The sequence below is a fragment of the Variovorax sp. GW821-FHT09B01 genome, assembly GCF_059418345.1.
In genome coordinates this window covers 1-55690 of sequence record NZ_JBWKPQ010000019.1, presented here as the reverse complement: position 1 = coordinate 55690, position 55690 = coordinate 1, and the positions used below count along the sequence as shown (strand labels likewise).

Genomic DNA, 55690 nt, shown 5'->3' with positions numbered 1-55690 from the left:
GCGGGCACGCATGTCACGCACTACTTCGCGGGCCCGGTCGCGGCCAGCCTGCTGCTGGCCAACTCGGGCGGCTACGGCTTCATCGCCACGGTCGAGAACATGATGTCGCGCCAGCGCGGCGGCAAGGCCTTCATCGACGTGGGCGAGGGCGAGCAGCTGTGCCGGCCCTCGCTGGTGGGCGGTGCCGGCGGCGCCGAGCCGATGCCCATGGCCACGCACGTGGCCTGCGCCTCCACGGGCGGGCGCATCCTGACCTTCGAGATCGCCGAGCTCAAGAGCCTGCCCAAGGGCGGCCGCGGCCTCACGCTGATCGACCTCGAGCCTAAGGACACCCTCGCGGGTGCCGCGGCCTACACGCGCAGCGTGAAGATCGAGGGCATCGGCCGCGGCGGCAAGGAGCGCGACGAGACGCTCGAGATCCGCACCCTCAACAACGCGCGCGGCGCCCGCGCGCGCAAGGGCAAGGCGGCCGACCTGGGCTTCAAGCCGACCAGCATCGTGCGGGTGCTCTGATGGGCGGCCTCGACATCAGCACCATCGGCTTCGTCATCGCGATCGTGACCGGCATCGGGAGCTTTCTCGTGGGCCGGCACTTCCGCGGCAAGCGCGCCGAGAAGAAGCGCGCGAAGGAGCGCGTGGCGGCGCAGGCGCTCGAGACGCGCCAGCAGCGCCGCGCGCGCGAGCGGCGCGAGCGCGGCTAGCCGCTCGCTGCCCGTTACTTCAGGCCTTCCCACCAGCGCACGTTGGTGCGCGCCTGGCCCACCGTCAGCACCTCGCCGATCACCGGCGTGGCCAGCTCGATCTTGCGCTCCTGCGTGAGCTTCGCGATGCGGTCCAGCGGGTCGTGCCAGCTGTGGAAAGCGAGGTCGAAGGTGCTGTTGTGCACCGAGTACAGCACCTTGCCGCGCAGGTCCTCGAAGGCCTGCACGCTCTGCTCGGGCGTCATGTGGACCGCGGGCCAGTAGGCGTCGTAGGCGCCGTTCTCCATCAGCGCGAGGTCGAAGCCGCCGAAGCGCTCGCCGATCTGCTTGAAGCCCGGGAAGTAGCCCGAGTCGCCGCTGTAGAAGATGCGCTGCTCGCCGCTTTGCACCACCCACGAGGCCCACAGCGTGCGGCCGCGGTCGGTCAGCGAGCGGCCCGAGAAATGCTGCGCCGGCGTGGCCGTGAGCTTCACGCCGTCGTGCTCGCCGCCCTGCCACCAGTCGAGCTCGCTGATGCGCTCGGGCGGCACGCCCATCGCGACCAGCCGCGCCTTCACGCCCAGCGGCACGAAGTAGTGCTGCACCCGCTTCGCGAGGTACTCGATGGTGTAGACGTCGAGGTGGTCGTAGTGGTCGTGCGAGAGGATCAGGCCCTCGATCGGCGGCAGGTCCTGCAGCGCGATCGGCGGCTGGTGGAAGCGCTTGGGCCCCGCGAACGAGAACGGCGACACGCGCTCGCCGAACACCGGGTCGATCAGCCAGTACTTGCCGCGCAGCTTGAGCAGGTGCGAGGAATGGCCCAGGCGCACCACGTGGTTGGCCTGCGCATCGAGCGCGGCCAGCGCCGCCGGCGTCAGCGGCTTCACGGGGATCGCATCGGTGGGCACCGAATCGGTCTTGGTCTCGAAGAAGAAGCGGGTCCAGATCTTCCACGTGCTCTGGTTGGGCAGCACGTCGGGGTTGTCCATGTTCTCGAAGGTGCAGCCCTTGAACTGCGGCGAGGCGTCGTAGCGGACCTCGCAGCCGCTGTTGCTGCTGCAGCCGGCCAGCAGCGCGCAGGCGGCCGCGAAGGCGGCGGTGGCGCGCCTGCGCAGGCGCTGCGAAAGGGAAGGAGCGTTGGGGTCGGTCATGGCAGGTGTTGTGTGGTTCTGCGGGCGGCGCGAGCTTAGCGGCAGGTGCGCGGGCAATGGTTTCAACGTCAGAAACATTCGCCGGGCAGGGGCATTGGCGCGTCCTGTGCGATCCTTCGGCCCTGCCGTCCCGCGCACCAGAAAGGGTTCCCATGACACTCGCCGTCCTCGTCATCGACATGCAGCGCGGCCTCGTCGACGACGCCCCGCGTCCGCACGAAGCCGCCGCGGTGATCGAGCGCATCAACGCGCTCACCGCCCGCGCCCGCGCGGCGGGCGTGCCGGTGGCCTTCATCCAGCACGAGAACGAGGTCGACCTGGTGTTCGACTCCGAGCGCTGGCAGCTCGCCGGCGCGCTGAACACGGACACGCGCGACGCGCGGCTGCGCAAGACCACGCCCGATTCCTTCCTGCGCACGCCGCTCGACGCCTGGCTTTCGGAACGCGGCGTGAAGCGCGTGGTGGTCTGCGGCTATTCGTCGGAGTTCTGCGTCGACACCACGGTGCGCCGCGCGGCCGGGCTGGGCTACGAGGTGACGCTCGCGGCCGATGCCCACACCTCGCACGACAAGCCGCATGCCACGGGCGCACGGATCCGCGCCCACCACAACGCCACGCTCGCGGACATCACGAGCTTCGGCGTGCCGATCCGCGCGGTCGACAGCGCGCAGGTGTCGTTCGGCGGTTGAGGTCGGCGGGTCTTCAGTCGGCCCCGGGCTTCCACACCCGCACCAGCGCCCCGAGCTTCTCCCGGAAGCTCATGCGGTCGTTCGACAGCACGTCGATGAAGTCCGACAGCCGCTGCGACTTGACCATGGTGTAGACGGTGAGCCAGGTCGTGAACACGAGCACCACACCGAACCAGACCGCCTTGCGCCACAGCGGCGCCTCGGCCTCGGCCAGCAGGTTCATGCCGAGGAAGCCGGTGGTGATGGTGCCGATCAGGCCGAACAGGGTCACGACGGTGAGCCGCACCACGGTGTTGGCCTGGCGCCGCAGGCTGTCGGCGTCGAGGTAGGTGTTCATGTCGGCGATGCGTTCCTTGACCTCGTCGTAGAGCGGATCGAGCCCGAGGTGGGTGGCGCACAGGTGCGACAGCGCGCGCACCTGCGCCTGTTCCGAGATCTCGTGGAACCAGTAGCGGTGCGTGAAGCGCAGGAAGCGCTCGAAGCTGGCGCGGATGGCGCGCTTGAAGCGCTTCACGCTCGGCGTGCTGCGGATGTCCAGCCGCTTGAGCGCCTCCACCAGCTGGTCCGAGAACATCAGCAGCGAGGCCTTCTGGAAGTGCGCGATCAGGAACAGCAGGAAGTGCTGGTGGCGGAACTGCGCGAGCACGCCGCGGTCGCGGCAGCAGAAGAACTCGGAGCGCGCGTCGCCCACCACGATCAGCGCATGGCCGTTGCACAGGTAGCGCGTGTTGGGGGCGGCGCCGGCGTCGACCCAGAAGCGGTCGTAGCAGTAGCGGCTCTCGAAGTCGGCCAGGTGATGGTCGGCATAGGGCAGGTGGTCCTGGCGTCCCGCGAGCGCCGCCTCGGCCTCGCCCGCGCCCGTGACCAGGCCGAGGCGGACGAAGTCGTTGCGCGTGAGCCGCTTCGGATCGTCGAGCGACAGGTAGGCCATCACCGGCATGCGGTAGTACTCGATCTGCCGGTAGCGCAGCGCGCCCTTGTCCTCCGAATGGTCGCTCACCAGCGGCTGCATCAGGTAGGCCCAGTGGGCCGCGATGCGCGGCGCGCGGTGCTGCGCCACGTGCGAGATGAAGGCCTCGCTGTGCTGCGCGTCGGAGCTGGCGAGCACGCGGCCGTCGGCCGCCAGCCATTCGACGCTGGCCATGCAGTGCAGCGCGCCGCCCTCGGCATCCCAGCCCGCGGGATAGGCGCGGCCGAAGCGGTAGAGCAGCTCCTGCGCCTGCGCCAGGCTCAGGTCGTTCACGCCGACCTCGAGGTTCAGCAGCACCACGTCGACGTCGAAGAAGAAGTAGAGGTCGCAGTGCACCACCTCGAGCGTGATCGGTGCCTCGCCGGCGCGCGTGACCACGCGCACCGCGGCGATGTCGTGGCGGCGGAAGATGCGCATCGGCGAATCGCCGTCGCTGCCGGATTCGGGTCCGCCGGCCTGCGCGCGCGAGCGTCCCTCGCCGTAGAGGAAGCGCTGCACGTAGGGCAGGAAGCTCACGAACTCGTTGTAGTGGCGCTGGTGGAAGCGGCTGCTGTCGCCCGTGTATTCGTCGATCTCCTCGCGCCAGGGCGAGGCCTCGCCCATCTCGCGCAGCAGGTGCCAAGGCGCCTGGTGCGCGGACTTGGCATCGCGCACCGGCATCAGCCGCACGGGCCACAGCAGGGCCTGGCGCAGGTGCTTCACGGCGGGGGCATGGGCGGAGGTCTCGGCGAGCGTGGCGCCGGGGTCTTCGGCCATGTCGTCCAGCTGCGCGGTCGTGGGGTCGGCCAGGGGTGTGAGCATCGCGGAAGTGTAGGCAGCGGCCCCCCGCAAAGACCGACTAGGGTAATCCCTCGGTCATCGTGAAACCGGTTTCATATAAGCTGCAAGCATTGCTTTTCCACTGTGCGCGTACACCCGCGCCGCAGCCGGACCATGAACTACCAGTTTCAATTCGACGCCGTCTTCGCCGCCTGGCCGCTGCTGCTCAAGGGCACGTGGATCACCGTCCAGCTGTCGCTGGTCGCCACCGTGCTCGGGCTGGTGGTGGCCATCTTCTGCGCCTGGGGCAAGACCTCGGGGCCGGGCTGGCTGCGCTTCGTGATCAACGCCTACATCGAGGTGATCCGCAACACGCCGTTCCTGGTGCAGCTGTTCTTCTTCTTCTTCGCGCTGCCGGCCATCGGGCTGCGCTGGTCGCCGCAGACGGCCGCGCTGGTGGCGATGGTGGTGAACCTCGGCGCCTACGCCACCGAGATCATCCGCGCCGGCATCGAATCCATTCCCAAGGGCCAGATCGAGGCGGGCCGCGCGCTCAACCTCAAGTCCTGGGAGATCTTCCGCTTCATCATCATCAAGCCCGCGCTCAAGGCCATCTATCCCGCGCTCACCAGCCAGTTCATCCTGCTGATGCTGAGCTCGGCGGTGGTCTCGGTGATCTCGGCCGACGACCTGACCTCGGTGGCCGCCAACCTGCAGTCGCAGACCTTCCGCAGCTTCGAGATCTACATCGTGGTCGCGGCCATCTACCTCGCGCTGGCGCTCGCCTTCTCGGCGATGTTCAAGCTGATCTACAAGCGCACGCTCAACTACCCGGACCGCCGGTAAGCGTCGACCGACGGAGACCACCACACCATGCGCACCTTCGGCTTTCCCGAATTCCTGTTCATCCTCGAAGCGGCCCAATGGACGCTCGCGCTGTCGGCCATCGCCTTCGTGGGCGGCGCGATCCTGGGGCTCGCGATCGCGCTCATGCGCACGTCCGAATCGGCGTGGGCACGCGGCGTCTCGACCACCTTCATCCAGATCTTTCAGGGCACGCCGCTGCTGCTGCAGCTGTTCCTGGTGTTCTTCGGCGCGCCGGTGCTGGGGCTGGACATCAACCCCTGGGTCGCCGCGGGCGTGGCGCTGGTGCTCAACAGCGCGGCCTTCCTCGGCGAGATCTGGCGCGGCTGCATCGAGGCCATTCCGCGCGGCCAGTGGGAGGCGGCGCAGGCGCTGAGCCTGAGCTACAGCGCGCGCATGCGCGACGTGGTGCTGCCGCAGGCCTTCAGGATCGCGCTCGCGCCCACCGTGGGCTACCTGGTGCAGATCATCAAGGGCACCTCGCTCGCGGCCATCATCGGCTTCGTCGAGGTCACGCGCGCCGGCCAGATCGTCAACAACGCCACCTTCCAGCCGCTCATCGTGTTCTCGGTGGTGGCCGCCATCTACTTCGTCATCTGCTGGCCGCTGTCGCTGCTGGCCGCGCGCATGGAACGCAAGCGCGCACGCGCGCTGGCCCGCTGATTTCCCCGTTCGCCATCTTCCCCGTCGCTTTCGTTTTTTCCGTCGCTTCCTTTCTTTTTCAGGAGACACATCCCATGACCCGCATCACCACCCGCCGCGCAGCGATCGCAGCCCTCGGCCTCGGCGCCGCCCTCACCGTGTTCGCCCCCTTCGCCTCGGCGCAGAGCGTGGCCGACATCAAGAAGAAGGGCGAGATCACCATCGGCATGCTGGTCGACTTCCCGCCCTACGGCACCACCGACGCGAAGAACCAGCCCGACGGCTACGACGCCGACGTGGCCAAGCTCTTGGCCAAGGACTGGGGCGTGAAGGCCAACATCGTGCCGGTGACCGGCCCGAACCGCATTCCGTTCCTGCTGACCAACAAGGTCGACCTGCTGGTCGCCTCGCTGGCCATCACGCCCGAGCGCGCGAAGCAGGTGCAGTTCTCGCAGCCCTACGCGGCCGCCACCATCGTGCTGTACGGCGCGTCCAAGACTCCGATCAAGGCCGCCGCCGACCTCAAGGGCCTGCGCGTGGGCGTGGCCCGTGCGTCGACCCAGGACGTGGCCGTGACCAAGGCCGCGCCCGAAGGCACCGAGATCCGCCGCTTCGACGACGACGCCTCGGCCATGCAGGCGCTGATCTCGGGCCAGGTCGACGCCATCGGCTGCTCGGTGACCGTGGCCGCCCAGATCGCCAAGCGCGTGCCCGCCGGCACCTACGAAAACAAGTTCACGCTGGTCCAGCAGTCGATGGGCATCGCGATGCGCCCGGGCCAGGACGAGCTGACCAAGGCCGTCAACGACTTCGTGGCGAAGAACACCGCCAACGGCGAGCTCAACAAGCTCTACCAGAAGTGGCTGCAGGCCGACCTGCCGAAGATGCAGTAAGCCGGGAGCGGAACACCCCATGACCGACCCCATCATCCGCATGGAAGCCGTCAACAAGTGGTACGGCGACTTCCAGGTGCTGACCGGCATCGACCTCAGCGTGCGCGCGGGCGAGCGCATCGTGATCTGCGGGCCCTCGGGCTCGGGCAAGTCGACGCTGATCCGCTGCATCAACCGGCTCGAGACGGTGCAGAAGGGCCGCATCGAGGTCGACGGCATCGATCTCACGGCCGGCGGCAAGAACGTCGACGCGGTGCGGGCCGAGGTCGGCATGGTGTTCCAGCAGTTCAACCTGTTCCCGCACCTCACGATCCTGCAGAACTGCACGCTGGCGCCGATGCGCTCGCGCGGCATGACGCAGGCGCAGGCAGAGGAGGTGGCGATGAAGTACCTCACGCGCGTGCGCATTCCCGAGCAGGCCCACAAGTACCCGAGCCAGCTCTCGGGCGGCCAGCAGCAGCGCGTGGCGATCGCGCGCGCGCTGTGCATGACGCCCAAGATCATGCTGTTCGACGAGCCCACCTCCGCGCTCGACCCCGAGATGGTGAAGGAAGTGCTCGACACCATGATCGGCCTGGCCGAGGACGGCATGACCATGCTGTGCGTGACGCACGAGATGGGCTTCGCGCGCAGCGTGGCCGACCGCGTGATCTTCATGGCCGAGGGCAAGATCGTGGAGCAGGCACCGCCCGAGGAATTCTTCGGCAATCCCCAGAACGAGAAGACCCGGCAGTTCCTGGGCCAGATCCTCAGCTCGCACCAGGCCCACTGATGTCCTTCGAGGTCCTGATCTCCCTGTCCTCCTTCGGCGCGGCCGAGGTGGGACGCCATGGCCAGCTCTGGTGCTCGCAGCTGTCGAAGCGCGCGGGCGCCGATTCGGTGGAGGTGCGCGGTGAGATGCTGCGCGACGCCGAGGCCGAACTGCCGGCGCTCAACGGCCTGGCCTCGGTCTATTCCAGTCCCGAGGGCCTGTGGGCCCAGGGCGGCTGGCTCGACAGCGCCGCGCTCAAGCGCGGCATCGCGGCCGCCACGCGCGTGGGCGCGAAGCGGCTGAAGATGTCGATCGGCGACTTCCAGCCGTCCTCGCACGGCTCGCTCTGGGGCCTGAAGGTCGAGCTGGCCGAGACCCGCGTCGAGCTCGTGATCGAGAACGACCAGAGCGTGCGCGCCGGCACCGTGCCCGCGCTGCAGGCCTTCTTCGAAGCCGCCGACCGCGCGGGCGTGTCGCTGGGCATGACCTTCGACATGGGCAACTGGCACTGGGTCGGCGAATGCCCGCTGCAGGCCGCGCAGGCGCTCGGCCCGCGCGTGCGCTACGTGCACTGCAAGGGCGCGCAGCGCCTGCCGCACAAGTGGGTGGCGGTGCCGCTGGGCGACTCCGTGGCACCCTGGCGCGCCGTGCTGCGCGCGCTGCCGGCCGACGTGCCGCATGCCATCGAATACCCGCTCGTGGGCGACGAACTCGAGGCCGTCGTCCGCACGCAGATCGACTTCATCCGCGCCGCGCGCGCGTAGCGAAACCACTCACACCGATGACAGAACCCACCGCCTTCGACGTCGCCCTGTTCGGCGAGGCCATGCTGCTGCTCGTGGCCGACCGGCCGGGGCCGATCGAGGATGCGCAGTCCTTCCACAAGCGCACCGCCGGCGCCGAGACCAACGTGGCCATCGGCCTGTCGCGCCTGGGCCTGAAGGTGGGCTGGGCCAGCCGGCTCGGCACCGACTCGATGGGCCGCGCGCTGCTCAACGCGATGCGCGCCGAGGGCATCGACTGCTCGCACGTGATCGCCGACGCCACCCAGCGCACCGGCTTCCAGTTCAAGGGCCGCGTCACCGACGGCAGCGACCCGCCGATCGAATACCACCGCAAGGGCTCGGCCGCGAGCCACATGGGCCCGGCCGACATCGACGAGCCCTGGCTGCGTTCGGCGCGCCACCTGCACGCCACCGGCGTGTTCGCGGCCATCTCCGAAACCAGCCTGCAGGCCGCGCTGCGTTCGATGGACGTGATGCGCGCCGCGGGCCGCACCATCTCCTTCGACACCAACCTGCGCCCGACGCTGTGGTCCTCGAAGGAGACCATGCGCCACTGGATCAACGAGCTGGCCGTGCGCGCCGACTGGGTGCTGCCCGGCATCGAGGAGGGCCTGCTGCTCACCGGCCACGACAGGCCCGAGGACGTGGCGCGCTTCTACCGCGAGCGCGGCGCGAAGTTGGTGGTGGTCAAGCTCGGCGCCGAGGGCGCCTACTACGACAGCGACGTGGCCGGCACCGGCCGCGTCGCGGGCTTCCCGGTGAAGGAAGTGATCGACACCGTGGGCGCGGGCGACGGCTTCGCGGCCGGCGTGATCAGCGCGCTGCTCGAGGGCCGCAACGTGCCCGAGGCGGTGCGCCGCGGCGCCTGGATCGGCGCGCGCGCGGTGCAGGTGCTCGGCGACACCGAGGGCCTGCCGACGCGGGCCGAACTCGAAGCGGCGGGGCTGTGAACGCCATGGCTTCCTCTTCGTCTCCCTCTTCCTCCACCCGCAAGAACGTTGTCGTCTTCCGCGGCTTGCCCGAGGACCAGCTGGCACGCCTGCAGGCCGCGCACGAGGTCGTCGTGGCCGATGCGCGCCAGTCGCCCGAGGCCTTCGCGGCCGCGCTGCCGGCGGCGCAGGGCCTGATCGGCTCGAGCGTCAACTTCAATGCCTCGATGCTCGACGCGGCGCCTCGGCTCGAGGTGATCTCGAGCGTCTCGGTCGGTGTCGACAACTACCCGCTGACCGAGCTGCGCCGCCGCAACATCGTGCTGTGCCACACGCCCGACGTGCTGACCGAGACCGTGGCCGACACGATGTTCGCGATCCTCATGGCCACGCAGCGCCGCGTGGTCGAGCTCTCGACCCTGGTGCGCGAGGGCCGCTGGACGAAGAACATCGGCGAGGACCTGTTCGGCACCGACGTGCACGGCAAGACGCTCGGCATCCTCGGCTTCGGCCGCATCGGCCAGGCAGTGGCGCGCCGCGCCGCCCTGGGCTTCGGCATGCCGGTGCTCTACCACGCGCGCCGCGCGGTCGACCTGGCCGCGCAGGCGCCCGAGCTGCAGGGCCGCGCCACGCACACGCCGCTCGACGAGCTGCTCGCGCGCGCCGACATCGTGCTCGCGATGCTGCCGCTGACCGAGGCCACGCGCGGCATGGCCGACGCCGCCTTCTTCGCGCGCATGAAGCCCGGCGCCGCCTTCATCAACGGCGGCCGCGGCGCGACCGTGGATGAGCAGGCGCTGCTCGACGCGCTCGACAAGGGCACGCTGCGCGCGGCCGGCCTCGACGTGTTCGCCAAGGAACCGCTGCCCGCCGACTCGCCGCTGCGCACCCATCCGCGCGTGACGCCGCTGCCGCACATCGGCTCGGCCACGCACGAGACCCGGCATGCGATGGCCGAGCTCGCGACCACCAACCTGCTGCAGGTGCTGGCCGGAGAGACGCCGACCGCGCCCTACGACACGGCCAGCGCATGAAACCGACGGGCCGCGCCACCATCGCCGACGTGGCGCAGGCCGCGGGCGTCTCCAAGGCCACGGTCTCGCGCTTCCTCAACCACCGCGAGCGGCTGCTGAGCCCCGACATCGCGGCGCGCGTCGAGGCCGCGATCGCCCAGCTCGCCTATTCGCCGAGCCCGATGGCGCAGGCGCTGAGCCACGGCCGCTCGCGCCTCATCGGCCTGATCGTGGCCGACATCACCAACCCCTATTCGGTGGCGGTGCTGCGCGGCGCCGAGAAGGCCTGCCAGGACGCCGGCTACCTCGTGATGCTGTTCAACCTCGGCAACGAGAGCGAACGCGAGCGCGAGGCCATCGACGCGCTCGCGGGCTACCAGGTCGACGGCTTCATCCTCAACACCCTGGGCCGCGGCAGCGGCGTGTTCGACGCGGTCGCGCTGCACGGCAAGCCCGCGGTGCTGGTCGACCGGCGCCACGCGGGCATGCACACCGACTTCGTCTCGCTCGACAACGAGGCCGCGATGAAGGCCACCTGCGACCACCTGGTCGAGGGCGGCTTTCGCGAGTTGCTCTACGTGACCGAGCCGCTCGCGGGCGTGAGCTCGCGGCGCGAGCGGACCGCGGCCTTCGGCGCCTGCGTGACCGCGAACGGGCCGCGCATGGCGGGCGAGGTGTTCGAGAGCGTGGAGGGCGAACAGCAGGCGCTCGACGATGCCCTGGCGGCGCTGCGCAAGCGCGCCAAGCGCGGCCGGCGCGCCGCCGTGGTGGCGGGCAATGCGGTCGTCACGCTGCGCGTGGCGCAGGCGATGGCGCGGCTGGGCTGGCAGTTCGGCGCCGACCTCGGCTTCGTCGGCTTCGACGATCCCGAATGGGCCTCGCTGATCGGCCCGGGCTTGAGCACCGTGGCTCAGCCCACCGACGACATCGGCCGCGCCGCCGCTAGCTGCCTGATCGACCGGCTGCGGGGGCTCGAAAGCCCGCCGCGGCAGTTGCTGCTGCCGGGGCAGTTGCAGGTGCGGGGCTCGTCGAAGGCGCCTGTCCCCGCGTAGCCGGATCGGCCTCGGCCGCGAAGCGCGCAGGCCCGCGCATCCAGTCGGCCGCGCGCTCGGCGATCATCACCGTGGGCGCGTTGGTGTTGCCGCCGATCAAGGTCGGCATCACCGAGGCATCGACCACGCGCAGGCCCTCGATGCCGCGCACGCGCAGCCGTGGATCGACCACCGCCCCCGCGTCGTTGGGCGCGCCCATGCGGCAGGTGCCGACCGGGTGGTAGATGGTGTCGGCGCGCGCGCGGATCTGGCGCACCAGGTCCTCGTCGCTGCGCGCATCGGCCGTGTAGAGCTCGCGCTGGCGGTACTTCGCGAGCGGCGCCGCCTCCATGATCCCGCGCGTCTTCTTCACGCCCTGCAGCAGCAGCGCGAGGTCCTCGGGGTCGGACAGGAAGCGCGGATCGATGCGCGGGGCCGAGGCCGGGTTGGCATCGGCCAGCCGCACCTCGCCGCGGCTCTTCGGCCGCAGCACGCAGACATGGCACGAGAAGCCGTAGCCCGCATGCAGCTTGCGCGCATGGTCGTCGGTGATGGCGATCACGAAGTGCAGCTGCAGGTCGGGCCGGCGCAGCTCGGGCGAGGACTTGACGAAGGCGCCGCCCTCGGCGAAGGGCGTGGCGATCAGGCCGGTGCCGGTCCTGCGCCACAGCAGCGCCTGGCGCAGCAGGGTCCAGCTCGCGCCGAGGCCGATGCCGAACAGGTCGCGGTGCTTCGAGCGGTAGGCGAGGATGAAGTCGAGGTGGTCCTGCAGGTTGCGCCCCACGCCGGGCAGCGCCTGCTGCACCGCGATGCCGTGCTGCTGCAGCTGCGCGGGATCGCCGATGCCCGAGAGCATCAGCAGCTGCGGCGAATGGAAGGCGCCGCCGCACAGCGCCACCTCGCGCCGCGCATGGATGCGCTCGACGTTGCCGCCGCGGCGCACCTCCACGCCCACGGCGCGGCCATGCTCGATCACCACGCGCAGCGCCTGCGTGTGCGTGAGCACCGCGAGGTTGGGGCGCGTCATCGCCGGATGCAGGTAGGCGGCCGCGGCCGAGCAGCGCTCGCCGTTCCTCGCGCCGCCATGGAACTGCGTGACCTGGTAGAGGCCCGCGCCTTCCTGCTCGATGCCGTTGAAGTCGTCGTTGAAGGGCACGCCGGACTGCACCGCGGCGCGCACGAAGTCCTCGCTGATGGCGCGCGGCGTCTGCTGGTCGGCCACCTGCAGCGGGCCGTCGGCGCCGTGCAGCGGGCTCGCGCCGCGCTGGTTGCCCTCGGCGCGGCGGAACCAGGGCAGCACGTCGCCGAAGGACCAGCCGCTGCAGCCGGTGCGCTCCCAGTCGTCGTAGTCCTCGCGGTGGCCGCGCACGTAGAGCATGGCGTTGATCGCGCTCGAGCCGCCGAGGCAGCGCCCGCGCGGCTGGTAGCCGCGGCGGCCGTCCAGGCCCGGCTGCGGCTCGGTGCGCAGCGCGTAGTTGTTGATCGGCGGGCGGCCCGGCAGCATCGCCACCGTGGCGGCCGGCGCGCGCACCAGGATGCCGCGGCCGTCGCCGCCGGCCTCGATCAGGCACACGCGCACGCGCGCGTCCTCGCTGAGCCGCGCGGCGAGCGTGGCGCCCCCGGAGCCGCCACCGACGATCACGTAGTCGAACTCCATCGCCCCGCGTCCTTTCCTGCTTCTTCTTCGATTGCGCCGATGCCGGCCCGTGGACTGTAGGAACGAAACGGGGCGGGGCGCCTAGCGTTTTCCCGTCGGACCAAAGTGGCACTGTCGCGTGCGCGACGCGTGTAATAGGAACCTCCGACGGGGTTTCCCCTGGCGGGGCCGACAGGCGAATGACAGTTGCGCGGTCCACACTCGGCGAAGAACAACGACAGCTCCCGGAGACCGCCGCCATGCCGCCACTTCCTTCTTCCTCCTCCTCTTCTTCCTTCCCCGCGCTCTCGCGCCGAGGCGCGTTGCGCCTGTCGCTCGGCGGCATGGCGATGGCCTCGGTGCCCGGCCTCGGCTGGGCCGCCACCGGGCTGGCCGCGCCCGTGCCTGCCGACGGCCTGCCGCGCGGGCGGCCCGAGGCGCAGGGCGTGTCGTCGGCGGCGATCCTGGCCTTCCTCGACGAGGCCGAGCGCGGCGCCTTCGAGCTGCACGGCTTCATGCTGTGGCGCCGCGGCCAGGTGCTGGCCGAGGGCTGGTGGGAGCCCTACGGTCCGCAGCGCCGCCACATGACGCATTCGCTGACCAAGAGCGTGACCGTCTGCGCGGTCGGCATGGCGGTGGCCGAGGGGCGCTTCGGGCTCGACGACAAGGTGGTGTCCTTCTTCCCCGAGCACCTGCCGCCGGTGGTGAGCCCGAACCTCGCGGCGATGACGGTGCGCGACCTGCTGACCATGCGCACCGGCCATGCCGCCATGACCTCGGGCTCGGTCTGGCGCCAGATCCGCACCAGCTGGATCGCCGAGTTCTTCAAGATCCCGGTGGTGAATCCGCCCGGCACGCAGTTCGTCTACACCAGCGCCGCCACCTACATGCTGTCGGCCATCGTCACCAAGACCACGGGCCAGCCGGTGGCCGACTACCTCAAGCCGCGCTTCTTCGATCCGCTGGGCATCACGGGCTACGAATGGGAGGTCGGGCCCGAGGGCATCTCGCCGGGCGCCAACGGCCTGAGCTGGAAGACCGTCGATTCGCTCAAGCTCGGCATCCTGCATGCGCAGAACGGCGTGTGGAACGGCAGGCAGGTGCTCACGAAGGAATGGGTCGACGCGGTGCACCAGCCGCACACCAAGGACAAGTACGGCTACCAGTGGTGGCTGGGCCCGAACGGCGCCTACAACGCCGACGGGCTGTTCGGCCAGTACGCGGTGGTGTTCCCCGCGCACGACGCGGTGCTCGCGATCAACGCGGCGCTGCCGCCGAAGGCCGGCTTCAACGCGGGGCTGCTCTACAAGCATTTCCCGGCCGCGTTCGAGAACGCACCGGCCGATGGCGGCCAGGCCAGCGCCGCGCTGCGCCGGCGCATGGCGGGCCTTCGTCTGCTGCCGCCGGTGCGGCCGACCGCGTCGCCGGTGGCCGCGGCCGTGTCGGGCCAGCGCTACGAGTTTCCCGACAACCCCGACAGGATCAAGGCCGCGCGCCTGGATTTTGGCGCCGAGGCCTGCAGCTTCACGCTCGAGGACGAGCGCGGCACGCACACGGTGCAGGTGGGCCTCAGGAAGCCGATCGAGGGCGACACCACCATGACCGGCAACCGCCTGCACCACGAGTACCAGCCCGCGGTGATGCGGGTGGTGGCCAGCGGCGAATGGCTCGACGAGCGCACCTTCGTGATGAGCTGGACCTTCGTCGAGTCGGCCTTCCGCGACACCGTGACCTGCCGCTTCGCCTCGCGCTACCTGCGGCTCGACCGCAGCGTCAACGTGAACTCGAGCGCGACCGAGATGCCGACCCTGACCGGTGCGCGCGCGGTGAAGGCGGCCTGACAACTACGGAAGGTCGTAGGCCTTGCAGGCGCGGCACGGCGGCGGCGATGGCCTGTTGTCCTGCACGCGGCGGCGGCGTCCGCAACCTTTGGCGACACGCTGCGACGGATTAAAACCTCTGGTATCGAAAACCAAATGGAGGCCCGATCCGTGAATGAAGAACATCACTACCTCGACCAGTTCGAAAGCTTTCTGAAGCGCCGCGAGCAGGCGGCCGACATCTCGGTCAGCGTCACGGTCGAGATCGAGGAGCGGCAGCCGCGCGGCGTGCCCGAGAACTTCTGGACCGGCGCCGAGGCGCGCACGGCTGAACGCGGCGTGGCCGCGCATTAGATCCTCGATGCCGGGGCGCCCGCTCCGGCTCAGGCCGCGCGCAGCCAGACCTTGCCGTCGGCCGACTCTTCCACCGCCAGGGGCACCAGGCGCGCACCCTTGCAAGGACCGCCCACGCACAAACCGGTGTCGGGCTCGTAGATCGCGCCGTGCCGCGCGCACATCAGGAAGCGGCCCGAGCGCTCGAGCACCTGGCCCTCGAAATCGATCGGCCCGCCCACGTGCGCGCACTGGTTGAGGTAGCCATGGACCCGGCCCTGCCAGCGCACGACGAAGGCCGGGCCACGGCCCGGCGCCTCGAACTTCACCGCGTCGCGGGATTCGGGCAGCACGTCGCAGATCAGCAGTGCATCGGTCATGGTCTCGAAGACATTCAGGGCGGGGAGGGCTGCGACAGCACCCACTGCGCGAGTCGGCGCGATTCGTCGAGGCTCATGTGGGGCTGGCGCGGCATGATGACGCGGCCCCAGGCACCGACGCTGCCGTCGCGCAGCTTGTCGGCCAGCCGGGCCGGTGCCTCGGGGTCGTGGCGGTAGCGCGCCGCGATCTGCGCGAAACCCGGGCCCACCTGCTTGCGCACCATGCCGTGGCAGCTGAGGCAGGCATAGCGCGCGACCGGCTCGCGCAGCGGCGCCGGGATCTCGTCGGCCGCGGCCGCCAGCGGCGCGATGGCCGCGAGCGGCAGTGCCAGCCACAGGGACCGCGGCAGGCGAATCAGCCGATCTCCGCGATCAGTTCGATCTCGACGCAAGCGCCCATCGGGATCTGCGCCACGCCGAAGGCGCTGCGCGCATGCGCGCCCTTCTCGGGACCGAAGACCTCGGCGAACAGTTCGCTCGCGCCATTGGTCACGAGGTGCTGCTCGGTGAAGCTGCCGACCGAGTTGACGAGGCTCATCACCTTGACGATGCGCTTGACCTTGTCGAGGTCGCCCACGGCCGCGTGCAGCGTGCCCAGCAGGTCGATGGCGACCGCGCGCGCGGCCTGCTTGCCCTGCTCGGTGCTGACGTCGGCGCCGAGCTGGCCGGTCCAGACCTTGCCGTCCTTCTTGGCGATGTGGCCCGACAGGAACACGAGGTTGCCGGTCTGCACGAAAGGCACGTAGGCGGCGGCCGGAACCGAGACCGGCGGGAGGGTGATGCCGAGGCTGGAAAGCTTGTCGTAGACGCTCATGAAGAAGGCTCCTGGTGAGACGGTGGTGAAGGCGGCCGCGCGGAGGGCGGCTGCGGGGAATCGACCGGCGTTTGTACCGGCGAAGCCGCGATCGTAGGCGACGCCGCGGCCGAAGGCCCTGCGCCGCCGGGGGCTTGCGGCGACTCGAGCTCGTCGACCGGCTGCACCGTCACGCCCACGTGCAGCGTGTGGCGCGCGCCGCCATGCAGCACGCCGCGCATCGGCGAGACGTCGGAGTAGTCGCGGCCGATCGCCAGCGTCACGTAGTCCTCGCCGGGCTGGCGGCCGTTGGTGGGATCGAAGTCGGCCCAGTCGCCGGCGCTGTCGGGGCCGTCGCCTTCGCCGGGCAGGTAGACCGAGACCCAGGCGTGCGAGGCATCGGCGCCGATCAGCCGCGGCTGGCCCGGCGCCGGCTGCGTCAGCAGGTAGCCGCTGACGTAGCGCGCCGGCAGGCCCATCCCGCGGAAGCACGCGATCATGATGTGTGCGAAGTCCTGGCACACGCCCTTGCGCTGGGCCAGCGCCTCGGCCGCGGGCGTGTTGATCTCGGTGCTGTCGGCGTCGTAGTCGAAGTCGCGGTGGATGCGCTCGGTGAGGTCCATCGCCACGTCGAAGGCCGGGCGGCCCGGCGCGAAGCTCGCGCGCGCATAGGCGACGAAGTCGTCGTGGCGCGGCACGTAGGGCGAGGGGAAGACGAACTCCGAGGCCGGGTCGAACAGCGCGTCCTTGCGGAAGCGGAAGCGCTCGCGCACCGACTCCCACGGCAGCTCGCGCGCCACCGCGCTCGAGAGCACGGGCGCCGAGGTCTCGACCACGCTCTCGGCCGTGACCACCAGGCTGTCGTGCGTGGTGTCGAGCGCGAAGAAGGCGCGCACGTTGCCGTAGAGGTCGGCCTGCTCGACGCGCTGCGCGGGCGAGGGCTCGATCGCGAGCCGGTGGCTCAGCAGGCGCTGCGAGGGCGTGACCAGCGGCCGCAGGTGCGCGAGGTGCTGCGCGGTCTCGACCGGCGGCGAATACTCGTAGCGGGTTTCGTGGGTGACGTGGAGTCGCATGGCGCGGGTGCGAGATTACTTCGACGCGGCGCCGAAGTGCGCGGCGTAGATGCGGTCGTAGCTGCCGTCGGCCTTGATCTCGGCCAGGCCCTTGTCGAGCTTGGCGAGCAGCTCGGCGTTGCCCTTCTTCACGGCGAGGCCGTACTGCTCGGTCGCGAAGCCGGCATCGCTCACGGTCTTGAAGCCCGCGCCCGCGTTGTTCGCGAGGTAGTGCGCCACCACGCCGTTGTCGGCCACCACTGCCTGCACGCCGCCGGCCTCGAGCTCCTTGAGCGCGAGCGGCGTCGATTCGAAGCGCTTGATGTTGGCGCTCGATTTGCCCAGCAGCTTGCCGACCACTTCGTCGCCGGTGGTGCCGTTCTGCACGCCGACCTTGAGCGTCTTCAGGTCCTCGAAGCGGGTCACGCTCGCATCGCTCTTGATCGCGATCAGCTGGCGCGCATCGAAGTAGGGCTGCGAGAAGTCCATGGTCTGGCGGCGCTCGGGCGTGATGGTGATGGCCGACACCAGGAAGTCGCGGTCGCCCTGGTCCAGCGTATTGAAGATGCCTTCCCACGGCGTGTTGACGAACTTCACCTCGATGCCGGCCTTCTTCGCGACGGCATTCACGACGTCGATGTCGAAGCCCACGATCTCGCCCTTCTCGTTCTGCGATTCGAAGGGGGTGTAGGCGGCATCGGTGCCCACCACCAGCACGCGCGCGGCGGGTGGCGCTGCCGAAGCGGCGGCGGGCGCGGCGGCTTCCTGCTTGCCGCAGCCGGCGAGCGCGAGGACCGCGGCGAGGCCGGCGGCGGCCCGTGCGAAGCGTCGGTGGATGATGGTCATGGGGAGCCCTCCTGAGGTTGTCGTTGTTGGTGAATGGTCGGTCGCGCGGCGCGCGCAGCGCGGGCTCAGGCGCCCACGGAGCGCAGCGATTCGGAGGTCAGCGTGAAGTAGCGGATGCCGATGGCATCGGACACGTGGTAGGCCGCGGCCTCGCAGTGCGCGAGCAGCGCGGCCAGCGCCGCATAGGGGCCGTCCTCGCCGCCGGCGGGGCCGGGATCGCACAGGTGCTCGAGCGTCCAGGTGGCCGGGTCGGGCAGCTCGTACGACAGCGCCGTGAGCTTGCCGGGCGCGCTGCCCGCGAGCCGCGCGATGCGCCCGCGCAGGGTCTGCGTGACCCAGGCCAGCGAGCGCGGGTTCTCGGCGTCGAGCACCAGCAGGTCGACCAGCGTGGCGACATCGCGGCGCTGCTGGTAGCGCGCATGGAAGGTGATGGTGCTGTCGAACAGCGCGACCATGGCCTCGAAGCCGCTGACCTCGTGCACCGCGTGGTTCTGGAAACCCGCGAGCAGGGCGTTGGCGAGGAAGCTCAGGCGCTCGATGTGGCGGCCGATCGACAGCAGCCGCCAGGCATCGTCGCGCGTCATGCGGTCGGTCTGCGCGCCGGTCATGGCCGACAGCGCCGAACTGGCCGATTCGAGCGAGCGCAGCGCCGCGCCGGTGGCGAAGCTGCCTTCGCCGGCCTGCTCGGCGGCGCGGCGCAAGAAGTCGGCCTCGGCGCGCACGATCTGGTTCCAGTGGTCGGGCGAGAGCCGCTCGCGCACCGCGGCCGCGGCCTGGCGGATGCTGCGCAGGCTGTAGCCCACGCTGCCGCCCTGCGCCACGTCGCCGAGCTCGGCGATCAGCGCGCGCTCGAACACGCGGCGCGACTGCGGCGCGCTCGGCACGCCGGCCGGCACCAGCGCATTGCGCGCCGCCATGCGGTGCAGCCATTCGAGCAGCGGGCGCGAGGACTGGTCCTCGCCGCCGAGGATGTTGAGCGTGAGGCGCGCCAGGCGCACCGCGTTCTCGGCGCGCTCGGTGTAGCGGCCGAGCCAGAACATGTTCTCGGCCGCGCGGCTGGTGACCGGCGCGCGGTGCCGCGCCAGCGAGGCCGGCGTGGCCTGCGGCTGCAGCAGCGTGGTGCGGTCGACCTCGCCATGGGTCTGCACCCAGACGTCGGCGCTGCTGCCGCCGCGCTGCATCGAGGCGATCTGCGCATCGGGTCCCGCGAGCCGCGCCAGCCCGCCGGGCAGCACGCGCCACGACTGCGCGCCGTCGCTGACCGCGAACACGCGCAGCAGAACCGCGCGCGGCGCGATGTGGCCGGGCCCGAGGTCGCTGGCCCAGGTCGGCATCTGCGACAGCGGCAGGTAGCTCTGCACCGTGTGGGCCTCGCCCTCGCGCACGATGCGCCCGGCCCATTCGTCGAGCTCGCGGCGGCCGAACTGGCGGCCCAGCACCGCGTCGAAGCTCGCGCGGCCGTCGATGCCCGGGTAGGTGGGCTTGATGAAGCAGTCGCCGAGCTGCGGCAGCACGGCTTCGAGCGCCGCGCGCTCGCCGCACCACCAGGTGGGCAGCGCGGGCAGCAGCAGCTTCTCGTCGAGCAGGTGGCGCGCCAGGCCGGGCAGGAAGCCCAGCAGCGCCGGCGATTCGAGGAAGGCCGAGCCCGGCATGTTGGCCACCAGCACGTTGCCGGCGCGGATCGCCTGCAGCAGGCCCGGCACGCCGAGCGTGGAGTCGGGGCGCAGCTCGAGCGGGTCGAGGAACTGGTCGTCGAGCCGCTTGATGAGCCCGTGCACGGGGCGCAGGCCCTGCAGCGTCTTGAGGTACAGGCGCTGGTCGCGCACCGTGAGGTCGCTGCCCTCGACCAGCGTGACGCCGAGGTAGCGCGCGAGGTAGGCGTGCTCGAAGTAGGTCTCGTTGTAGGGGCCGGGCGTGAGCAGCGCGATGTGCGGCGGCACGCCGGCCGGGCACATGCGCTGCAGGCCGTCCATCATGGCGCTGTAGGTGGCGGCCAGCCGCTGCACGTGCAGCGCCTCGAAGGCCTGCGGGAACTGGCGCGTGATGGCGAGCCGGTTCTCGAGCAGGTAGCCCAGGCCCGAGGGCGCCTGGGTGCGCTGCGACACCACCCACCAGTTGCCGTCGGGGCCGCGCGCGAGGTCGAAGGCCGCGATGTGCAGCCAGGTGTCGCCCGGCGGCTTCACGCCGTGCAGCGCGCGCAGGTAGCCCGGATGGCCGCGCACCAGCGCGGGCGGCAGCAGGCCTTCGGCGAGCAGGCGCTGCGGGCCGTAGACGTCGGCCATCACGCGGTCGAGCACGCGCATGCGCTGCAGCACGCCGGTCTCGATCTGCGCCCAGCTCTCGGGCGAGACGATCAGCGGGAACAGGTCGAGCGACCAGGGCCGCTGCGGGCCGTGGGTGGCGTCGGCGTAGACGTTGTAGGTGACGCCGTTGTCGCGGATCTGGCGCTCCAGGCTGACCGCGCGCCGCGGCAGGTCGCCGAAGCCGTCGGGGCCGAGCTGTTCGAAGAAGGCATGCCAGGGCGGCAGCAGCGGGGGCTTGTCGCCGGGGGCGGCGGCCGACGAGGCGGGGTCGGCGGAGGGCGCGCGCGGGGGCGGGGATGCGGATTGCGATTGCGACTGGGTCGGGCCGGACCCGGCGCCCTGGGCCTGGGACTGGCTCTGCGTGCCCGCCGTCGCGTCGTGCAGGTGCGGCCCCGCGGGCGCTGCCGGCCCGGCGGCGGGCCGTGCCGCGGCCTCGGGCGTCGCCGTGCCGCGCAGCTCGTCGAAGTGGCCGGGCAGGGCGGCCGGGGCGAGCGCCGACGCCAGGGCGGCTGGAAAATCCAGCGCCTGGGCATCGAACAGGGATTCGTTGAGGGGTTCCACAGGGTTGGGATTGTCACATTGCCGTCACCGGCCCCGGTGGCGATGGCGTGCGAAATGCCCGCCGCAGCCATCGGTGTGGGCGCCACGACACAGCCGGCTGTCCGGCCCGCCACCCCGAAGGGCCGGCGGGCGCGCGGCGCCGCTCAGCGCCGCAGGTCGAGCGTGAACGGGAATTCGCGGCTGCCGGGCACCTCGATGGTGGCGGCCGGCGTGCGCATCAGCCCCGGCGTGTGGCCGGTGCGCGTGAAGCGCGACAGGCGCCGGCTCTCGGCCTCGTAGGCATTGACCGGGAAGGTCTCGTAGTTGCGTCCGCCCGGATGGGCCACGAAGTACTGGCAGCCGCCCAGCGAGCGCTTCATCCAGGTGTCGACCAGGTCGACGGTCAGCGGCGCATGGGCCTTGATGCTCGGATGCAGCGCCGAGGGCGGGTTCCAGGCCTTGTAGCGCACGCCGGCCACGAACTCGCCGGTCACGCCCGTGGGCTGCAGCGGCAGCACGCGGCCGTTGACGGTGACCACGTGGCGGCTCTCGTTGAGGCCGGTCACGCGCACCTCGATGCGCTCGAGCGAGGAGTCGACGTAGCGCACCGTGCCGCCGGCCGAGCCTTCCTCGCCCATCACGTGCCAGGGCTCGAGCGCGTTGCGCAGCGAGAGCTCGACGCCCATCGCCTGCACCTGGCCCACGAGCGGGAAGCGGAACTCGAAGTGCGGCGCGAACCAGTCGGGATCGAAGGCGAAGCCGGCCTGGCGCATCTCGCTGATGACGTCGTCGAAGTCCATCTTGACGAAGGTCGGCAGCAGGAAGCGGTCGTGCAGCTCGGTGCCCCAGCGCGTGACGGGTGCCTTGTAGGGTTCGTCCCAGAAGCGCGCCACCAGCGCGCGGATCAGCAGCTGCTGCGCGATGCTCATGCGCGCATGCGGCGGCATCTCGAAGGCGCGCAGCTCGAGCAGGCCGAGGCGGCCGGTGCTGGAGTCGGGCGAGTAGAGCTTGTCGATGCAGAACTCGCTGCGGTGCGTGTTGCCCGAGACGTCGATCAGGATGTTGCGCAGGGTGCGGTCGACCAGCCAGGCCGGCATGTGCTGGCCATAGAGCTCGCGGTTCTTCGCGATCTCCTTGAGCGCGATCTCGAGCTCGTAGACCTGGTCGTTGCGCGCTTCGTCGACGCGTGGCGCCTGGCTGGTCGGGCCGATGAACATGCCCGAGAACAGGTAGCTCAGCGAGGGATGGTTGTGCCAGTACAGCAGCAGGCTGGCCAGCAGCTCGGGCCGGCGCAGGAAGGGGCTGTCGGCCGGCGTGGCGCCGCCCATCACGAAGTGGTTGCCGCCGCCGGTGCCGGTGTGGCGGCCGTCGGTCATGAACTTCTCGGCCGACAGCCGGGTCTCGAACGCGGCCTGGTAGAGGAATTCGGTGTGGTCGACCAGTTCCTTCCAGTTGTGGGCCGGATGGATGTTGACCTCGATCACGCCGGGGTCGGGCGTGACCTGCAGCATCTTCAGGCGCGGATCGCGCGGCGGCGGATAGCCTTCCATCACGATGCGCACGCCGAGTTCGCGCGCGGTGGCTTCGACGGCGGCGACCAGGTCGAGGTAGTCCTCGAGGCGTGCCAGCGGCGGCATGAAGACGTAGAGCACGCCCGAGGCGCTGCCCTTCTTCTCGGCCGCCGGGCCGTTGGCGCGGCGCGGGTCGCGCACCTCGACGCACAGCGCGGTGCGCGTGACCCAGTGGGCCGATTCGCCGCGCAGCGGCTGGCGCGTGGCGGCGGTGTCGAGGGTGGCGTCGGCATCGGAATCGGCAGCACTGCCGTCGCCCGGGCCTTCACCGGTGCCGGTCCCCGGCCCCTGCATGCGCAGCGTGGCCGGCACGGCCGCGGGCGTGCCGAAGGCATAGGGCACGGCGCCCAGGTCGGCACCGGTGCCGCCGGTCGCGCCCACGGTGTAGCGCGCGCGGTAGTCGGCCGCGCTCGGCAGCGCGCCGCGCGCCGCGGTCGGGTCGCGCTCGATCAGGTAGGGGTAGTCGCCCTTGCTGGCCCAGGGTTGCGAGTCGAGCGGCAGGCGGTAGCCCATCGGCGAATCGCCGGGGATCAGGTAGAGGCGGTCGTCGCGCAGGAACCAGGGGCCGGTCTTCCAGGCCGGGCCCTCGAGCGCGGGCGCGTCGCGGTTCGCGTTGCCGGGCTCGATCGGCAGCATGTAGCCGATCACCGCGTCGAGCTTCTGCGTGAACACGCGGCGCAGGCGCACGCGTTCGAGTTCGTCGTCGAGCTTCGAGTCGAAGGGGTCGACGTTGACCGGCAGGCGGCGTTCGCGCCACAGGTAGTAGTAGATGTCCTCGAAGCCCGGCTGCACGTAGCGGTCGGTCAGGCCGAGCTTGCGCGCCAGCAGGCTGGTGAAGCGGCGCGCGTCCTCGCTGGTGTAGTGGGTCGGGAAGCGCTCGTCGGCGAACAGCTCGGGGTCGTGCCACAGCGTCTGGCCGTCGGCGCGCCAGAAGATCGACAGCGCCCAGCGCGGCAGCTGCTCGCCCGGGTACCACTTGCCCTGGCCGAAATGCAGGAAGCCGCCCTGGCCGTACTCGGCGCGCAGTTTGTGGACCAGCTCGGTGGCGTAGCCGCGCTTGGTGGGGCCGAGCGCGTCGGTGTTCCACTCGGGCGCGTCGCGGTCGCTGGTGGCCACGTAGGTGGGCTCGCCGCCCATCGTGAGGCGCACGTCGCCGGCCTGCAGCCGCGCGTCGACCGCGTCGCCCAGGGTCAGCACCTCGGCCCATTGCTCCTCGGTGTAGGGCTTGGTCACGCGCGGCGATTCGTAGATGCGCGTGACCTTCATGTCATGGCCGAACTCGACCTTCGATTCGTCGACGCCGCCCTCGATGGGCGCGGCGCTCGAGGGCGTGGGCGTGCAGGCTAGCGGGATGTGGCCTTCGCCGGCCAGCAGGCCCGAGGTGGCATCGAGGCCGATCCATCCGGCGCCCGGCAGGAACACCTCGCACCAGGCATGCAGGTCGGTGAAGTCGACCGTGGTGCCGCTCGGGCCGTCGAGCGCCTTCACGTCGGGCGTGAGCTGGATCAGGTAGCCCGAGACGAAGCGCGCGGCCAGGCCGCAGTGGCGCAGCAGCTGCACCAGCAGCCAGCCCGAGTCGCGGCAGGAACCGCTGCCGTTGGTGAGCGTTTCTTCCGGCGTCTGCACGCCGGGCTCCATGCGGATCAGGTAGTTGACGTCCTGCTGCACCTGCTGGTTGATGCCGACCAGGAAGTCGATGGTGCGCTGTTCCTTGCGGTCGATCTTGTCGAGGTAGGCCGCGAGCAGCGGCGTGGGCTCCTCGGTGACCAGATAGGGCGCGAGCTCCTCGGCCTGCGAGGGCGTGTAGGCGAAAGGAAAGTTCTCGGCCTGCGGCTCGAGGAAGAAGTCGAAGGGGTTGTAGACCGCCATCTCGACCACGAGGTCGACCGTGACCTTGAACTCGCGCGTCTTCTCGGGGAACACGAGCCGCGCCTGGTAGTTGGCGAACGGGTCCTGCATCCAGTTGACGAAGTGATCCGCGGGTTCGACGCGCAGCGAGTACGAGATGACGTTGCTGCGGCAATGCGGTGCCGGGCGCAGCCGGACGACCTGCGGGCCGAGTTGCACCAGGCGGTCGTATTTGTAGTGGGTGACGTGGTGGAGCGCGGCGTGGATGGACATGCGTTTTTGTGTGCAGTACTGGCAGATTGCATCGAAAAGATGTCTCTGGTGAGACGCATACTAGCCCAGAAGACAAAGCAATTAGCGCGCCACGGAGCGTCGTTGGGGGAGGGTTTGCATCATGGTCGCCAAGGGTGTGCGAGACGCATCCGATGCCGTCTCGCGCGCGCGCTGCGCGTTCGTCGCGCTCGCGGCGGCGCTCGCGGGCGTGGCGCTGCAACTGCGGCAGCCGCAGCTGTGGGACGGCATGGCTTACGCGGGCGGACTGCTCGCGGGCATCGCAGGTCTCATCGGGGTTTGGCGCATGCCGCGGCATGCGCGAGTCGCCTGGGTCTGCGCCGTACTGGCCGGCGCGGCGATCGGCGCGGGGCTCGCGGGAGCGCGGGCCACGGTCTATGCGGCGGGCGCGCTCGATCCCGTGCTCGAGGGGCGCGACCTGCAGCTCGTGGGCGTGGTGTCGCAGATGCCGCAGCGCGGCGAGGCTGGAACGCGCTTCCGTTTCGCCGTCGAGTCCGCGCGCTGGGCCGACCCTGCCATGGCCGGATCCCCCGCAGTGCCCGACCGCATCGCGCTCGGCTGGTATGCCGAAGGCGCCAGCCTCTGGAACGACCCGGCCGATGCGTCCGCACCGACGCTCCTGCCCGAGAGCCCGGTGCATGCCGGCGAGCGCTGGCGCCTGACCGTGCGCCTCAAGGCGCCGCACGGCCATCGCAACCCGCATGGCTTCGACAGCGAACTGTGGATGTGGGAGCAGGGCCTGCGTGCCAGCGGCCATGTGCGCCTCGGCGCGCGCGACGAGGCGCCCGCGCGGCTGGGCCTCACGGGGCGGCACCCGATCGAACGCGCGCGCGAGGCCGTGCGCGATGCCATTTTCGAACGCGTGCCCGAGCGCTTTGCCGCGGGAGTGATCGCCGCGCTGGTCACGGGCGACCAGGGCGCGATCGACCGCGAGGGCTGGGACGTCTTCCGCGCCACCGGCGTGGCCCATCTGATGTCGATCTCGGGCCTGCACGTGACCTTGTTCGCGTGGCTTGCCGCGCACATCGTCGGCGCGCTCTGGCGCCGCAGCCCGCGGTTGATGCTGCGCCTGCCGGCGCAGCGCGCGGCACTCGTGGGCGGCGTGCTGCTGGCCACGCTCTATGCGCTGTTCAGCGGCTGGGGCGTGCCTTCGCAGCGCACGGTCTGGATGCTCGCGACCGTCGCGCTGCTGCGCCTCACGGGGCGACGCTGGCCCTGGCCGCACGGCTGGCTGCTGACCGCGGCGGTGGTGGTCGCGCTCGATCCCTGGGCCCTGACGCAGGCCGGCTTCTGGCTCAGCTTCGTCGCGATGGGCGTGCTGTTCGCCACCGACGCGGGCTGGCCCGGCGACACGCGCCCGGGCCTGCGCGCGCGGCTGTGGCGGCTGCTGCGCGAGCAATGGACGATCACGCTGGCGCTCACGCCCTTGAGCCTGCTGCTGTTCCAGCAGGTGTCGCTGGTCGGGCTGGTGGCCAACCTGGTCGCGATTCCCTGGGTCACGCTGGTGATCACGCCGCTGGCGATGCTCGGCGTCGTCGCCGCGCCGCTGTGGGACCTCGCGGCACGCGCGGTGCAGGGGCTCGGGCTGCTGTTGTCATGGCTCGCGGCGCTGCCGTTCACCAGTGTCTCGATGGCCGCGCCGCCGGCGTGGCTGGCCGCCTGCGGCGTGGCGGGCGGCGTGCTGGTCGCGATGCGGCTGCCGTGGTCGCTGCGCGCGCTGGGCCTGCCGCTGCTGCTGCCGGTGCTGCTGTGGCAGCCGCCGCGTCCCGCCCTCGGCGAGTTCGAACTGCTCGCGGCCGACGTCGGCCAGGGCAATGCGGTGCTGGTGCGCACCGCGAACCACAGCCTGCTCTACGACAGCGGCCCGCGCTACAGCCTCGAGAGCGACGCCGGCCAGCGCGTGCTGGTGCCGCTGCTGCGCGCCCTGGGCGAACGGCTCGACCTGCTGGTGCTGAGCCATCGCGACAGCGACCACACCGGGGGCGCGAGCGCCGTGCTCGCGATGCATCCGCACGCCGAGCTGCTGAGCTCGATCGAGGCCGAACATCCGCTGCAGTCGCAACGCCCCGCGCGGCGCTGCGAGGCGGGCCGACGCTGGACCTGGGACGGCGTGGACTTCGAGCTGCTGCATCCGCAAGCCGGCGACTACCTGTTCTTCACGCGGCCCAACGCGGTTTCGTGCGTGCTGCGCATCGGCAACGGCCGCGCGACCGCGCTGCTGGCCGGCGACATCGAGCGGCTGCAGGAGGCCGCGCTGCTCGAGCGCATGCCCGAACGGCTGCGCGCCGACGTGCTGCTGGTGCCGCACCACGGCAGCAAGACCTCGTCGAGCGCGGCCTTCCTCGATGCGGTGCGCCCGCGCATCGGCCTGGTCCAGGCCGGCTACCGCAACCGCTTCGGCCACCCGGTGCCCGAGGTGGCGGCGCGCCATGCCAAGCGTGGCGTGCGCCTGGTCGAGAACGTGCGCTGCGGCGCCGCGCACTGGACCAGCGCCCGCCCGGCCGAGGTGGACTGCGAGCGCGAACGCTCGCCGCGCTACTGGCAGCACCGGCCGGCCGTTGAGGTTAAAACTGTGAACTAGTTGTTAAAAATTTTCCGGACGAACCCTTGCCAGGTCGGGCGCGGCGGCGTCCCATGCGTTGTAGCGAAAGACAACGACGCAGGGGACCCATGAAATCGCATCACCGCCAGGCTTTCTTCCCGCGCTCGCCCGCGGGCACCGCGCCATGACCGCCGCCGTCCCCGCCATCACCAGCAGCCACGTCGGCACCAGCTCCGCCGCGCGGCTCAAGACGCACCGCGACGGCCCGGTGCTGGTGCTGACGCTCAGCAACCCCGGCGCGCGCAACGCGCTCAGTCCCTCGGTCTACCGTGCCGCCGCCAAGGTCATGCGCGACGCCGCGGGCTTTCGCACCGTGCGCGCCATCGTGCTGTGCGGCGAGGGCGAACACTTCAGCGGCGGCGGCGACCTGCGGCGCCTGACCCGGCAGCGCCGGCTGCCGGCCGCCGAGCAGCACGAGCACCTGGCGGCGCTGCACGACTGGATCCTCGCGATCGAGGCGGCGCCGCAGCCGGTCATCGCCGCGGTCGAGGGCGCGGCGGCCGGAGGCGGCTTCTCGCTGGCCCTGGCCTGCGACCTGGTCGTGGCGGCCGAGGACGCGAAGTTCTTCACCTCCTTCGTCAGCATGGGCCTGACGCCCGACGGCGGCGCCACCGACTCGCTGGCCCGCGCGCTGCCGCCGCAGGCCACGCTCGAGCTGCTGCTCGACGACGAGCCCTGCACGGCGCGGCGGCTGCACGGCTGGGGCGTGGTCAACAAGGTGGTGCCGCCCGGCGAGGCCTGCGCGGCGGCGATCGCGTGGGCCCAGCGGCTCGCGCGCGGTCCGTTCGAGGCGCAGGCGCGCACCAAGCAGCTGGTGCACGCGGCGCGCGGGCGCAGCCGGCGCGAGCAGCTCGATGCCGAGCGCGAGTCCTCGGTCGCCAGCCTCTATGGCGAGGAGAGCGGGGAGCGCATCAAGGCCTTCCTGTCGCCGCGCAAGAAACGCGCGGCCGACGCGGAACCTGTTCCCGAAGTGCGCGAATAAATCCGACCGTCGCCTTGGCGGGCTTGGCATCAGGGGTTCTACTGGCCTCGAACTTGCTAAGCTATGGCTCAAGGAGATTGGTCGTTCCATGCACAAATTCGACGAGATGTATGAGCAGCTCCCCTATGCGGGAGCCGCGATCCGGCAGCACTACAAGCGATACGACCAATGGCTAGCGAAGCAACCCGGCGAGGTGATGCGTTCGCGGCGCGAAGAGGCGGAAATGATCTTCCGCCGGGTCGGTATCACCTTCGCCGTGTACGGCGCCAAGGACGAGGACGGCTCGGGCACCGAGCGGCTGATCCCGTTCGACCTGCTGCCCCGGATCATTCCGGCGCACGAGTGGGACAGCATGGAGAAGGGGCTGGTGCAGCGCGTCACGGCGCTCAACCGCTTCCTGCATGACGTCTACCACGACCAGGAAATCATCAAGGCCGGCATCATCCCGGCCGAGCAGATCCTCAACAACGCCCAGTTCCGCCCCGAGATGATGGGCGTGAGCGTGCCGCACAACGTCTACTCGAACATCTCGGGCATCGACATCGTGCGCGCGCCCGACGCCAGCGGCAACGGCGAGTACTACGTGCTCGAGGACAACCTGCGCGTGCCCAGCGGCGTGAGCTACATGCTCGAGAACCGCAAGATGATGATGCGGCTGTTCCCCGAGCTGTTCAACCAGAACCGCATCGCGCCGGTGGCGCACTACCCCGACCTGCTGCTCGAGACCCTGCGCGCCAGCGCGCCGGCCGCGACGGCCGAGCCCACGGTGGTGGTGCTCACGCCCGGCATGTACAACAGCGCCTACTTCGAGCACGCCTTCCTCGCGCAGCAGATGGGCGTCGAGCTGGTCGAGGGGCAGGACCTGTTCGTGCGCGACAACTTCGTCTACATGCGCACCACGCGCGGGCCGAAGCGCGTCGACGTGATCTACCGCCGCGTCGACGACGACTTCCTCGACCCCGAGGTGTTCCGCCCGAGCTCCACGCTCGGCTGCGCGGGCCTGATGCGCGCCTACCGCGACGGCAACGTCGTGATCTGCAATGCCGTGGGCACCGGCGTGGCCGACGACAAGTCGATCTATCCGTACGTGCCGAAGATGATCGAGTTCTACCTCGGCGAGCAGCCGATCCTCAAGAACGTGCCGACCTACATGTGCCGCAACAAGGACGAGCTGCAGTACACGCTCGACAACATGAAGGACCTGGTGGTCAAGGAAGTGCACGGCGCCGGCGGCTACGGCATGCTGATCGGCCCGGCCGCCACGCAGGCCGAGATCGAGGACTTCAAGAAGGCCGTGATCGCCAAGCCCGACGGCTACATCGCCCAGCCCACGCTGAGCCTGTCGACCTCGCCGACCTTCGTCGACGCCGGCATCGCGCCGCGCCACATCGACCTGCGGCCCTTCGTGCTCTCGGGCAGCGAGGTGCAGATGGTGCCCGGCGGCCTCACGCGCGTGGCGCTCAAGGAAGGCTCGCTGGTGGTCAATTCCTCGCAGGGCGGCGGCACCAAGGACACCTGGATCCTCGAGGCCGACCGCACGGCCAAGCCCAAGACGCAGTCCCAGTCGCAGAGCCAGTCGGCCTGAGTGCAAGAAGCCCGGAGAACCACATGCTGTCCCGCACCGCAGACCACCTCTACTGGATGTCCCGCTACACCGAGCGCGCCGAGAACACCGCGCGCATGCTCGACGTCAACTACCAGACCTCGCTGCTGCCGCAGTCGGCCGAGGTCGCCAAGTACGGCTGGCAGGGCGTGCTCTCGATCAGCGAGCTGCTGCCCTCGTACAACCAGAAGTACGACCAGATCGCGCCCAACGAGGTGATGGAGTTCATGGTCAAGGACGAGAGCAATCCGTCCTCGATCGTCTCCTGCCTCAAGGCCGCGCGCGAGAACGCCCGCGCGGTGCGCGGCGCGCTCACCACCGAGGCCTGGGAAACGCAGAACACCACCTGGCTCGAGGTCAACCGCATGCTGCGCGCGGGCGACTTCGAGCGCGACCCCGGCCAGTTCTTCGAATGGGTCAAGTTCCGCTCGCACCTCTCGCGCGGCGTCACGCTGGGCACGATGCTGCAGGACGAGGCCTTCTACTTCTCGCGCCTGGGCACCTTCCTCGAACGCGCCGACAACACGGCGCGGCTGGTCGACGTGAAGTTCCATGCGCTCAACAGCGAGTTCTTCGGTGCCGCCACCGAGGAGGACCAGGAGTACGACTTCTATCACTGGAGCGCGATCCTGCGCAGCGTCTCGGCCTTCGAGGTCTACCGCAAGGTCTACCGCGACGTGATCAAGCCCGAGCGCGTGGCCGAACTGCTGATCCTGCGCGCCGACATGCCGCGCTCGCTGCATGCGAGCCTGGCCGAGGTGGTGGCCAACCTCGCGAAGGTGCAGAACGAGCAGAGCGCCGAAACCCAGCGCCGCGCCGGCAAACTGCTGGCCGACCTGCAGTACGCGCGCGTCGACGAGATCCTCGCGACCGGCCTGCATGCCTACCTCACGCAGTTCCTCGACCGCGTGAACGAACTCGGCGTGCGCATCAGCCAGGACTTCCTGGTACCGGCGCACTGAGCATCGGGCTTCGCGTCCTCGCGATCGACAGCGGCGAATGAACCTCGGGGTCCGTTCGCCACCGCCTCAGCGCTCGAACGACTCCACCGCCACCGGCAGCACGGGCGCCTCCCAGCGGTAGCCGGCGCCGAGCACGTCGCGCTCGGGCCGCTGACCGTTCCAGCGGATGTCGAGCAGGTTCATCAGCGTCCAGCCGGCCCAATCGGCGCGGAACGGTTGCGCCGATTGCTGCGGCGCGTGGCCCGCGAACGGTGTCTGCGGATGGCGCCAGATCACGGTCGGGATGCGGTAGCCCGAGGCGGTCGCGGGGCTGTGGCCCGCGCGGTCGCTGCCATGGCCCACTTCCTGGCCATGGTCCGACAGGTACATCCAGGCGCGGTGCTCCTGCGGCAAGCCCGCGCTGCGCGTCTGCTGCAGCAGCTCGGACACCACGAAGTCGTGATAGAGCAGGGCGGCGTCGTACTCGTGGCGGTAGTGGCGCACCCAGGCCGAGCGGCCGTTCTTCACCAGGCCGGTCTCGACCGCGTCGATGTTGTCGTCGAAGGGATTGGCGTCGGGCGGAAAGCGCAGGCTGTAGTGCGGATGGGCGCCCATCAGGTGCACCACGATCAGCTTGCGTTCGGCGCTGGTGTCGTCCAGCGCTTCCTGCATGCAGTCGAGGATCTCGCCGTCGAGCGAGGCGCTCGCGCGGCCCGGCGTGCGGTTGACCATGTCGACCACGTCGGCGTAGCGCGCATGCTGCTGCTCGATCGCGAGGTCGTCGTGGTTGCTGATCCACCAGACCTTGTAGCCGGCTGCGCGCGCGAGCGCGATCAGGTGCGGCGGGTTCTCGCTCTCGGGCAGGCCGAAGTGGAACATGTTGCGCAGCGCGGGCACGGTGGTGGCATCGACCGACCAGGCGTTGCGCAGCACCTCCATGTGCGCGCCCGCCTGCGCCTTGTGGGCCAGCAGGCGCGGCGTGGTCGGGCGGCCATAGCCGTAGAGCCCCATGTTGTCGCGGTTGATGCTGTCGGTGATTACCAGCACCACGGTCGACGGACCCGCGCGCTCGACCACGGGCGCGATGGCCTTGGCGCGCGCGAGCATCTGCTTGCGCGTGCGTTCCTGGTCGGCCCAGAGGCCGCGCAGCGCATGCACCGACTGCGCCCACTGCGACCAGAAGGCCACCGGGTGCAGCCGGCGCCAGGGCTTGCTGGCATAGCCGACGCAGGCGACCAGCAGCAGCACGGCGATCAGCGCCGTGGCCCAGGCCGGCGGGCGCGTGCGCGGGCCGTCGTTCGCCGCGGCGGCACCGCGCCGCGCGAAGGCCGCCACCAGCAGGGCGGCCGCGGCCGCCGCGCCGCTCCACAGCAGCGCCGAGCGCCAGTGCATCTGCAGGTACTCGCCGCTCTCGCGCGCATTGGTGTTGGCCGCGGCGCTCAGCACCATGGCGCCGTCGGGCGCGGCCTGGTAGGTGTCGAGCAGGTAGGCGCGCAAGGCGCCGTCGAAGGCGAAGGCCAGGGTCCAGGCGCAGGCCAGCACGGTGCGCCAGCGGCGCACGCGCGCGCTGCGCACCGGCCAGGCCAGCCACAGCACCATCGGCAGCGCCAGCACCGCGAGCTGCGCGATGCGACGCCCGTCGTGGCCGAGCACGATCACCGCGAGCAGGGTGGCCGCCACCACGCCGCAGGCGAGCAGGCCGTTGCTGCGCGCGGTATCGGGGGAGGGAATGGCCGGCGCCTGGAGCAGGTCGGGGGCTTGGGCGGGCGGCGGGGTCAAGCGGGGCAGACGAAGGATGGGTCGCGGGCGGATTCTGCCGCTCCGCGCCGGCGTCGCCGGCAGTGCCCCCGCCGCCCGCGAGGACTTCGCCCGTCCCCGAGGAAGGCTACGCGGCCGCGGCGCCCTCGCTGATCTCGCGGCAGTTCATCTGCAATTGCTGGAAGTGCGAGCGCCAGGCGACCGCATCGATCCAGCGATCGAGGTCGAGCTTGAGCCGGACCTCGCGCTCGCCGTCTTCCAGGTGCTGCGCGAGCTTCACGCGCAGGCCGCTGCCGGTGGGCTGGGTGGCGATCTCCACGCTGGTCTCGAGCAGCGGGATCACGATGCGCTGGACCTGGCCGGCCTCGCGGCGCTTCTTGAGCACCACGTGGCAGTCGTCCTGGCTCACGAGCTTGCGGTGCACGGTGCCGCTCGCGGTCGCGCCGAGCGCGAGGTAGCCGTTGAGGGCGCGCAGGTGCTGGTCGCCCGTCATGTGGCGCACGTTCGGCGCATCCTCGCTCGGGTAGCCGTCGGTGCAGCCCGACACGAGCAGGCCGAGGGCGAGCAGCGCGGCCGTGGCGGCCCATGCAAGGGGGCGCGGCACTCGCCGCGCACGGTCGTTTCGATGATTCCTGGGAGGCGGAGGCATCGCGCAAGTATCGACCAGCCATCGATCGGTCGCGGAACTTCTGCGGCGCACGCGGCCCAGAAAGGCTCGCGCCGGCCTCGCCGGCCCTCTGGAAAACCCTTGCGCTCGAGAAAGGAAACCCTCCTCCATGAACGGATTCAGCCGACTGCCCGCACTCCTCCTCGTCATGACCCTGCTGCTCGTCTCGGCCCCGGCCGCATGGGCGCGCGAGATGGTCAGTTCCGCGGTCAAGACGCTCAATCTGCGCAGCGGCCCGGGCGTGGGCAACCCCGCGCACTGGACCGTGACGCACGGCTATCCGTTCCAGGTGCTCCAGCGCAGGGGCGACTGGCTGCAGGTGCGCGACTTCGAGGGCGACCGCGCCTGGGTCTACCGCTCGATGACCAACAAGGTGCCGCACCGCGTGGTGAAGGCGCAGGTGGCGAACCTGCGGCGCGCGCCGGGCGCGCGCAGCCCGATCGTGAAGAAGGCCGGCTACGGCGACGTGCTGCGCACGCTTGAGCGGCGCGGCAAGTGGACCAAGGTGCGCCACGAGGGCGGCGCGGTCGGCTGGGTGGCGACCAGCCTCACCTGGGGCTGGTAGGCCCGGCCCAGGCGCTCAGGCCTGCGTGGCCTGGCGCACCGCGCGCTCCCAGCGCGCCATCGATTCCTCGGCCTGCGCGCGGCCCATGGTGGGCATGAAGCGGCGCTCCACCTTCCACAGCTTGGAGAGCTGGCCGACGTCGCCGTAGACGCCGGTCGACAGTCCCGCGAGGTAGGCCGCGCCGAGCGCGGTGGTCTCGACCACCTCGGGCCGCACCACCGGGATGCCCAGCAGGTCGGCCTGGAACTGCATCAGCAGGTCGTTCACGCTGGCGCCGCCATCGACGCGCAGCTCGGCCACCGGCTTGCCGCCCGCGGCCACCGCGTCGCGGCTCATGGCTTGCAGCAGCGCGGCGCTTTGATAGGCAATGCTCTCGAGCGCGGCGCGCGCGATGTGGGCCACGGTGGTGCCGCGCGTGAGGCCGGTGATGGTGCCGCGCGCGTCGGCGTTCCAGTAGGGCGCGCCCAGGCCGGTGAAGGCCGGCACCATCATCACGCCGCCCGCGTCGGGCACGCTCTCGGCCAGCGACTGCACCTCGGCGCTGCCCTTGATCGCCTTGAGGCCGTCGCGCAGCCACTGCACCACGGCGCCGCCCACGAACACGCTGCCTTCCATCGCGTACTGCGGCTGCGTGCCGGTCTGCGCCGCGCTGGTCACGAGCAGGCCGTTGCTCGAGGGCTGAAAGGCCTCGCCCGTGTGCATCAGCAGGAAGCAGCCGGTGCCGTAGGTGTTCTTGGCCATGCCGGCCTCGAAGCAGGCCTGGCCGAACAGCGCGCTCTGCTGGTCGCCGGCCACGCCGCCCACCGGCAGCGAGCGGCCCAGCAGCGCGGCGTCGGTGTCGACGAAGTGCGAGGCCGAGGGTTGCACCGCCGGCATCAGCGCGGCGGGGATGCGTAGCGCCGCCAGCAGCTCGGCATCCCACTGGTTGCTGTGCACGTTGAACAGCATGGTGCGCGAGGCATTGCTCACGTCGGTCACGTGCTTGCGTCCGCCCGTGAGCTGCCACATCAGCCAGCTGTCGATGGTGCCGAAGGCGAGCTCGCCGCGCTCGGCCTGTTCGCGCGCGCCGGGCACGTTGTCGAGCAGCCAGCGCAGCTTGGTGCCCGAGAAGTAGGCATCGATCACGAGGCCGGTCTTCTCGCGGATGGTGTCGGCCAGGCCCTCCTCGCGCAGCTGCGCGCACAGCGGCTCGGCGCGCCGGTCCTGCCACACGATCGCGTGATGCACCGGCTTGCCCGTCTTGCGGTTCCACAGCACGGTGGTCTCGCGCTGGTTGGTGATGCCGATGGCATGGATGTCCTCGGGCCGCAGCTTCGCCTTGGCGATGACCTCGCGCGCGGTCGCGAGCTGGCTGTCCCAGATCTCGAGCGGGTCGTGCTCGACCCAGCCCGGCTGCGGATAGATCTGTTTGAGTTCCTTCTGCGCGATGGCCACCACGTGGCCGCCGCGGTCGAACACGATGCTGCGCGAGCTGGAGGTGCCCTGGTCGAGGGCGAGCAGGTAGGTGGTCGTCATGCGGGAGTCATTCCTTCGGGGTCTGATGGGGCCGGGCGATCTCGAGCCGCACCTGCGCGTCGCGCAGCAGCGTCGGGAAGGGATCGGGCGGTTCCGCATCGGTGAAGAGGCGGTCGATCTGAGACAGGGTACCGAGCTGGATCATCGCGGGGCGGTTGAACTTGCTCGCGTCGGCCGCGAGCCAGACCTCGCGCGCCTGCGCGATGATGGTCTGCGCCACCTTCACCTCGCGCAGGTCGAAGTCGCGCAGCGAGCCGTCGGACTCGATGCTCGACACGCCGATCAGCGCGATGTCGACCTTGAACTGCCGGATGAAATCGATCGTGGCCTCGCCCACCACGGCGCGGTCGCGCGCGCGCACCGAGCCGCCCGCCACGATCACCTCGCACTGGCTGTTGCCGCTCAGGATGGTCGCCACGTTCAGGTTGTTGGTGATCACGCGCAGGCCGCTGTGGCGCATCAGCGCCTTCGCGATCGCCTCGGTCGTGGTGCCGATGTTGAGGATCAGCGAGCAGTCGTTCGGCACCAGTTCGGCCACGCGCCGCGCGATGCGCGCCTTGCCGTCGGCATGCAGCGTCTCGCGCTGCTGGTAGCCGATGTTCTCGGTGGTCGAGCTCGGCACGCGCACGCCGCCGTGGAAGCGGGTCAGTAGGCCTTCGTCGGCCAGCCGCTGCACGTCGCGCCGCACGGTCTGCAGGGTCACGCCGAGCATGTCGGCGAGCTGTTCGACCGTGACCGAGCCGCGCGCGCGCACGGTGTCGAGGAGATTGATCTGGCGAGGGTTGGAATTCACTGAGTGGGGGCGAAAACGAATGAAAGTAAGCCGAGAGTACGCAAAAAAACACGGGGTGGCCGGTGACCCGGCGTTGGGCGCGTCACTTTATAGAACGAAAAAAAACGAACATCTCTAAGGGAAAACTCGGAGGAAAATCGCGCCATAAGGAACTCAAATGAAAAAAACCGAAAATACAATGGCCGCCTTCGGTGACTTTGGTCACGCATCGAAACAACAAGAGACGGGCGAAAGGACGGGTGGCATTCCAGTGAGCGATCTCTCCCAGAATCCGCCGGCACCGGCCACCGACTGCGATGTGCTGATCGTCGGCGGCGGCATCAACGGCTGCGGCATCGCGCGCGATCTCGCGGGCCGCGGCTGGCGCGTGGTGCTGTGCGAGAAGGACGATCTCGCTTCCCATACCTCCTCGTCGTCGACCAAGCTGATCCACGGCGGGCTGCGCTACCTCGAGTACTACGAGTTCTCGCTGGTGCGCAAGGCGCTGCAGGAGCGCGAGGTGCTGCTCAAGAGCGCGCCGCACATCATGTGGCCGCTGCGCTTCGTGATGCCGCACGACCCCTCGATGCGCCCGGCCTGGATGATCCGCATCGGCCTGTTTCTCTACGACCACCTCGCCAAACGCGAGGTACTGCCGGCCTCGCGCGGCGTGGACCTGCGCACCCATGCCGCGGGCGCGCCGCTCAAGCCGCAGTTCAAGCGCGGCTTCGTCTATTCGGACGGCTGGGTCGACGACGCGCGGCTGGTGGTGCTCAACGCGCTCGATGCGCGCACACGCGGCGCCGAGGTGCTCACGCGCACCCGCTGCGTGCATGCGCGGCGCGAGGCCGACGGCTGGACCGCGGTGCTCGAGGGCCCCGACGGCACGCACCGCACGGTGCGCGCCCGCGCGGTCGTGAATGCCGCCGGGCCCTGGGCCGAATCCTTCCTGCGCGGCGTGGCGAAGCCCTCCAACGGCGAGGCGCTGGCCACCAAGAGCCTGCGGCTCGTGAAGGGCAGCCACATCGTGGTGCCGCGCGTGTTCGCGCACGACCACGCCTACATCTTCCAGAACCCCGACAAGCGGATCATCTTCGCGATCCCCTACCAGGACGACTTCACGCTGATCGGCACCACCGACATCGAGCTGCATGGCGACGATCCGGGCGCGGCGCGCATCGCCGACGAGGAGGTCGAGTACCTCTGCACCCAGGCCAGCCGCTATTTCGAGCAGCCGATCGCGCCGAGCGACGTGGTGTGGACCTACTCGGGCGTGCGCCCGCTGCTCGACGATGCCTCGGGCGATCCGTCGGCGGTCACGCGCGACTACATGCTCGAGTCGAACACCGCCGCCGCGCCGCTGCTGTCGGTGTGGGGCGGCAAGATCACCACCTTCCGCAAGCTGGCCGAGGACGCCGCCGACGAGGTCGGCCGCATGCTGGGCCAGCCGAACAGCCAGCGCCCGGCCTGGACCGAGGGCGCCTTCCTCGCGGGCGGTGACCTGTCGGCCTGGATCGGCGCGGCGCAGCGGCCCGACGGCGATTTCGAACGCTTCCTGGCCGCCGTGCAGCAGCGCTACGGCTGGCTCGACGCCAAGCTCGCGCGCCGGCTCGCGCGTGCCTACGGCGCGCGCATCGGCGAGCTGCTCGGCGATGCGGCATCGATGGCCGACCTCGGCGCCGAGGTGGCGCCCGGCCTGCACGAGCGCGAGCTGCGCTTCCTGCAGCGCGACGAATGGGTGGTGAGCGCCGACGACGTGCTGTGGCGCCGCTCCAAGCTCGGGCTGCGCTACACGCCGCAGCAGCGCCGGCAGGTGGCCGACTGGCTGGATGCGCAGCGCGAGATTCTGGACATGCAAGGGAGGGAAGGCTGATGCAGCTGTCACTGGAGCGCGTGACCAAGAAGGTCGGCGCGCAAACCTGGCTCTACGAGCAGAGCATCGCGCCGAAGAGCGGCGCGGTGACCGTGCTGCTCGGCGCCACGCAGGCCGGCAAGACCAGCCTGATGCGGCTGATGGCCGGCCTCGACACGCCCACCGAGGGCCGCGTGCTGGTCGACGGCCAGGACGTCACCGGCATGCCGGTGCGCGAACGCAACGTGGCGATGGTCTACCAGCAGTTCATCAACTATCCCTCGCTGAAGGTGGCCGACAACATCGCCTCGCCGCTCAAGCTGCGCGGCGAATCGAACATCGACGCGCGCGTGCGCGCGCTGGCCGACAAGCTGTCCATCGGCATGTTCCTCGACCGCTATCCGCAGGAGCTCTCGGGTGGCCAGCAGCAGCGCGTGGCGTTGGCACGCGCGCTGGCCAAGAACGCACCGCTGATGCTGCTCGACGAGCCGCTGGTGAACCTCGACTACAAGCTGCGCGAAGGCCTGCGCGAGGAACTCACGCAACTGTTCGCGGCCGGCGACTCGACCGTGATCTACGCCACCACCGAGCCCGGCGAGGCGCTGCTGCTCGGCGGCCACACCGCGGTGATGGATGCCGGCGAGCTGCTGCAGTACGGCCCGACCGCCGAGGTGTTCCATGCGCCGCAGTCGCTGCGCGTGGCGCGCGCCTTCAGCGATCCGCCGATGAACCTGCTGGCCGGCACCGCCGCCGCGGGCAGCGTGCAACTGGCGCGCGGGCCGGCGCTGGCGCTCGCGCTGCCCGAGTCGGTGGCGGGCACGGTCACCATCGGGCTGCGCGCGAGCGCGCTCGACGTGGAAGCGGGCGAGGGCGACATCGCGCTGCCCGGCACCGTGGAGCTGGCCGAGATCTCGGGCTCCGACACCTTCGTGCACGTGGAGACCGCGGTCGGCGAACTGGTGGCGCAGCTCACCGGCGTGCACCGCTTCGAGCTGGGGGCCTCGATCACGCTGTACTTCAGCGCGGCGCGGGCCTATGTGTTCGATGCCGGCGAGAAGCTGGCGCGCGCGCCGGCATGGCGCAAAGGAAACTGAGATGGCCCGCATCGACCTCGACCTGGCCCACGCCTACCGCCCGAACCCGACGCAGGACAGCGACTATGCGCTGCTGCCGCTCAAGATGAGCTTTCGCGACGGCGGCGCCTACGCCTTGCTCGGCCCCTCGGGCTGCGGCAAGACCACCATGCTGAACATCGTCTCGGGCCTGCTCGTGCCCTCGCAGGGCACGGTCAAGTTCGACGGCCGCGACGTGACGCAGGCCACGCCGCAGGAACGCAACATCGCGCAGGTGTTCCAGTTCCCGGTGATCTACGACACGATGACCGTGGCCGAGAACCTCGCGTTCCCGCTGCGCAACCGCAAGATGCCGGCCGACCAGATCAGGAAGCGCGTCGGCGAGATCGCCGAGATGCTCGACATGAGCGGCCAGCTCAACCAGCGCGCGGCGGGCCTCGCGGCCGATGCCAAGCAGAAGATCTCGCTGGGCCGCGGCCTGGTGCGCAGCGACGTGTCGGCGGTGCTGTTCGACGAGCCGCTGACCGTGATTGACCCGCACCTCAAGTGGCAGCTGCGGCGCAAGCTCAAGCAGATCCACCGCGAACTCAAGCTCACGCTGATCTACGTCACGCACGACCAGGTCGAGGCGCTGACCTTCGCCGAGGAGGTGGTGGTGATGACGCGTGGCAAGGCGGTGCAGGTGGGCAGCGCCGACGCGCTGTTCGAGCGCCCGGCCCACACCTTCGTCGGCCACTTCATCGGCTCGCCGGGCATGAACTTCCTCGCGGCCCGCAGCGCCAACGGCACCATCGAGGTGGCGGGCACGCCGCTGGTGCCCACGCGCGAACTGCCGGCGGGCGAACTCAAGATCGGCATCCGCCCGGAGTACCTGCGGCTGGCCCCGGCCGGTGCCGGCGGCGCCGTGCCCGCGACGGTGGCGCAGGTGCAGGACGTGGGCACCTACACGATGGTGAGCGCCCGTACCGAGGGCGGCGACGGCAGCCCGCTCAAGGTGCGCCTGCATCCCGACGAGCAGCCGCCCGCGGTGGGCGACACCGTGTGGCTGCGCGTGCTGGATGCGCACACCTGCTACTACAAGGACGAGGAGCTGGTCGCATGAACGCCACCAACAAGCCCATCAACCAGAAGGCCTGGTGGCTCGTGCTGCCAGTGCTGATCTGCGTCGCCTTCTCGGCCATCGTGCCGCTGATGACGGTGGTGAACTACTCGGTGCAGGACATCATCTCGCCCGAGCGCCGCGTCTTCGTCGGCACCGAGTGGTTCGCCGCCGTGATGCGCGACGACGAGCTGCACCAGGCGCTGTGGCGCCAGCTCGGCTTCTCGCTCGCGGTGCTGCTGGTCGAGATCCCGCTGGGCATCGCGCTCGCGCTGTCGATGCCGGCCAAGGGCTGGAAGTCCTCGGCCGTGCTGGTGGTGGTGGCGCTCTCGCTGCTGATTCCGTGGAACGTGGTCGGCACCATCTGGCAGATCTACGGCCGCGCTGACATCGGCCTGCTGGGCCACGCGCTGCAGAAGCTCGGCGTGGACTACAACTACACCGGCAGCGCCACCGACGCCTGGCTCACGGTGCTGGTGATGGACGTCTGGCACTGGACGCCGCTGGTGGCGCTGCTGTGCTATGCCGGCCTGCGCTCGATCCCCGACGCCTACTACCAGGCCGCGCGCATCGACGGCGCCAGCAAGTTCGCGGTGTTCCGCTACATCCAGCTGCCCAAGATGCGCGGCGTGCTGATGATCGCGGTGCTGCTGCGCTTCATGGACAGCTTCATGATCTACACCGAGCCCTTCGTGCTGACGGGCGGCGGGCCGGGCAATGCCACCACCTTCCTGAGCCAGTACCTGACGCAGAAGGCCGTGGGCCAGTTCGACCTGGGTCCGGCGGCGGCGTTCTCGCTGATCTATTTCCTCATCATCCTGCTGCTGTGCTTCGTGCTCTACAACTGGATGCAGCGGGTGGGTACGCAAGAGGTGGAGAAAGAGCAATGAACGACAAGCGGTTCCACAAGCGCAGCATCTTTCTGGTGCTGTACATCCTGTTCGCGCTGTTGCCCATCTACTGGATGATCAACATGAGCTTCAAGACGAACGAGGAGATCCTCTCGAGCTTCTCGTTCTTCCCGCAGCAGCTCACCTGGGCCAACTACGCGCGCATCTTCACCGACGAGTCCTGGTACTCGGGCTACATCAACAGCCTGATCTACGTGGCGATCAACACGGTGATCTCGCTGACCGTGGCGCTGCCGGCGGCCTATGCCTTCTCGCGCTACTCGTTCCTCGGCGACAAGCACGTGTTCTTCTGGCTGCTGACGAACCGCATGACGCCGCCCGCGGTGTTCCTGCTGCCCTTCTTCCAGCTCTACAGCACGGTCGGCCTGATGGACACGCACCTGGGCGTGGCGCTCGCGCACCTGCTGTTCAACGTGCCGCTCGCGGTCTGGATCCTCGAAGGCTTCATGAGCGGCATACCGCGCGAGATCGACGAGACGGCCTACATCGACGGCTACTCGTTCCCGCGTTTCTTCCTCACCATCTTCCTGCCGCTGATCAAGGCCGGCGTGGGCGTGGCGGCCTTCTTCTGCTTCATGTTCAGCTGGGTCGAGCTGCTGCTGGCGCGCACGCTCACGAGCGTGAACGCCAAGCCGATCGTGGCGACGATGACGCGCACCGTGAGCGCCTCGGGCATGGACTGGGCGACCCTGGCGGCGGCCGGCGTGCTGACCATCGTGCCGGGCGCGATCGTGATCTGGTTCGTGCGCCACTACATCGCGAAGGGTTTCGCGATGGGCCGCGTCTGAGGAGACAACAGAGATGTTCGACTGGATGGTCTGGACCACCCCGGTGGCCGTTTTCTTCATCTGCATCGTGCTCATGCTGGCCGGCATGACGGTGTGGGAGCTCAAGTCGCCGACCACGCTGCGCCGCGGCTGGCTGCCGATCGCCACCACGCGCGGCGACCGGCTGTTCATCGGGCTGCTGTCGGCCGCCTACGTCAACCTGGCCTTCGTCGGCCTGGCCGACAAGTTCCAGGCCTGGTTCAGCCTCGAGGCCGAGCCCTCGGTCTGGATCAGCTTCGTGCTGTCGATGGCGCTGCTCGCGCTGATCCTGCGCAAGGGCTGAACGCGACACGCCTTCTTCTTTCCACAACGAATCCGGCTCTCCGCCTCCCCGGAGCCGCGATCGACAAAGCCGGGGAAGCAATCAACCGAGGAGACACGTTCATGAAGATGCGCTACACAGCGTTGGCGTTGGCGGCTGCGATGTTCGCCGCGCACGGTGCGTCGGCCGGGGAGGCCGAAGCCAAGAAATGGATCGACAGCGAGTTCCAGCCTTCGACCTTGTCCAAGGACAAGCAGATGGAGGAAATGAAGTGGTTCATCGAGGCCGCGAAGAAGCTGCAGGCCAAGGGCGTGAAGGAGGTGTCGGTCGTTTCCGAAACGCTGACCACCCATGAATACGAATCGAAGACGCTGGCCAAGGCCTTCGAGGAGATCACCGGCATCAAGGTCAAGCACGACCTGATCCAGGAAGGCGACGTGGTCGAGAAGCTGCAGACCTCGATGCAGTCGGGCAAGTCGATCTACGACGGCTGGGTCTCCGACTCTGACCTGATCGGCACCCACTACCGCTACGGCAAGATCATGTCGCTGACCGAGTACATGGGCGGCGCGGGCAAGGAGTTCACCAACCCCGGCCTCGACCTCAAGGACTTCATCGGCACCAGCTTCACGACCGCGCCCGACGGCCAGCTCTACCAACTGCCCGACCAGCAGTTCGCCAACCTCTACTGGTTCCGCGCCGACCTGTTCGCGCGCAAGGACCTGCAGGACAAGTTCAAGGCCAAGTACGGCTACGACCTGGGCGTGCCGCTGAACTGGAGCGCTTATGAAGACATCGCCGAGTTCTTCAGCACCGACGTGAAGACCATCGACGGCAAGCCGATCTATGGCCACATGGACTACGGCAAGAAGGACCCGTCGCTGGGCTGGCGCTTCACCGATGCCTGGCTGTCGATGGCCGGCGCGGCCGACAAGGGCATCCCGAACGGCATGCCGATCGACGAATGGGGCATCCGCGTGGCGGCCGACAAGTGCACGCCGACCGGTGCATCCGTTTCGCGCGGCGGTGCGACCAATTCGCCGGCCGCGGTCTACGCGCTCACCAAGTACATCGACTGGATGAAGAAGTACGCGCCCAAGGAAGCCATGGGCATGACCTTCGGCGAGTCGGGTCCGGTGCCGGCGCAGGGCCAGATCGCGCAGCAGATCTTCTGGTACACGGCCTTCACCGCCGACATGACCAAGAAGGGCTTGCCGGTCGTCAACGAGGACGGCTCGCCCAAGTGGCGCATGGCCCCCGGCCCGAACGGCCCGTACTGGAAGCAGGGCATGCAGAACGGCTACCAGGACGTGGGCTCGTGGACCTTCTTCAAGGGCCACGACGCCAACAAGACGGCCGCGGCCTGGCTCTACGCGCAGTTCATCACCGCCAAGACGACCTCGCTGAAGAAGTCGATCACCGGCCTGACCTTCATCCGCGACAGCGACATCCGCTCGGACTACTTCACGCAGAACGCCAACAAGTACGGCGGCCTGATCGAGTTCTACCGCAGTCCGGCGCGCGTGGCCTGGACCCCGACCGGCACCAACGTGCCCGACTATCCGAAGCTCGCGCAGCTGTGGTGGAAGAACGTGGCCGAGGCCGTGACCGGCGAGAAGACCCCGCAGAAGGCGATGGACAACCTGGCCGACGAGATGGACAACGTGATGGCCCGCCTCGAGCGCGCCGGCATGGCCAAGTGCGCGCCCAAGCTCAATCCCAAGGGCGACCCGGCCAAGTACCTGAGCGACGACCACGCGCCGTGGAAGAAGCTGGCCAACGAGAAGCCCAAGGGCGAGACCATCGACTACAACAAGCTGCTGACGGCCTGGAAGGAAGGCAAGGTTCGCTGATCGGGACGATCGCCCGAACCCTGCCCGAACCTTACCGGAAGGGGCCGTGCCGCGAGGCGCGGTCCCTTTTTGCATGCGCGCCAGGCATGCGGCCCCGGGGCCTACGAGTCCTCGTACGCCGCGCGTCGCCGGTGGGCCGCATCCTTTCGATGCATGACCTATGGCAGATGCGCGATGCCGGGGCATCGCGTACATTCGACGGCCCTTCGAACCGCCCACCCGTGAATTCCAGCTTGTCCAGCCCTTCCGAGGCCGTCGCGCCGCCCACCGCCAAGCGCGTGCTCGTGATCCACTATTCGCAGACCGGCCAGCTCGGCAGCGTCGCCGAGCGGATCGTGGCGCCGCTGCGCGACGACCCGGCGATCGCGGTGCACGTGGAGACGCTGCGGCCGGTGCGGCCCTTTCCGTTCCCCTGGGGCTTCATCCGCTTCTTCGACGCCTTCCCCGAGACCGCGCACATGAAGCCGCCCGCGCTGCAGCCGCTGGCGCTCACGGGCGAGGAGGACTTCGACCTCGTGATCCTGCCCTACCAGGTGTGGTTCCTCGCGCCCTCGCAGCCGATCACGGCCTTCCTCAAGCACCCGGTGGCGGCGCGCCTGCTCCGGGGCAAGCCCGTGGTCACGGTGATCGCCTGCCGCAACATGTGGCACCTCGCGCACGAGAAGCTCAAGGGCCTGCTGGCCGTCATCGATGCGCGGCTGATCGACAACGTGGTGCTGACCGATCCGGGTCCCACGCTCGCCACTTTCTTCACCACCCCGGCCTGGCTGGTCTGGGGCCGCAAGCGCGGCTTCTGGGGCATGCCCGACGCGGGCCTCGAGCCGGGCCAGATCGCGCGCACCGTGCGCTTCGGGCGTGCGCTGCGCGATGCGCTGCACCAGGGGCTCGAGCGCGGCACCGCGCCGCTGCTCGCGGGCCTGGGCGCGGTCAACGCCAATGCGCGGCTCCTGGTCAGCGAGAAGGCCGGCACGCGCAGCTTCTTCCTCTGGGGCAAGCTCTTGATGGCCGCCGGCGGTCCCGGGGCCTGGCAGCGCAAGCCGCTGCTGGTGCTGTACGTGCTGTTCCTGCTCGCGCTGATCGTCACCGTGGTCCCGGTGAGCCTCACGCTGCAGGCGCTGCTGCGCCCTCTGCTGCGAGGGTGGCTGACTAGAATGACCGCCCATTTCGAGTGGCCCTCCGGCTCGGCCACGGACCGTTCCCATCTCTATGACGACTGATGTCTTCCTGACCCGTACCGCCGCCTTCCTGCCTTTTGCTCCGGTCAGCAATGAAGACATCGAAGAAGTCCTGGGCCGCGTCGGCGACCGGGTGTCGCGTGCGCGACGCCTGATCCTGCGCAGCAACGGCATCCAGTCGCGCCACTACGCGATCGACCGCGCGACCGGCCTGCAGGCCATGAGCAATGCCGAGCTCACCGCCGCGGCGATCCGCAACCTGGGCACGCCCGAGGAGCTGGGGCGCATCGACTGCCTCGTCACCGGCACCTCGATGCCCGACCAGCTGATGCCCAACCACGCGGTGATGGTGCACGGCGAGCTCGGCTGGCCGCGGCTCGAGGTGGTGGCCTGCGCGGGCATCTGCCTGGCCGGCGCCACGGCCCTCAAGCACGCCTGGCTCTCGGTGCGCGCGGGCGATGCCGAGCGCGCCGTGGCCACCGGCTCGGAGCTGGCCTCGCCGCTGATGCGCGGCTCGCGCTTCGAGGCCGAGATCGAGCACCGCATCGACCTGCTCGAGACGAATCCCGAGATCGCGTTCGAGAAGGACTTCCTGCGCTGGATGCTGTCGGACGGCGCGGGCGCGGTGCTGCTGGAGCGCGCGCCGCGCGGGCCGCTGTCGCTCAAGGTCAAGTGGATCGATCTCTCGTCGGCCGCGCATGAGCTGCCGGTGTGCATGTATGCCGGCGCCGACCGCAATGCCGACGGCAGCCTCACCGGCTGGGCCCGCACCGCGCCGCGCGACTGGCACCGCGACTCCACCTTCGCGATCAAGCAGGACGTGCGGCTGCTCAACGAGAACATCGTGCGCGCCACGCTCGGCGAGCCGCTCGCGGCCATCGTCGAGAAGCGCGGCCTGCGGCCCGATGACGTCGACTGGTTCCTGCCGCACCTGTCGTCGAGCTACTTCGTGGCGCCGGTGGCGCGCTGCCTCGAGCAGATGGGCTTCGCCATTCCGCGCGAGCGCTGGTTCAGCAACCTGGTGCGCAAGGGCAACACCGGTTCCGCCTCGCCCTACATCATGCTCGACGAGCTGTTCCGATCGGGCCGCATCCGGCCCGGCCACAAGCTCCTGATGTTCGTGCCCGAGAGCGGCCGCTTCTCGAGCGGTTTCATCTACCTCGAAGCCGTCTGACACGAAGCCGATGGCGAAGGAGAGACGCTGACATGGACCTCGACGCAGTTCCCCAGGAAGGCAACGCCACGCTCGCGGGCCACGCCAAGCTGATGTACGCGCGCGATGCGCAGGGCCGCGTGGTCACGACCACCTCGCGCGGCTGGGAGGCCGAGGAGATCGTCACCACCCACGCGGTCGACACGCTGGTGGCGCAGGCCGCAACGGCGCGCGAGCGCGTGGCGCAGGGCCTGGCCTCGCCGCTCGAATACTGGATGTACGACCGCCGCATGGACGTGGCGCTGCTGTCGCAGACCAGCGGCTTCTGGCAATGGCGCGTGCGGCGCCACCTGCAGCCGCGGCACTTCGCGGCGCTCTCCGGGGACCAGCTCGCGCGCTATGCGCAGGCGCTGGGCCTGTCCGTCGCCGCGCTCAAGGAACTGCCATGAATGCCATCGCCGCACCGGTCGCCGACGCCGGCTTCCGCCACAGCCAGGCCGCTCATTGCGAGAGCGGCGTGATCTCGAGCCTGATGCGCCACCACGGCGTGCCCGCGATGACCGAGAGCATGGCGCTGGGCCTGTCCTCGGGCCTCTCGTTCGCCTACCTGCCGTTCATCAAGCTCTCGGGCCTGCCGCTGATCTCCTACCGCATGCCGCCGCGCGCGATGATCAAGGGCCTGCTCGCGCCGATGGCCGCGCGCTTTTGCTTCGAGACCTTCAGAAGCCCCGAGGACGGCCAGCGCCGGCTCGACGCGCTGCTCGCCGACGGCCACCTCGTGGGCCTGCAGACCTCGGTCTACTGGTTGCCGTACTTCCCGCCCAACATGCGCTTCCACTTCAATGCGCACAACCTGCTGGTCTACGGCAAGGAGGGCGACGACTACCTGATCAGCGACCCGGTGTTCGAGGAACCGGTGCGCTGCGCCAGCGCCGACCTGGCGCGCGCGCGCTTCGCGAAGGGCGTGCTCGCGCCCAAGGGGCTCATGTACTACCCGCAGGCGATCGAGCGCAAGGCGGTCGACGCGGGCGCGGTGCGCAAGGCGATCCTGAAGACCGTGCGCAACATGCTCGCGCCGGTGCCCATCGTCGGCGTGCGCGGCATGCGCACCCTGGCCGGCCGCATCGCGAAGCTCGCGCCCGCCGATCCGCGCACCGTGGCCTTCATCGGCCACCTGGTGCGCATGCAGGAGGAGATCGGCACCGGCGGTGCCGGCTTCCGCTTCATCTACGCGGCCTTCCTGCAGGAGGCCGCCGCGCTGCTCGGCAAGCCGCAGCTGCTGCAGATGTCCGACCGCCTCACGGCCATCGGCGACGACTGGCGCGCCTTCGCGCTCAAGGCCGCGCGCATGGTCAAGGGGCGCGAGGCGGTCGATCCGGCGAAGCTCGCGGCGTTGCTGCGCGAGCAGGCGCAGCGCGAGCAAAGCTTCTTCCGCGACCTCAAGGCCGCCGTGTCCTGATGCTCGAACTGCAGGGGCTGAACCACCGCTACCCCCACGCCCAGGCGAACGCGCTCGACGCGGTATCGCTGGCCGTGCCGCGCGGCTGCGTGCTCGGCCTGCTCGGGCCCAACGGCGCGGGCAAGACCACGCTGATCTCGCACCTGTCGGGCGCGCTCGCGGTGCAGTCGGGCCAGATCCGCATCGATGGCGTGCCGCTCGCGCAGGTGCGCGCGCAGGCGCCCACGCGCATCGCGGTGGCGCCGCAGGACCATGCCTTCTACCCGATGCTCACCGTGGCCGAGAACCTGGCCTGCTTCGCCGCCGCGGGCCGGCTCGCGGGCGCGCGCAAGCGCGAGCGCATCGCGGCCTGCCTGGCGTTCGCGCAGCTCGAGGCTTTCGCGGGCACGCGCGCCGAGCGGCTCTCGGGCGGCCTCAAGCGCCGGCTCAACCTCGCGATCGCGCTCTTGCCCGAACCCGAGCTGATGCTGTTCGACGAGCCCACCGTCGGCGTCGATCCGCAATCGCGCGCCTTCGTGCTCGACGCCATCAAGGGCCTGGCGCACGCGGGCGCGGCGGTGATCTATGCCTCGCACTACATGGAGGAGATCGAGGCCATCGCCGACCGCGTGGCGATCCTCGACCATGGCCGGGTGCTGCGCGAGGGCTCGCTCGAGGAACTGCTGTCGAAGAACGCGATGCTGCTCACGCTGGCGGCCGACGGGCTCGATGCGCAGATGCTCTCGCGCTTCGGCACGGTGGAGCAGGGCGGCGTGCACTGGCGCATCCACCTGCATCCGGGCACCGGCCCGGCCCCGGTGCTGGCCGCGCTCGAGGCTGCGGGCATCGAGGTGCGCCATGCCGAGTTCGGCCGCCACGACCTCGAGCAGCTGTTCATGGCGCTCACCCACCGCTCGCTGCGGGACTGACCACCGATGCTCTGGGCCCTCATCCAAAAGGAACTGCTCGCGCTGCGGCGCGACATGCACGGCCTGGCCGCGCTGTTCCTGATGCCGATGATCTTCATCGTGCTGATGTCGCTGACGCTCAAGGACATCTACCGCCCGCCACTGGCCGCGCTGAACTACGCGGTCGACGTGCGCGACAACGGCACGCCCGCGCAGTGGCTGCTGCAGCTGTGGCGCAAGGCCCATGGCGCGCCCGAGCCGCTGGGAGCCGACTGGCAGGCACGGCTGCGCCGCGGCGAGCTCAAGTACGTGATCGTGCTGCAGCCGGGGCTGTCGGACGAGCTCGAATCGGTGGCGCTCTCGACACGCCCCTACATCCAGCTGCTGACCGAGCCCGGCATCGACAGCAACCTGCACAACGCGCTGCGCGCCGAGCTGGTCGGCGCCTCGGGCGAGCTCAAGGCGCGGCTCGCGCTGCAGGTGCCGGGCACCGCGGGGCCGGCGCAGGGCGCGTCGATCCAGGCGCTGGTGCAGGCCGAGCGCTTCGCGAGCAGCGGGCCGCGGCCGACCTCGGTGCAGCAGAACGTGCCGGCCTGGCTGGTGTTCGGCATGTTCTTCGTGGTGGCCTCGCTCTCGAGCCTGCTGGTGCAGGAGCGCGGCTCGGGCGCGCTGGGCCGGCTGCAGAGCCTGGGCGTCTCGCGCGCCATGCTGCTGGCCTCGAAGGCCTTGCCCTATCTCGCGGTGAACGCGGTGCAAGCGCTGCTGATGCTGGCCGCGGGCATCTGGCTGATGCCGCTGATCGGCGGCGATGCGCTCTCGCTCGCGGGCATCGACTGGGGCGCGCTGCTGGTCGCGCTCGGCGCGGTGAGCCTGGCGGCCGTGAGCCTCTCGCTGGCGCTGGCCTGCGCGGTGCGCAGCCATGCGCAGGCCGCCACCATCGGGCCGATGGTCAACGTGCTGATGGCGGCCGCGGGCGGGATCATGGTGCCCAAGTTCGTGATGCCGGGCTTCATGCAGCGGCTGGTCGAACTCTCGCCGATGAACTGGGGCCTCGAGGCCCTGCTGACCGTGCTGCTGCGCGGCGGCGGCGTGGCCGACACGCTGCCGCAGGTCGGGCGGCTGGTGGTGTTCGCGGCCGCCATGTTCGTGCTCGCGGTCTTTCTCTTTCGCAGGCGCACGCCATGAACCTCGTCACTCCCGAATTCATCGCCCGGCTCAAGACGCTGGTGCTCGAGGCCGTCGAGAAGGAGCCGCCGCCCGGCGGCCTGTCGGACGACGAGGCCCTGTTCGGCCCCGAGGCGCGGCTGGACCTCGACTCGCTCGATGCGCTGCAGGTGTCGATGGCGATCCAGCAGGCCTTCGGCGTGCGCATGCCCGACAGCAAGGAGACGCGCCGCGCGCTGAGCTCGGTGGCGCACCTGGCCGAGCACCTGGCCGAGCACCTGCTGCGCGAGCAGAAGGCATGAACGCGCGATGAGGGATGTGTACCTCGGCGGCGTGGGGCTGGCCTGCGCGCTGGGCGACGACCTGGACGCGGCGCTCGCCAGCTTGCGCGCGGGCGGCGTGCGGCCCGTGCCGGTGGCCGTGTCGGCGCAGGCGCAGTGGCCCGTCTACCAGTTGTCGGCGAGCGATGGCGGTTGGGACGAACGCGTGCGCCGGCGCGCGCGCGCGGTGGTGGCGCAGGCCGATCGCGCGGGCGGCGCGGTGTCGCGCGACGCGCCGCTGTTCGTCGCCTCGTCCTCGCTCGACATCGGCCACATGGAGCACGAGAAGGACGACCGCCGGCTCGGCGGCGACCTGCTCGACTTCGCCGAGATCGTGGCCGGCGCGCTCGCCTGGCGCGGCCCGGTCTTCACCGTGTCGACGGCCTGCACCTCGGCGCTCAACGCGATCCTCGCGGCCTCGGACTTGCTGCGCGGCGGCGGGGCCGAGGAGGCGCTGGTGCTCGGCGCCGAGCCCGACAACCGCTTCACCGTGGCGGGCTTCGGCGCGATGCAGCTGCTGTCGCCCGATGGCGCGCGGCCCTTCGGCGCCGGGCGCGACGGGCTGGTGCTCGGCGAGGCCTTCGCGGCGCTGCAGCTGCGCACGCGGCCCGCGCGCTGGCGCATCGCGGGCGGAGCGAACAGGGTCGACGGCAGCAATCCCGCGGGCAACGAGGCGGGCGCGGTGCGCACCGTGTGCGAGGCCGCGCTCGCGCAGGCCGGGCTGCGGCCGCGCGACATCGACCTGGTCAAGGTGCAGGCCGCGGGCAGCCCCGGCAACGACGCCGTGGAGGCGCAGGCGCTGCGCGCGCTGTTCGATCCGCTGCCGCCGCTGGTGTCGTTCAAGACCGCGATCGGCCACACGCTCGGCGCCTCGGGCGCGGCCGAGCTGGCCTTGCTGACCGGCTGCATCGCGCACGGCGCCTGGCCGGTGGCGACGCATGCGCCCGACGAGGCGCTGGGCCTGTCGCTGAGTGCTTCGGCGCCGCGCGGACTGCGGCATGTGCTGTTCAACGTGCTGGGCTTCGGTGGCGGCCATGCGGCGCTGGTGCTCGAGGATGCGGGGGAGGGCGCGCCATGATCGAGGGCTGGCGCGTCGTCGCGCATGTCGGTGCCGATCCCCTACCGGACGACTGGCACGCGCAGCTCGTGCAGCGGCTCGGCTATCGGCCGCGCCGCGTCGGCACCTGGACCGAGCTCGCGATGCATGGCGCGCTGCGCTGCATCGACGCGGCCGGCGAAACCGCGCTGCCCGCCGGTGCGCGCCTGCGCGTCGGCAGCCGGCGCGGGCCCTGGGCCGCGACCTGCACCGGGCTCGAGCAGCTCGATGCGGGGCTCACCATGCCCTTCACCTTCATGCAGAGCCAGCCCGCGCTGGCGCTGGCCGAGGTCGGCCGCTGCCTGGGCTGGCGCGGCGACGGCAGCTTCGTGCTGAACCGCGATGCGGAGCAACTGCTGCGACTGGTGGTGCATGGCGCGGGAGCCGATGGCCTGCTGCTGGGCCAGGTCGAGGAGGCCGGTGGCGCCTTGCCGATGCGCTCGGAATGGTGGCGGCTGCTGCCGGCCTGAGAGACCGGCGGCGTGTTCAGCCCGCGATCGACCGGCGCAGGTTCTCGCGCGCGCGGGCCTCGAGCAGGGCGTGCATGCGCGGCGTGGCGTAGATCGCCTCGCGGTCGAGGAAGCGTTGCAGGATCTCGCGCCGGCGCGGCAGGCGGATCTCGAGCGGCACGAAGGCGTATTCCCGTCCGACCTGCTCTTCGTACTCATCGAAGCGCGCGCGCTCGGCGCCGAGGATCGAGAGGTCGATGTCGATCAGCAATTCGGCATCGCGGCCCTCGGGCACCGCATCGTGGCGCGTGGCCATCACGAGCGCGTGCACGCGCTGCGCCGCGTCCTCGCCGGCCTCGAAGCTGCGCAGCGCCTCGAGCGCCCAGGCGGCGCTGCGTGCCTCGTTGTCGTGCGCATGCACGTCGTAGATCGCGTCATGGAACCACAGCGCGAGCGCCACCTCGCCGGGGCGTTGCGCGGCGGCCTGCTCGCGCTCGAACCAGGCCAGGCATTCGCCGAGGTGCTGCAGCGTGTGGTAGTGGCGCTGCGGCTCGGCGTAGCGGCGCTGCAGCTCGTCGCACAGCGCATCGCGCTCGGGCGTGGCGGGGTGCGCGATGCCGAGCGCGCGCCAAGCGGCGTGCCAGTTGGCCCGCAGGGCCGCGCTCGACAGGGGTGTCATCGCGCGGCCCTCACTGCGGCAGCGGCATCGGTTGCCGCGGCGAGGAGGCGGGCGGCAGCGGTTGCGAGGCCGTCGGCTCGGTCGGCGTCGATTGCAGGGGCAGCGGCATCGGTTGCGCATCGAGCCTCGGCTGCGAGCGCAGCGGCGCGGGGGCCGGCGCGAGTACCGGCTGCGGCGCCGGCGCATAGCCCATCGCCGCCTTGATCTCGTTGCCGAGGTCGAGCACCGACATCGCGTAGTAGCTGCTCCAGTTGTAGCGCGTGATCACGTAGAAGTTGCGCGTGCCCGCCACGTAGGTCGGCGCGGCGTTGGCGCCGTTCTGCAGTTCGATCAGCGCGAGCAGGCCGCGATGGCGCTGGCCCTCGCCGTCGGGCACCGCGCCCGCGGCCACGAAGCTGTCGGCGCTGAAGCTCGGCAGGATGTCGGGCGCCAGCAGGATGTCCTTGCGCAGCCGCGACTCGTCGAAGCGCACCGGGTAGATCGCGGGCATGCCCGGCTGCCAGCCGAAGGCCTTGAAGTAGCTGGCCACCGAGCCGATCACGTCGGCCGTGTTGTTGACCAGGTCGATGCGGCCGTCGCCGTCGAAGTCGACCGCGTACTTGGCGATGCTGCTCGGCATGAACTGCGGCATGCCCATCGCGCCCGCGTAGCTGCCCAGCGGCACCATCGGGTCGTCGGCGGTGCGGCTCTCGGTGCTCAGGAAGCTCTCGAGCTCGCCGCGGAAGAAGGCCTGCCGCTCGGCCGCGCGCGGATGGCCCTGCGGGAAGTCGAAGGCCAGCGTGGCGAGCGCGTCGATGACGCGGAAGTTGCCCATGTTGCGGCCATAGATGGTCTCCACGCCCACGATGCCCACGACGATCTCGGGCGGCACGCCGTAGGTGGCCTCGGCGCGCGCCAGCAGGTCGGCATTGGCGCGCCAGAAGCGTACGCCCGCGGCGATGCGCGTGGCATCGATGAAGCGGCTGCGGTAGACCTGCCAGTTCTTCACCGTGCCCACCGGTCCCGGCAGCATCAGCCGCGGCACGTTGGGCAGGAAGCGCGCACCGCCGATGGTGGCGCGCACCCATTGGCGGTCCAGGCCCCGGCGCGCCGCGACCTCGTCGGCGAAGCGCATCGCGTCGTCGCGCGTGGCGTAGGGCGTGCTGCCGACCACGGCCTTGACCGCGGGGCGGGGCTGGGCCGCGGCCTGCGTGGCGAGCCCGGCGGCACAGGCGGCAAGAAGGGCGAGGGCGGCGGCGCGGACCGGCTGATGCCGCGTGGAAAGGGAGGATCGCATCGGCCAATTGTGCCGCCCGGCCGCGCGAGGGCCGGCGGGCGACACATGTGGTTGCGTTCAGCCGGGTTGCAGCGCGGGCCCGGCCTTGCGCGCGGGCCATGGCAGGCGGCGGAACTCGGCGCGCAGCGCGGCCGGCGTGCCGGGGCCGGCCGGTGCATAGCGCTGGGCCTCGAGCTTCAGCAGCCAGTCGCGCAGCGGTGCGCTTTCATCGATGCCGAAGAAGGCTTCGGCCAGTGCCGCCATCTGGCGCGGCGGCGCGGTGTCGGGCACCGCGAGGCCGGCCTTCGCGAGCCGCGCGCGCGCACGGCCGAGCAGGCGCAGCCAGGGATCGTGCTGGCTGCGTTCCCACAGCGTCCAGAGCGCGCCGACCAGGCTCGCGCCCACCAGCAGGTAGAGCAGCACGTAGGCCAGGTCCTCGAGGCTCGGCGCCTCGAAGCCGATGTTCTTCAGCAGGTCGAGCTGGCGGCTCTGCGTGTAGTTGAGCACCCACTGGTTCCAGCCGTTGTTGACGGCCTCCCAGGTCGCGCGCAGGTTCTGCGCGAAGGTCGGGCTCATCGCGATGACGGCGCCCGCGAACAGACCCGGCGCCTGCACGAGGCGCATCGACTGGCCGACGCGTCCGGGCGCCACCGCGCCGGTGGGATCGACGCGCACCCAGCCCTTGCCGGCCTCCCAGACCTCGGCCCAGGCGTGGGCATCGCTCTGGCGCAGCACCCAGTAGCCGTCGATGCCGTTGAGCTCGCCGCCCTGGTAGCCGGTGACGATGCGTGCCGGCACGTTCATGCCGCGCATCAGCACCACGAAAGCCGAGGCGATGTGCTCGCAGAAGCCTTCCTTGCGGTCGAACCAGAACTCGTCGGCCGTGTTGTCGCCGTAGACGCCGGGCTCGAGCGTGTAGCTGTAGCCGCCGGTGCGCAGCCGCCGCAGCACCGCCTGCACGAGTGCGGGCGTGGCGGCGCCGGCCAGCGCCGGGTCGGCGAGCATCTCGCGCGCGAGCGCCACGGTGCGCGGGTTCGATGCGGGCGGCAGCGCGAGGTAGGCGCGCAGCGTGTTCGCGCTGTTCGCGGGGCCGCTCTCGAAGCGCGTGTAGCTCTGGGCGCGGTAGCGCACCAGGTCCGACAGTGGCCGGTTCACGAACCATTGCAGGTCCGAACTGCCCGTGACCTCGTAGCCCGGCAGTTCGGGCGCGCGTGGCGCGGCGTCGAGCGTCAGCAGCCACGGGCGGTTGCTGGGCTCGAGCGTGACCTCGTAGCCCAGCGGCTCGCCGCTGGTGCGCAGCTCGGAGCCGCCCGCGCCGCGGCGCCAGGACGGCAGCGCGGTCCATTCGCGGCCGTCGAACTGCGCGAGCACCGGGCCGCGGAAGTAGAGCTGGCTCTGCGGCGGCGCGCGGTTGCCGTCGAACTTGATGCGTGCCGCCACGCGCCCGTCGAGCGCGAGTTCGGCGATGGTGCCCACGCGCATCGTGTTCGACAGCCCGCTGCGTCCGGCCATCGCGTCGCCGGGCGTGCCCCACAGCGGCGCGAAGCGCGGGAACAGCAGGAACAGCGCGAACATGATCGGCGCGCCCGCGAGCGCCATCCATCCCGCGGTGCGCGCCGCCTGCGCGAGCGGCGGCCGGCCCACCGGCATGTGGGCGTTGACCAGCGCGGTCAGCAGGCCCAGCAGCGCGAGCAGCATCGTGATGGCGGTGGCGAGCGACTGTGAATAGAAGAAGTTCGTGAGCATCGCGAAGAAGCCCAGGAAGAAGACGACGAAGGCGTCGCGGCGCGCGCGCAGCTCGAGCGTCTTGAGTGCGAGCAGGATCACGATCAGCGTGACGCCGGCGTCGCGGCCCAGCAGGGTGCGGTGGGTGGCGAAGGTGGCGGCGACCGTCACCACGAGCAGGGCGATGCGCCACCAGCGGGAGGGGAGGGGTTTGGATTGGACGGCGAGGGTGCCGCGCCAGATCAGGACTGCTGTGGTGAGGGCGGTGCACCACCAGGGGAGGTGGTCTACCTGGGGGAGGATGATGAGGGCTATGACTGCCAGGAGGAAGAGGGTGTCTCTTGTGTCTCTTGGCAATGTGGCCATCGTTAGCTTCTTCATGAGGTTGGTTTCCTATGAAGGCTGTTGGCCGGGTCTCGCCCCGGCGGGCGAGTCACTTTCTTTTGCTTCGCCAAAAGAAAGTAACCAAAGAAAAG

Annotated in this window: 50 protein-coding genes and 1 pseudogene (1 of these 51 cut by a window edge); 34 read left to right on the top strand and 17 right to left on the bottom strand. The window is 70.4% G+C overall.

Going from position 1 to position 55690, the window contains the following annotated elements:
- Positions 1–513, top strand: the 3' portion of a protein-coding gene (parC, locus tag AC07RV_RS34430; protein ID WP_296777302.1) for a DNA topoisomerase IV subunit A. It extends 1899 nt beyond the left edge of the window; the window shows 513 of its 2412 coding nt (coding positions 1900–2412); the start codon falls outside the window, past its left edge; it ends in the stop codon at positions 511–513.
- Positions 513–701, top strand: coding sequence for a hypothetical protein (locus AC07RV_RS34425; RefSeq protein WP_296777305.1), 189 nt, complete (start codon positions 513–515; stop codon positions 699–701). The genes parC and AC07RV_RS34425 overlap by 1 nt, the downstream gene beginning before the upstream one ends.
- 14 nt (positions 702–715) lie before the next feature.
- On the opposite strand, the gene AC07RV_RS34420 is transcribed toward AC07RV_RS34425, so the two are convergent.
- Entirely contained in the window at positions 716–1831 is a 1116-nt protein-coding gene (locus AC07RV_RS34420) for an MBL fold metallo-hydrolase (RefSeq protein WP_093354686.1), read from the bottom strand.
- A 152-nt stretch (positions 1832–1983) separates the two neighbouring features.
- On the opposite strand from AC07RV_RS34420, the gene AC07RV_RS34415 reads away from it, so the two are divergent.
- On the top strand, positions 1984–2520 hold the full coding sequence (locus AC07RV_RS34415; protein ID WP_296777309.1) for a cysteine hydrolase family protein: 537 nt from the start codon (positions 1984–1986) through the stop codon (positions 2518–2520).
- A 13-nt stretch (positions 2521–2533) separates the two neighbouring features.
- Here the strand turns inward: AC07RV_RS34415 and AC07RV_RS34410 are convergent, their stop codons facing one another.
- Positions 2534–4246 carry a magnesium transporter CorA family protein gene (locus AC07RV_RS34410; RefSeq protein ID WP_296777450.1) on the bottom strand — a complete coding sequence of 571 codons (1713 nt, stop codon included), beginning with the start codon at positions 4244–4246 and terminating at the stop codon, positions 2534–2536.
- A gap of 177 nt (positions 4247–4423) precedes the next feature.
- Here AC07RV_RS34410 and AC07RV_RS34405 point away from each other — a divergent pair, with 177 nt between their 5' ends.
- The 8 genes from AC07RV_RS34405 to AC07RV_RS34370 all read left to right on the top strand — a co-directional run bounded on the left by AC07RV_RS34405 (position 4424) and on the right by AC07RV_RS34370 (position 11178).
- Entirely contained in the window at positions 4424–5095 is a 672-nt protein-coding gene (locus tag AC07RV_RS34405; RefSeq protein WP_057595383.1) for an amino acid ABC transporter permease, read from the top strand.
- Between the two features lie 27 nt (positions 5096–5122).
- The gene (locus tag AC07RV_RS34400) at positions 5123–5776 is read left to right on the top strand and encodes an amino acid ABC transporter permease (RefSeq protein WP_209543327.1); all 654 of its coding nucleotides are present in this window, start codon (positions 5123–5125) and stop codon (positions 5774–5776) included.
- Between the two features lie 74 nt (positions 5777–5850).
- Complete coding sequence (locus AC07RV_RS34395) at positions 5851–6648, top strand: transporter substrate-binding domain-containing protein (RefSeq protein WP_296777319.1); 798 nt, start codon at positions 5851–5853, stop codon at positions 6646–6648.
- Positions 6649–6667: 19 nt separating this feature from the next.
- Positions 6668–7420, top strand: coding sequence for an amino acid ABC transporter ATP-binding protein (locus AC07RV_RS34390; protein ID WP_296777322.1), 753 nt, complete (start codon positions 6668–6670; stop codon positions 7418–7420).
- Positions 7420–8163: a sugar phosphate isomerase/epimerase family protein gene (locus AC07RV_RS34385; RefSeq protein WP_296777325.1), complete on the top strand. Its 744-nt coding sequence runs from the start codon at positions 7420–7422 to the stop codon at positions 8161–8163. Before AC07RV_RS34390 ends, AC07RV_RS34385 begins: the two co-directional genes overlap by 1 nt.
- A 17-nt stretch (positions 8164–8180) precedes the next feature.
- Entirely contained in the window at positions 8181–9134 is a 954-nt protein-coding gene (locus tag AC07RV_RS34380; RefSeq protein WP_296777332.1) for a sugar kinase, read from the top strand.
- A gap of 5 nt (positions 9135–9139) precedes the next feature.
- Positions 9140–10147 carry a 2-hydroxyacid dehydrogenase gene (locus AC07RV_RS34375; protein ID WP_203201815.1) on the top strand — a complete coding sequence of 336 codons (1008 nt, stop codon included), beginning with the start codon at positions 9140–9142 and terminating at the stop codon, positions 10145–10147.
- Positions 10144–11178, top strand: a complete 1035-nt coding sequence (locus AC07RV_RS34370; protein WP_208511301.1) for a LacI family DNA-binding transcriptional regulator — start codon at positions 10144–10146, stop codon at positions 11176–11178. The genes AC07RV_RS34375 and AC07RV_RS34370 overlap by 4 nt, the downstream gene beginning before the upstream one ends.
- Here the strand turns inward: AC07RV_RS34370 and AC07RV_RS34365 are convergent.
- Positions 11069–12814 carry a GMC family oxidoreductase gene (locus tag AC07RV_RS34365; protein WP_296777347.1) on the bottom strand — a complete coding sequence of 582 codons (1746 nt, stop codon included), beginning with the start codon at positions 12812–12814 and terminating at the stop codon, positions 11069–11071. The two genes, AC07RV_RS34370 and AC07RV_RS34365, sit on opposite strands and share 110 nt — an antisense overlap.
- Before the next feature lie 239 nt (positions 12815–13053).
- Here AC07RV_RS34365 and AC07RV_RS34360 point away from each other — a divergent pair, with 239 nt between their 5' ends.
- Positions 13054–14634: a serine hydrolase domain-containing protein gene (locus AC07RV_RS34360; protein WP_296777350.1), complete on the top strand. Its 1581-nt coding sequence runs from the start codon at positions 13054–13056 to the stop codon at positions 14632–14634.
- Between the two features lie 150 nt (positions 14635–14784).
- A complete protein-coding gene (locus AC07RV_RS34355) occupies positions 14785–14967 on the top strand; it encodes a hypothetical protein (RefSeq protein WP_143129335.1) in 183 nt (60 codons plus the stop codon).
- A 29-nt stretch (positions 14968–14996) separates the two neighbouring features.
- On the opposite strand, the gene AC07RV_RS34350 is transcribed toward AC07RV_RS34355, so the two are convergent.
- The 7 genes from AC07RV_RS34350 to AC07RV_RS34320 form a co-directional block, all read right to left on the bottom strand.
- Entirely contained in the window at positions 14997–15326 is a 330-nt protein-coding gene (locus tag AC07RV_RS34350; protein WP_093354716.1) for a Rieske (2Fe-2S) protein, read from the bottom strand.
- Positions 15327–15340: 14 nt separating this feature from the next.
- On the bottom strand, positions 15341–15718 hold the full coding sequence (locus AC07RV_RS34345; protein WP_366928589.1) for a c-type cytochrome: 378 nt from the start codon (positions 15716–15718) through the stop codon (positions 15341–15343).
- Positions 15682–16140: a RidA family protein gene (locus AC07RV_RS34340; protein WP_093354718.1), complete on the bottom strand. Its 459-nt coding sequence runs from the start codon at positions 16138–16140 to the stop codon at positions 15682–15684. Before AC07RV_RS34340 ends, AC07RV_RS34345 begins: the two co-directional genes overlap by 37 nt.
- Positions 16137–17192, bottom strand: coding sequence for a transglutaminase family protein (locus AC07RV_RS34335; RefSeq protein WP_296777359.1), 1056 nt, complete (start codon positions 17190–17192; stop codon positions 16137–16139). Before AC07RV_RS34335 ends, AC07RV_RS34340 begins: the two co-directional genes overlap by 4 nt.
- A gap of 15 nt (positions 17193–17207) precedes the next feature.
- Positions 17208–18017 (bottom strand): basic amino acid ABC transporter substrate-binding protein, encoded by an 810-nt coding sequence (locus AC07RV_RS34330; protein WP_296777364.1) that lies wholly within the window; start codon positions 18015–18017, stop codon positions 17208–17210.
- Positions 18018–18082: 65 nt separating this feature from the next.
- Positions 18083–20881, bottom strand: a complete 2799-nt coding sequence (locus AC07RV_RS34325) for a circularly permuted type 2 ATP-grasp protein (RefSeq protein ID WP_296777369.1) — start codon at positions 20879–20881, stop codon at positions 18083–18085.
- A 143-nt stretch (positions 20882–21024) separates the two neighbouring features.
- Positions 21025–24552 carry a transglutaminase family protein gene (locus AC07RV_RS34320; protein ID WP_296777371.1) on the bottom strand — a complete coding sequence of 1176 codons (3528 nt, stop codon included), beginning with the start codon at positions 24550–24552 and terminating at the stop codon, positions 21025–21027.
- 121 nt (positions 24553–24673) lie between these two features.
- Here AC07RV_RS34320 and AC07RV_RS34315 point away from each other — a divergent pair, with 121 nt between their 5' ends.
- The 4 genes from AC07RV_RS34315 to AC07RV_RS34300 all read left to right on the top strand — a co-directional run bounded on the left by AC07RV_RS34315 (position 24674) and on the right by AC07RV_RS34300 (position 30719).
- On the top strand, positions 24674–27151 hold the full coding sequence (locus tag AC07RV_RS34315) for a DNA internalization-related competence protein ComEC/Rec2 (protein WP_444814258.1): 2478 nt from the start codon (positions 24674–24676) through the stop codon (positions 27149–27151).
- 145 nt (positions 27152–27296) lie between these two features.
- Positions 27297–28154 (top strand): oxepin-CoA hydrolase, alternative type, encoded by an 858-nt coding sequence (locus AC07RV_RS34310; RefSeq protein WP_296777374.1) that lies wholly within the window; start codon positions 27297–27299, stop codon positions 28152–28154.
- An 88-nt stretch (positions 28155–28242) separates the two neighbouring features.
- Positions 28243–29739 carry a circularly permuted type 2 ATP-grasp protein gene (locus tag AC07RV_RS34305; RefSeq protein ID WP_093354736.1) on the top strand — a complete coding sequence of 499 codons (1497 nt, stop codon included), beginning with the start codon at positions 28243–28245 and terminating at the stop codon, positions 29737–29739.
- 23 nt (positions 29740–29762) lie between these two features.
- On the top strand, positions 29763–30719 hold the full coding sequence (locus tag AC07RV_RS34300) for an alpha-E domain-containing protein (RefSeq protein ID WP_093354738.1): 957 nt from the start codon (positions 29763–29765) through the stop codon (positions 30717–30719).
- A 66-nt stretch (positions 30720–30785) separates the two neighbouring features.
- On the opposite strand, the gene AC07RV_RS34295 is transcribed toward AC07RV_RS34300, so the two are convergent.
- Both AC07RV_RS34295 and AC07RV_RS34290 read right to left on the bottom strand, forming a co-directional pair.
- Entirely contained in the window at positions 30786–32477 is a 1692-nt protein-coding gene (locus tag AC07RV_RS34295; RefSeq protein WP_492715467.1) for a sulfatase-like hydrolase/transferase, read from the bottom strand.
- A 106-nt stretch (positions 32478–32583) separates the two neighbouring features.
- Positions 32584–33060, bottom strand: a complete 477-nt coding sequence (locus AC07RV_RS34290) for a hypothetical protein (RefSeq protein ID WP_296777378.1) — start codon at positions 33058–33060, stop codon at positions 32584–32586.
- Positions 33061–33271: 211 nt separating this feature from the next.
- On the opposite strand from AC07RV_RS34290, the gene AC07RV_RS34285 reads away from it, so the two are divergent.
- Complete coding sequence (locus tag AC07RV_RS34285) at positions 33272–33688, top strand: SH3 domain-containing protein (RefSeq protein ID WP_281077245.1); 417 nt, start codon at positions 33272–33274, stop codon at positions 33686–33688.
- A 15-nt stretch (positions 33689–33703) separates the two neighbouring features.
- Here AC07RV_RS34285 and glpK read toward each other — a convergent pair whose 3' ends face one another.
- Positions 33704–35203, bottom strand: a complete 1500-nt coding sequence (gene glpK, locus AC07RV_RS34280) for a glycerol kinase GlpK (protein WP_296777388.1) — start codon at positions 35201–35203, stop codon at positions 33704–33706.
- Between the two features lie 7 nt (positions 35204–35210).
- The gene (locus AC07RV_RS34275; protein ID WP_093354748.1) at positions 35211–35996 is read right to left on the bottom strand and encodes a DeoR/GlpR family DNA-binding transcription regulator; all 786 of its coding nucleotides are present in this window, start codon (positions 35994–35996) and stop codon (positions 35211–35213) included.
- Between the two features lie 157 nt (positions 35997–36153).
- Between AC07RV_RS34275 and glpD the strand changes: the two genes are divergently transcribed.
- The 16 genes from glpD (at position 36154) to AC07RV_RS34195 (ending at position 51576) form a co-directional block, all read left to right on the top strand.
- Positions 36154–37848, top strand: coding sequence for a glycerol-3-phosphate dehydrogenase (gene glpD, locus AC07RV_RS34270; RefSeq protein WP_296777393.1), 1695 nt, complete (start codon positions 36154–36156; stop codon positions 37846–37848).
- Entirely contained in the window at positions 37848–38921 is a 1074-nt protein-coding gene (locus AC07RV_RS34265) for an ABC transporter ATP-binding protein (RefSeq protein ID WP_296777395.1), read from the top strand. Before glpD ends, AC07RV_RS34265 begins: the two co-directional genes overlap by 1 nt.
- A gap of 1 nt (position 38922) precedes the next feature.
- A complete protein-coding gene (locus AC07RV_RS34260; protein ID WP_208508518.1) occupies positions 38923–40002 on the top strand; it encodes an ABC transporter ATP-binding protein in 1080 nt (359 codons plus the stop codon).
- Positions 39999–40889, top strand: a complete 891-nt coding sequence (locus AC07RV_RS34255; RefSeq protein WP_203201731.1) for a carbohydrate ABC transporter permease — start codon at positions 39999–40001, stop codon at positions 40887–40889. The genes AC07RV_RS34260 and AC07RV_RS34255 overlap by 4 nt, the downstream gene beginning before the upstream one ends.
- Entirely contained in the window at positions 40886–41698 is an 813-nt protein-coding gene (locus AC07RV_RS34250; protein ID WP_296777404.1) for a carbohydrate ABC transporter permease, read from the top strand. The genes AC07RV_RS34255 and AC07RV_RS34250 overlap by 4 nt, the downstream gene beginning before the upstream one ends.
- Positions 41699–41711: 13 nt before the next feature.
- A complete protein-coding gene (locus AC07RV_RS34245; protein ID WP_093354762.1) occupies positions 41712–42020 on the top strand; it encodes a DUF2160 domain-containing protein in 309 nt (102 codons plus the stop codon).
- Between the two features lie 101 nt (positions 42021–42121).
- The gene (locus tag AC07RV_RS34240) at positions 42122–43852 is read left to right on the top strand and encodes an ABC transporter substrate-binding protein (RefSeq protein WP_093354765.1); all 1731 of its coding nucleotides are present in this window, start codon (positions 42122–42124) and stop codon (positions 43850–43852) included.
- Positions 43853–44085: 233 nt separating this feature from the next.
- Complete coding sequence (locus AC07RV_RS34235) at positions 44086–45069, top strand: dialkylrecorsinol condensing enzyme (RefSeq protein ID WP_296777408.1); 984 nt, start codon at positions 44086–44088, stop codon at positions 45067–45069.
- On the top strand, positions 45059–46201 hold the full coding sequence (locus AC07RV_RS34230) for a beta-ketoacyl-ACP synthase III (RefSeq protein ID WP_296777411.1): 1143 nt from the start codon (positions 45059–45061) through the stop codon (positions 46199–46201). Before AC07RV_RS34235 ends, AC07RV_RS34230 begins: the two co-directional genes overlap by 11 nt.
- A 32-nt stretch (positions 46202–46233) precedes the next feature.
- Positions 46234–46629 carry a DarG family dialkylresorcinol biosynthesis protein gene (locus tag AC07RV_RS34225; RefSeq protein ID WP_208508520.1) on the top strand — a complete coding sequence of 132 codons (396 nt, stop codon included), beginning with the start codon at positions 46234–46236 and terminating at the stop codon, positions 46627–46629.
- The gene (gene darH, locus AC07RV_RS34220) at positions 46626–47639 is read left to right on the top strand and encodes a BtrH-related acyltransferase DarH (RefSeq protein ID WP_296777417.1); all 1014 of its coding nucleotides are present in this window, start codon (positions 46626–46628) and stop codon (positions 47637–47639) included. Before AC07RV_RS34225 ends, darH begins: the two co-directional genes overlap by 4 nt.
- Positions 47639–48547, top strand: coding sequence for an ABC transporter ATP-binding protein (locus AC07RV_RS34215; RefSeq protein WP_296777419.1), 909 nt, complete (start codon positions 47639–47641; stop codon positions 48545–48547). Before darH ends, AC07RV_RS34215 begins: the two co-directional genes overlap by 1 nt.
- A 6-nt stretch (positions 48548–48553) precedes the next feature.
- Positions 48554–49711, top strand: a complete 1158-nt coding sequence (locus tag AC07RV_RS34210) for an ABC transporter permease (RefSeq protein WP_296777422.1) — start codon at positions 48554–48556, stop codon at positions 49709–49711.
- Positions 49708–49992, top strand: coding sequence for an acyl carrier protein (locus tag AC07RV_RS34205; RefSeq protein WP_296777425.1), 285 nt, complete (start codon positions 49708–49710; stop codon positions 49990–49992). The genes AC07RV_RS34210 and AC07RV_RS34205 overlap by 4 nt, the downstream gene beginning before the upstream one ends.
- A 7-nt stretch (positions 49993–49999) precedes the next feature.
- Complete coding sequence (locus AC07RV_RS34200; protein ID WP_296777428.1) at positions 50000–51088, top strand: beta-ketoacyl synthase N-terminal-like domain-containing protein; 1089 nt, start codon at positions 50000–50002, stop codon at positions 51086–51088.
- Positions 51085–51576: a hypothetical protein gene (locus AC07RV_RS34195; RefSeq protein ID WP_296777431.1), complete on the top strand. Its 492-nt coding sequence runs from the start codon at positions 51085–51087 to the stop codon at positions 51574–51576. Before AC07RV_RS34200 ends, AC07RV_RS34195 begins: the two co-directional genes overlap by 4 nt.
- A 16-nt stretch (positions 51577–51592) precedes the next feature.
- Here the strand turns inward: AC07RV_RS34195 and AC07RV_RS34190 are convergent, their stop codons facing one another.
- The 3 genes and pseudogenes from AC07RV_RS34190 to AC07RV_RS34180 all read right to left on the bottom strand — a co-directional run bounded on the left by AC07RV_RS34190 (position 51593) and on the right by AC07RV_RS34180 (position 55595).
- Complete coding sequence (locus AC07RV_RS34190; RefSeq protein WP_296777438.1) at positions 51593–52234, bottom strand: HD domain-containing protein; 642 nt, start codon at positions 52232–52234, stop codon at positions 51593–51595.
- 190 nt (positions 52235–52424) lie between these two features.
- Positions 52425–53510: pseudogene (mltB, locus tag AC07RV_RS34185) on the bottom strand (lytic murein transglycosylase B); the annotation flags it as partial.
- A gap of 57 nt (positions 53511–53567) precedes the next feature.
- A complete protein-coding gene (locus tag AC07RV_RS34180) occupies positions 53568–55595 on the bottom strand; it encodes a transglutaminase TgpA family protein (RefSeq protein WP_296777444.1) in 2028 nt (675 codons plus the stop codon).
- Positions 55596–55690 lie beyond the last annotated feature (95 nt).

Bases quoted from the DNA above. Each gene is read 5' to 3' on its own strand.
- AC07RV_RS34320 (WP_296777371.1), bottom strand. From the start codon at position 24,552: ATGTCCATCCACGCCGCGCTCCACCACGTCACCCACTACAAATACGAC.
- AC07RV_RS34365 (WP_296777347.1), bottom strand. From the start codon at position 12,814: ATGGAGTTCGACTACGTGATCGTCGGTGGCGGCTCCGGGGGCGCCACG.
- darH (WP_296777417.1), top strand. From the start codon at position 46,626: ATGAATGCCATCGCCGCACCGGTCGCCGACGCCGGCTTCCGCCACAGC.
- AC07RV_RS34385 (WP_296777325.1), top strand. From the start codon at position 7,420: ATGTCCTTCGAGGTCCTGATCTCCCTGTCCTCCTTCGGCGCGGCCGAG.
- glpK (WP_296777388.1), bottom strand. From the start codon at position 35,203: ATGACGACCACCTACCTGCTCGCCCTCGACCAGGGCACCTCCAGCTCG.
- AC07RV_RS34240 (WP_093354765.1), top strand. From the start codon at position 42,122: ATGAAGATGCGCTACACAGCGTTGGCGTTGGCGGCTGCGATGTTCGCC.
- AC07RV_RS34200 (WP_296777428.1), top strand. From the start codon at position 50,000: ATGAGGGATGTGTACCTCGGCGGCGTGGGGCTGGCCTGCGCGCTGGGC.
- AC07RV_RS34350 (WP_093354716.1), bottom strand. From the start codon at position 15,326: ATGACCGATGCACTGCTGATCTGCGACGTGCTGCCCGAATCCCGCGAC.
- AC07RV_RS34420 (WP_093354686.1), bottom strand. From the start codon at position 1,831: ATGACCGACCCCAACGCTCCTTCCCTTTCGCAGCGCCTGCGCAGGCGC.
- AC07RV_RS34335 (WP_296777359.1), bottom strand. From the start codon at position 17,192: ATGCGACTCCACGTCACCCACGAAACCCGCTACGAGTATTCGCCGCCG.
- AC07RV_RS34265 (WP_296777395.1), top strand. From the start codon at position 37,848: ATGCAGCTGTCACTGGAGCGCGTGACCAAGAAGGTCGGCGCGCAAACC.
- AC07RV_RS34190 (WP_296777438.1), bottom strand. From the start codon at position 52,234: ATGACACCCCTGTCGAGCGCGGCCCTGCGGGCCAACTGGCACGCCGCT.
- AC07RV_RS34250 (WP_296777404.1), top strand. From the start codon at position 40,886: ATGAACGACAAGCGGTTCCACAAGCGCAGCATCTTTCTGGTGCTGTAC.
- AC07RV_RS34395 (WP_296777319.1), top strand. From the start codon at position 5,851: ATGACCCGCATCACCACCCGCCGCGCAGCGATCGCAGCCCTCGGCCTC.
- AC07RV_RS34310 (WP_296777374.1), top strand. From the start codon at position 27,297: ATGACCGCCGCCGTCCCCGCCATCACCAGCAGCCACGTCGGCACCAGC.
- AC07RV_RS34330 (WP_296777364.1), bottom strand. From the start codon at position 18,017: ATGACCATCATCCACCGACGCTTCGCACGGGCCGCCGCCGGCCTCGCC.
- AC07RV_RS34340 (WP_093354718.1), bottom strand. From the start codon at position 16,140: ATGAGCGTCTACGACAAGCTTTCCAGCCTCGGCATCACCCTCCCGCCG.
- AC07RV_RS34415 (WP_296777309.1), top strand. From the start codon at position 1,984: ATGACACTCGCCGTCCTCGTCATCGACATGCAGCGCGGCCTCGTCGAC.
- AC07RV_RS34315 (WP_444814258.1), top strand. From the start codon at position 24,674: ATGGTCGCCAAGGGTGTGCGAGACGCATCCGATGCCGTCTCGCGCGCG.
- AC07RV_RS34300 (WP_093354738.1), top strand. From the start codon at position 29,763: ATGCTGTCCCGCACCGCAGACCACCTCTACTGGATGTCCCGCTACACC.
- AC07RV_RS34405 (WP_057595383.1), top strand. From the start codon at position 4,424: ATGAACTACCAGTTTCAATTCGACGCCGTCTTCGCCGCCTGGCCGCTG.
- glpD (WP_296777393.1), top strand. From the start codon at position 36,154: ATGAAAAAAACCGAAAATACAATGGCCGCCTTCGGTGACTTTGGTCAC.
- AC07RV_RS34390 (WP_296777322.1), top strand. From the start codon at position 6,668: ATGACCGACCCCATCATCCGCATGGAAGCCGTCAACAAGTGGTACGGC.
- AC07RV_RS34305 (WP_093354736.1), top strand. From the start codon at position 28,243: ATGCACAAATTCGACGAGATGTATGAGCAGCTCCCCTATGCGGGAGCC.
- AC07RV_RS34285 (WP_281077245.1), top strand. From the start codon at position 33,272: ATGACCCTGCTGCTCGTCTCGGCCCCGGCCGCATGGGCGCGCGAGATG.
- AC07RV_RS34260 (WP_208508518.1), top strand. From the start codon at position 38,923: ATGGCCCGCATCGACCTCGACCTGGCCCACGCCTACCGCCCGAACCCG.
- AC07RV_RS34360 (WP_296777350.1), top strand. From the start codon at position 13,054: ATGCCGCCACTTCCTTCTTCCTCCTCCTCTTCTTCCTTCCCCGCGCTC.
- AC07RV_RS34230 (WP_296777411.1), top strand. From the start codon at position 45,059: ATGACGACTGATGTCTTCCTGACCCGTACCGCCGCCTTCCTGCCTTTT.
- AC07RV_RS34225 (WP_208508520.1), top strand. From the start codon at position 46,234: ATGGACCTCGACGCAGTTCCCCAGGAAGGCAACGCCACGCTCGCGGGC.
- AC07RV_RS34375 (WP_203201815.1), top strand. From the start codon at position 9,140: ATGGCTTCCTCTTCGTCTCCCTCTTCCTCCACCCGCAAGAACGTTGTC.
- AC07RV_RS34425 (WP_296777305.1), top strand. From the start codon at position 513: ATGGGCGGCCTCGACATCAGCACCATCGGCTTCGTCATCGCGATCGTG.
- AC07RV_RS34205 (WP_296777425.1), top strand. From the start codon at position 49,708: ATGAACCTCGTCACTCCCGAATTCATCGCCCGGCTCAAGACGCTGGTG.
- AC07RV_RS34195 (WP_296777431.1), top strand. From the start codon at position 51,085: ATGATCGAGGGCTGGCGCGTCGTCGCGCATGTCGGTGCCGATCCCCTA.
- AC07RV_RS34410 (WP_296777450.1), bottom strand. From the start codon at position 4,246: ATGGCCGAAGACCCCGGCGCCACGCTCGCCGAGACCTCCGCCCATGCC.
- AC07RV_RS34380 (WP_296777332.1), top strand. From the start codon at position 8,181: ATGACAGAACCCACCGCCTTCGACGTCGCCCTGTTCGGCGAGGCCATG.
- AC07RV_RS34370 (WP_208511301.1), top strand. From the start codon at position 10,144: ATGAAACCGACGGGCCGCGCCACCATCGCCGACGTGGCGCAGGCCGCG.
- AC07RV_RS34215 (WP_296777419.1), top strand. From the start codon at position 47,639: ATGCTCGAACTGCAGGGGCTGAACCACCGCTACCCCCACGCCCAGGCG.
- AC07RV_RS34245 (WP_093354762.1), top strand. From the start codon at position 41,712: ATGTTCGACTGGATGGTCTGGACCACCCCGGTGGCCGTTTTCTTCATC.
- AC07RV_RS34180 (WP_296777444.1), bottom strand. From the start codon at position 55,595: ATGAAGAAGCTAACGATGGCCACATTGCCAAGAGACACAAGAGACACC.
- AC07RV_RS34210 (WP_296777422.1), top strand. From the start codon at position 48,554: ATGCTCTGGGCCCTCATCCAAAAGGAACTGCTCGCGCTGCGGCGCGAC.
- AC07RV_RS34400 (WP_209543327.1), top strand. From the start codon at position 5,123: ATGCGCACCTTCGGCTTTCCCGAATTCCTGTTCATCCTCGAAGCGGCC.
- AC07RV_RS34255 (WP_203201731.1), top strand. From the start codon at position 39,999: ATGAACGCCACCAACAAGCCCATCAACCAGAAGGCCTGGTGGCTCGTG.